Annotated in this window: 40 protein-coding genes, 1 tRNA gene and 1 pseudogene; 25 read left to right on the forward strand and 17 right to left on the reverse strand. The window is 68.0% G+C overall.

All coding sequences use genetic code 11. The features are described 5' to 3' along the window. Nucleotides 1-193 precede the first annotated feature (193 nt). Complete coding sequence (gene topA, locus SLNSH_RS21995) at nt 194-2,881, reverse strand: type I DNA topoisomerase (protein ID WP_106340025.1); 2,688 nt, start codon at nt 2,879-2,881, stop codon at nt 194-196. A gap of 405 nt (nt 2,882-3,286) precedes the next feature. Between topA and SLNSH_RS22000 the strand changes: the two genes are divergently transcribed. Together SLNSH_RS22000 and SLNSH_RS22005 are read left to right on the forward strand one after the other, a co-directional pair. Further along, the gene (locus tag SLNSH_RS22000) at nt 3,287-4,246 is read left to right on the forward strand and encodes an aspartate carbamoyltransferase catalytic subunit (RefSeq protein ID WP_106340027.1); all 960 of its coding nucleotides are present in this window, start codon (nt 3,287-3,289) and stop codon (nt 4,244-4,246) included. Nucleotides 4,247-4,257: 11 nt separating this feature from the next. Continuing rightward, the gene (locus SLNSH_RS22005) at nt 4,258-5,559 is read left to right on the forward strand and encodes a dihydroorotase (protein ID WP_106340029.1); all 1,302 of its coding nucleotides are present in this window, start codon (nt 4,258-4,260) and stop codon (nt 5,557-5,559) included. On the opposite strand, the gene SLNSH_RS22010 is transcribed toward SLNSH_RS22005, so the two are convergent. Beyond that, nucleotides 5,544-6,641, reverse strand: a complete 1,098-nt coding sequence (locus tag SLNSH_RS22010) for an acyltransferase family protein (RefSeq protein WP_106340031.1) — start codon at nt 6,639-6,641, stop codon at nt 5,544-5,546. The two genes, SLNSH_RS22005 and SLNSH_RS22010, sit on opposite strands and share 16 nt — an antisense overlap. A 185-nt stretch (nt 6,642-6,826) precedes the next feature. Here SLNSH_RS22010 and plsY point away from each other — a divergent pair, with 185 nt between their 5' ends. Both plsY and dprA read left to right on the forward strand, forming a co-directional pair. Further along, a complete protein-coding gene (gene plsY / locus SLNSH_RS22015; RefSeq protein ID WP_106340033.1) occupies nt 6,827-7,426 on the forward strand; it encodes a glycerol-3-phosphate 1-O-acyltransferase PlsY in 600 nt (199 codons plus the stop codon). Beyond that, the gene (gene dprA / locus SLNSH_RS22020; RefSeq protein ID WP_106340035.1) at nt 7,423-8,697 is read left to right on the forward strand and encodes a DNA-processing protein DprA; all 1,275 of its coding nucleotides are present in this window, start codon (nt 7,423-7,425) and stop codon (nt 8,695-8,697) included. The genes plsY and dprA overlap by 4 nt, the downstream gene beginning before the upstream one ends. 27 nt (nt 8,698-8,724) lie before the next feature. On the opposite strand, the gene SLNSH_RS22025 is transcribed toward dprA, so the two are convergent. Next, a complete protein-coding gene (locus tag SLNSH_RS22025; protein ID WP_106340037.1) occupies nt 8,725-8,976 on the reverse strand; it encodes a hypothetical protein in 252 nt (83 codons plus the stop codon). Between the two features lie 231 nt (nt 8,977-9,207). Further along, a complete protein-coding gene (locus SLNSH_RS22030) occupies nt 9,208-10,134 on the reverse strand; it encodes an AEC family transporter (RefSeq protein ID WP_106340095.1) in 927 nt (308 codons plus the stop codon). A 205-nt stretch (nt 10,135-10,339) separates the two neighbouring features. On the opposite strand from SLNSH_RS22030, the gene SLNSH_RS22035 reads away from it, so the two are divergent. Further along, nucleotides 10,340-10,858, forward strand: coding sequence for a hypothetical protein (locus SLNSH_RS22035; protein ID WP_106340039.1), 519 nt, complete (start codon nt 10,340-10,342; stop codon nt 10,856-10,858). A gap of 1 nt (nt 10,859) precedes the next feature. Here SLNSH_RS22035 and ruvX read toward each other — a convergent pair whose 3' ends face one another. Then, on the reverse strand, nt 10,860-11,363 hold the full coding sequence (gene ruvX / locus SLNSH_RS22040; protein ID WP_106340041.1) for a Holliday junction resolvase RuvX: 504 nt from the start codon (nt 11,361-11,363) through the stop codon (nt 10,860-10,862). A gap of 101 nt (nt 11,364-11,464) precedes the next feature. Here ruvX and SLNSH_RS22045 point away from each other — a divergent pair, with 101 nt between their 5' ends. From SLNSH_RS22045 to gatB, 7 genes are all read left to right on the forward strand, one after another. Beyond that, the gene (locus SLNSH_RS22045) at nt 11,465-12,163 is read left to right on the forward strand and encodes a metal-dependent hydrolase (protein WP_106340043.1); all 699 of its coding nucleotides are present in this window, start codon (nt 11,465-11,467) and stop codon (nt 12,161-12,163) included. 203 nt (nt 12,164-12,366) lie between these two features. Beyond that, nucleotides 12,367-12,654 (forward strand): Asp-tRNA(Asn)/Glu-tRNA(Gln) amidotransferase subunit GatC, encoded by a 288-nt coding sequence (gene gatC / locus SLNSH_RS22050; protein ID WP_106340045.1) that lies wholly within the window; start codon nt 12,367-12,369, stop codon nt 12,652-12,654. 69 nt (nt 12,655-12,723) lie between these two features. Continuing rightward, nucleotides 12,724-14,202 (forward strand): Asp-tRNA(Asn)/Glu-tRNA(Gln) amidotransferase subunit GatA, encoded by a 1,479-nt coding sequence (gatA, locus tag SLNSH_RS22055; protein ID WP_106340047.1) that lies wholly within the window; start codon nt 12,724-12,726, stop codon nt 14,200-14,202. Between the two features lie 3 nt (nt 14,203-14,205). Next, the gene (locus SLNSH_RS22060) at nt 14,206-14,415 is read left to right on the forward strand and encodes a hypothetical protein (protein ID WP_106340049.1); all 210 of its coding nucleotides are present in this window, start codon (nt 14,206-14,208) and stop codon (nt 14,413-14,415) included. Nucleotides 14,416-14,430: 15 nt separating this feature from the next. Continuing rightward, nucleotides 14,431-14,739 (forward strand): hypothetical protein, encoded by a 309-nt coding sequence (locus SLNSH_RS22065; RefSeq protein WP_106340051.1) that lies wholly within the window; start codon nt 14,431-14,433, stop codon nt 14,737-14,739. 237 nt (nt 14,740-14,976) lie between these two features. Next, nucleotides 14,977-15,342, forward strand: coding sequence for a hypothetical protein (locus SLNSH_RS22070; protein WP_106340053.1), 366 nt, complete (start codon nt 14,977-14,979; stop codon nt 15,340-15,342). Between the two features lie 100 nt (nt 15,343-15,442). Then, nucleotides 15,443-16,930, forward strand: a complete 1,488-nt coding sequence (gatB, locus tag SLNSH_RS22075; RefSeq protein ID WP_106340055.1) for an Asp-tRNA(Asn)/Glu-tRNA(Gln) amidotransferase subunit GatB — start codon at nt 15,443-15,445, stop codon at nt 16,928-16,930. Between the two features lie 150 nt (nt 16,931-17,080). Here gatB and SLNSH_RS22080 read toward each other — a convergent pair whose 3' ends face one another. Further along, nucleotides 17,081-17,602: a DedA family protein gene (locus SLNSH_RS22080; protein WP_106340097.1), complete on the reverse strand. Its 522-nt coding sequence runs from the start codon at nt 17,600-17,602 to the stop codon at nt 17,081-17,083. A 156-nt stretch (nt 17,603-17,758) separates the two neighbouring features. Here SLNSH_RS22080 and SLNSH_RS22085 point away from each other — a divergent pair, with 156 nt between their 5' ends. Next, nucleotides 17,759-18,397 carry a glutathione S-transferase family protein gene (locus SLNSH_RS22085; RefSeq protein WP_106340057.1) on the forward strand — a complete coding sequence of 213 codons (639 nt, stop codon included), beginning with the start codon at nt 17,759-17,761 and terminating at the stop codon, nt 18,395-18,397. After that, on the forward strand, nt 18,394-18,867 hold the full coding sequence (locus SLNSH_RS22090) for a GNAT family N-acetyltransferase (RefSeq protein WP_106340059.1): 474 nt from the start codon (nt 18,394-18,396) through the stop codon (nt 18,865-18,867). Before SLNSH_RS22085 ends, SLNSH_RS22090 begins: the two co-directional genes overlap by 4 nt. A 50-nt stretch (nt 18,868-18,917) precedes the next feature. Here the strand turns inward: SLNSH_RS22090 and SLNSH_RS25015 are convergent, their stop codons facing one another. Next, a complete protein-coding gene (locus SLNSH_RS25015) occupies nt 18,918-19,241 on the reverse strand; it encodes a hypothetical protein (RefSeq protein ID WP_158266854.1) in 324 nt (107 codons plus the stop codon). Between the two features lie 305 nt (nt 19,242-19,546). On the opposite strand from SLNSH_RS25015, the gene SLNSH_RS22100 reads away from it, so the two are divergent. The 5 genes from SLNSH_RS22100 (at nt 19,547) to SLNSH_RS22120 (ending at nt 23,352) form a co-directional block, all read left to right on the forward strand. Next, nucleotides 19,547-20,257 (forward strand): glutathione S-transferase N-terminal domain-containing protein, encoded by a 711-nt coding sequence (locus SLNSH_RS22100; RefSeq protein ID WP_106340062.1) that lies wholly within the window; start codon nt 19,547-19,549, stop codon nt 20,255-20,257. Between the two features lie 324 nt (nt 20,258-20,581). Then, complete coding sequence (locus SLNSH_RS22105) at nt 20,582-20,851, forward strand: SEL1-like repeat protein (RefSeq protein ID WP_106340064.1); 270 nt, start codon at nt 20,582-20,584, stop codon at nt 20,849-20,851. Between the two features lie 117 nt (nt 20,852-20,968). Next, nucleotides 20,969-21,062 (forward strand) — tRNA-Ser (locus SLNSH_RS22110). Nucleotides 21,063-21,278: 216 nt separating this feature from the next. Then, nucleotides 21,279-22,679, forward strand: a complete 1,401-nt coding sequence (locus SLNSH_RS22115) for a selenium-binding protein SBP56-related protein (RefSeq protein ID WP_106340066.1) — start codon at nt 21,279-21,281, stop codon at nt 22,677-22,679. 7 nt (nt 22,680-22,686) lie between these two features. Then, complete coding sequence (locus SLNSH_RS22120) at nt 22,687-23,352, forward strand: hypothetical protein (protein ID WP_106340068.1); 666 nt, start codon at nt 22,687-22,689, stop codon at nt 23,350-23,352. A 151-nt stretch (nt 23,353-23,503) separates the two neighbouring features. On the opposite strand, the gene SLNSH_RS22125 is transcribed toward SLNSH_RS22120, so the two are convergent. From SLNSH_RS22125 to SLNSH_RS22150, 6 genes are all read right to left on the reverse strand, one after another. Then, nucleotides 23,504-25,006, reverse strand: coding sequence for a carboxypeptidase M32 (locus tag SLNSH_RS22125; RefSeq protein WP_106340071.1), 1,503 nt, complete (start codon nt 25,004-25,006; stop codon nt 23,504-23,506). Nucleotides 25,007-25,019: 13 nt separating this feature from the next. Continuing rightward, nucleotides 25,020-26,015 (reverse strand): ABC transporter ATP-binding protein, encoded by a 996-nt coding sequence (locus tag SLNSH_RS22130; protein WP_210202561.1) that lies wholly within the window; start codon nt 26,013-26,015, stop codon nt 25,020-25,022. Beyond that, nucleotides 26,012-27,010: an ABC transporter ATP-binding protein gene (locus tag SLNSH_RS22135; RefSeq protein ID WP_106340073.1), complete on the reverse strand. Its 999-nt coding sequence runs from the start codon at nt 27,008-27,010 to the stop codon at nt 26,012-26,014. Before SLNSH_RS22135 ends, SLNSH_RS22130 begins: the two co-directional genes overlap by 4 nt. Then, a complete protein-coding gene (locus SLNSH_RS22140; protein WP_106340075.1) occupies nt 27,007-27,834 on the reverse strand; it encodes an ABC transporter permease in 828 nt (275 codons plus the stop codon). Before SLNSH_RS22140 ends, SLNSH_RS22135 begins: the two co-directional genes overlap by 4 nt. Next, complete coding sequence (locus tag SLNSH_RS22145) at nt 27,831-28,769, reverse strand: ABC transporter permease (protein ID WP_106340077.1); 939 nt, start codon at nt 28,767-28,769, stop codon at nt 27,831-27,833. Before SLNSH_RS22145 ends, SLNSH_RS22140 begins: the two co-directional genes overlap by 4 nt. A gap of 63 nt (nt 28,770-28,832) precedes the next feature. After that, nucleotides 28,833-30,428, reverse strand: a complete 1,596-nt coding sequence (locus SLNSH_RS22150) for an ABC transporter substrate-binding protein (RefSeq protein WP_106340079.1) — start codon at nt 30,426-30,428, stop codon at nt 28,833-28,835. A 158-nt stretch (nt 30,429-30,586) separates the two neighbouring features. On the opposite strand from SLNSH_RS22150, the gene SLNSH_RS22155 reads away from it, so the two are divergent. The 5 genes from SLNSH_RS22155 to SLNSH_RS22175 are packed head-to-tail and all read left to right on the forward strand — an operon-like array spanning nt 30,587 to nt 35,483. Beyond that, on the forward strand, nt 30,587-31,603 hold the full coding sequence (locus SLNSH_RS22155; protein ID WP_106340081.1) for a GntR family transcriptional regulator: 1,017 nt from the start codon (nt 30,587-30,589) through the stop codon (nt 31,601-31,603). Then, on the forward strand, nt 31,600-32,301 hold the full coding sequence (locus SLNSH_RS22160; protein WP_106340083.1) for a creatininase family protein: 702 nt from the start codon (nt 31,600-31,602) through the stop codon (nt 32,299-32,301). The genes SLNSH_RS22155 and SLNSH_RS22160 overlap by 4 nt, the downstream gene beginning before the upstream one ends. After that, the gene (locus SLNSH_RS22165; protein WP_106340085.1) at nt 32,298-33,332 is read left to right on the forward strand and encodes a ketopantoate reductase family protein; all 1,035 of its coding nucleotides are present in this window, start codon (nt 32,298-32,300) and stop codon (nt 33,330-33,332) included. The genes SLNSH_RS22160 and SLNSH_RS22165 overlap by 4 nt, the downstream gene beginning before the upstream one ends. A 10-nt stretch (nt 33,333-33,342) precedes the next feature. Further along, nucleotides 33,343-34,089, forward strand: coding sequence for an SDR family NAD(P)-dependent oxidoreductase (locus SLNSH_RS22170; protein WP_106340087.1), 747 nt, complete (start codon nt 33,343-33,345; stop codon nt 34,087-34,089). Then, a complete protein-coding gene (locus tag SLNSH_RS22175; RefSeq protein WP_210202562.1) occupies nt 34,086-35,483 on the forward strand; it encodes a dipeptidase in 1,398 nt (465 codons plus the stop codon). Before SLNSH_RS22170 ends, SLNSH_RS22175 begins: the two co-directional genes overlap by 4 nt. A 200-nt stretch (nt 35,484-35,683) precedes the next feature. Here SLNSH_RS22175 and SLNSH_RS22180 read toward each other — a convergent pair whose 3' ends face one another. The 3 genes from SLNSH_RS22180 to SLNSH_RS22190 form a co-directional block, all read right to left on the reverse strand. Further along, complete coding sequence (locus tag SLNSH_RS22180; RefSeq protein ID WP_106340089.1) at nt 35,684-36,520, reverse strand: hypothetical protein; 837 nt, start codon at nt 36,518-36,520, stop codon at nt 35,684-35,686. Nucleotides 36,521-36,884: 364 nt separating this feature from the next. Further along, a complete protein-coding gene (locus SLNSH_RS22185; RefSeq protein ID WP_106340091.1) occupies nt 36,885-38,192 on the reverse strand; it encodes an HlyD family type I secretion periplasmic adaptor subunit in 1,308 nt (435 codons plus the stop codon). Next, nucleotides 38,192-39,904 carry a type I secretion system permease/ATPase gene (locus SLNSH_RS22190; RefSeq protein ID WP_106340093.1) on the reverse strand — a complete coding sequence of 571 codons (1,713 nt, stop codon included), beginning with the start codon at nt 39,902-39,904 and terminating at the stop codon, nt 38,192-38,194. The genes SLNSH_RS22185 and SLNSH_RS22190 overlap by 1 nt, the downstream gene beginning before the upstream one ends. Nucleotides 39,905-40,518: 614 nt before the next feature. On the opposite strand from SLNSH_RS22190, the gene SLNSH_RS24730 reads away from it, so the two are divergent. Further along, nucleotides 40,519-40,701, forward strand: coding sequence for a hypothetical protein (locus tag SLNSH_RS24730; RefSeq protein WP_146140350.1), 183 nt, complete (start codon nt 40,519-40,521; stop codon nt 40,699-40,701). Nucleotides 40,702-40,744: 43 nt separating this feature from the next. On the opposite strand, the pseudogene SLNSH_RS22195 reads toward SLNSH_RS24730, so the two are convergent. Beyond that, a pseudogene (locus SLNSH_RS22195) lies at nt 40,745-40,944 on the reverse strand (MBL fold metallo-hydrolase); the annotation flags it as partial.

The following is a 40,944-nucleotide window of genomic DNA, read 5'->3' on the forward strand; positions in this document are numbered from 1 at the left end:
CGAAGCGCCTCCGCCGTCGTCCCCGGCGCCCCAGGCGCAGGAAGGGGATCCAGGGGGCGCGGCGGCGCGGTTTAGCCCTTTCGACCGTGGATCCCCTTCCCGGCCTGCTGCGCAGGTCGCCGGGGATGACGCGGGGAGGGGGCGCGCGCTCCCCTCCCGAAGGTGGGAGAGGGGCTCCTCTCGGAGAGGGCGATCAGCTCGCCTTGCGCTTGGCGGGGGCGGCGCCGTCGGGCTTGGCTCTCGCGGGCGCCTTCGCCTTGGCGGGGGCCTTCGGCTTGGCCGGAGCCTTGTCCTTGGTCGCCTTTTCGCCGGCCGCTTTCTTGGCGGTCGATTTCGAAGCCGCCGCCTTCTTGACGCCCTTCTTGGCCGGCGCGGAGGCGGCGCGGGCGGCGATGAGCTCCAGGGCCTGTTCGAGCGTCACGGCGTCGCCGGCCATGCCCTTCGGCAGGGTGGCGTTGACGGAGCCGTGCTTCACGTAGGGCCCATAGCGGCCGTCGTGGACGGTGACCGGGCCGCCCTCCGGGTGCTCGCCCAGCGCGCGACCCGCGGCCGCCCCGCCGCCGCGACTGAAGCGGCCGGCGCCGCTCTCCTTGGCGACAATGAGGTCGATCGCGCGGTTGCCGCCGATGGTCAGCACGTCGTCGTCCTTGCCGATGTTGGCGTAGGTCTTGCCGTGCTGGACGTAGGGGCCGAAGCGGCCGATGCCGGCCAGGATGGGCTCGCCGGTGGTCGGGTGCTTAGCCACCTCGCGCGGCAGCGACAGCAGCGACAACGCGAACTCCAGGTCCACGGCGTCGCGCGGCGTGCCCTTGGGGATGGTCTGCCTCTTGGGCTTCTCGCCCTCGCCGAGCTGGACGTAGGCGCCGAAGCGGCCGTCGCGCAGGGTGACGTCGAGCCCGGTGGCCGGGTCCTTGCCCAGGAGCCCGCCATCAATCGGAGACGCCTCGCCGTCGCCCGAACCCGCCGAGAGCTGGCGGGTGTACTTGCACTCGGGATAGTTCGAGCAGCCGATGAAGGCGCCGAACTTGCCGAGCTTCAGGGAGAGCTGGCCGCTGTGGCAGGTGGGGCAGAGCCGCGGGTCGCCGCCGTCCGCCTTGGGCGGGAAGATGTGCGGCCCCATGATCTCGTTGAGGGCGTCCAGCACCTCCGAGACGCGCAGCTCCTTCGTGCCGTCGATGGCGGCGGAGAAGTCCTTCCAGAACTGGCGCAGGACCTCCTTCCAGTCGATCTCGTGGTTGGAGATGCGGTCGAGGTCGCCCTCCAGGCTCGCCGTGAAGTCGTATTCCACGTAGCGGTCGAAGAAGCTTTCCAGGAACGCCGTCACCAGCATGCCCTTGTCTTCCGCGTGGAGGCGCTTCTTTTCGATGCGGACGTATTCGCGGTCCTTCAGCACCGCGAGCGTGGAGGCGTAGGTGGAGGGGCGGCCGATGCCGAGCTCCTCCATGCGCTTCACCAGCGACGCTTCCGAATAGCGTGGCGGCGGCTCGGTGAAGTGCTGGGTCGCGTCGATCTTCTCCTTGCGGAGGTCGTCGCCGGCCTGCATGGGCGGGAGGCGGCGGGAATCCTCGTCGTCGCCCTCGTCGTCTTTTCCTTCCTGGTAGAGCTTCAGGAAGCCGTCGAACTTCACCACCTGGCCGGTGGCGCGCAGCTCCAGGCGCTTGCCGCCCGCGGTCGCGGTGATGTCGACGGTGGTGCGCTCGAGTTCGGCGGACTCCATCTGGCTCGCCAGGGTGCGGATCCAGATCAGCTCGTAGAGGCGGGCCTGCTCGGGCTCGAGGTAGCGCGCGACGTTCTTCGGGAGCCGGCCCATGTCGGTGGGACGCACGGCCTCGTGCGCCTCCTGGGCGTTCTTCTGCTTGGTCGTGTACTTGCGCGGAACGGACGGCAGGTAGCGACCGCCATATTCCTTCTCGATGGTGCGGCGGGCGGAGGCGATCGCCTCCGGGGCCATGTCGACGCCGTCCGTACGCATGTAGGTGATGAGGCCGACCGTTTCGCCGCCGATGTCGACGCCCTCGTAGAGGCGCTGGGCCACCTGCATGGTGCGGGCGGGGGCCATGCCGAGCTTGCGGCTCGCCTCCTGCTGCAGGGTCGAGGTGGTGAAGGGCGGGTAGGGGTGGCGCTTGGCGGGCTTGGCCTCGACGCTCGCCACGGTGAAGCGGGCGGCCTCGAGGTCGCGCTTGAAGGCCTCGGCCTCCTCGCCCTTGCCGATATCAAGGCGCGTGATCTTCCTGCCGTCCGCGCCGACGAGGCGGGCCTCGAAGAGCGCGTTGGCGGGCGTCGCCAGGGTGGCGATCAGGGACCAGTACTCGCGCGCCACGAAGGTTTCGATCTCGCGCTCGCGGTCGCAGACGAGGCGCAGCGCCACCGACTGGACGCGGCCGGCCGAGCGGGCGCCCGGCAGCTTGCGCCACAGCACGGGGGAGAGGCGGAAGCCGACCAGGTAGTCCAGCGCGCGGCGGGCCAGGTAGGCGTCGACCAGGGCCTGGTCGATCTGCCGCGGGTTGGCCATCGCCTCCTTCACGGCGTCCTTGGTGATGGCGTTGAAGGTGACGCGCTCGATGGGCGTGTCCTTCAGGACGCGACGGGCCTTCAGCGCCTCCAGGATGTGCCAGGAGATGGCCTCGCCCTCGCGATCCGGGTCGGTGGCGAGGATCAGGCGCTCGGAGCCCTTCACGGCCGAGGCGATCTCGGAGACGCGCTTGGACGCCTTGCTCTCGATCTCCCAGAGCATGGCGAAATCCTGCTCGGGATCGACCGAGCCGTCCTTGGGCGGCAGGTCACGAATGTGCCCGAATGAGGCGATCACCTCATAGCCGGGGCCGAGATATTTGTTGATCGTCTTGGCCTTGGCCGGCGACTCGACGACGACGACTTTCATTGCAAACGCCTTTCACGACGGCCGCGCCTTCTGCGCGCCGCCCAGCCCCCCGCATGTGTCAGGCAAGCTCAAACTCTTCGCGCGGAAAGTGGGTCATGCCGCACGGCTGTGTCAAATGAGACGGGGCCGGGCTCCGTTCAAGATGGGGCGAGCGCGGCGGCGGCGCCACAGTGGGGTCACCGTCCTTGCGAGGAGCCCCGCAGGGCGACGAAGCAATCCAGGAGGGTTGGGCGCCAAGCCGCTACGCCCCGGATGGGCAGGTGCGCGCATGGCTCCTGGATTGCTTCGTCGCTGCGCTCCTCGCAAAGACGATGGAGAGAATTGCGGCCCCTTGTTGAAACCGCCTCCATCGTCCACGCCTGCGCTTGCCGCACCGGCGCAATGCTCCTATAGCCGTGGCTTCAAATGACATCTTCTGCGCCCCGGCCCCGCTTCCCTCACCGGCACCTGCTCGGCATCGAGGGACTGTCCCCGCACGACATCACCGCGCTGCTCGACCTGGCCGACGAGGCCGTGGACGTGTCGCGGCAGGTGGAGAAGAAGAAGGCGGTCCTGCGGGGGCGCACGCAGATCAACCTGTTCTTCGAGGCGTCCACGCGGACGCAGTCGTCGTTCGAGCTCGCCGGCAAGCGGCTGGGCGCGGACGTCATGAACATGTCGGTGGCCTCGTCCTCCATCAAGAAGGGCGAGACGCTGATCGACACGGCCATGACGCTGAACGCCATGCGGCCGGACCTGATCGTGGTGCGCCACCACGCGGCCGGCGCGGTGCAGCTGCTGGCCCGCAAGGTGGACTGCTCCGTCATCAACGCCGGCGACGGGGCGCACGAGCACCCGACGCAGGCGCTGCTCGACGCCCTCACGATCCGGCGCAACAAGGGCCGGATCCGCGGCCTCACGGTGGCGATCTGCGGCGACATCCTCCATTCGCGGGTGGCGCGCTCCAACCTGATCCTGCTGAACGCCATGGGGGCGGACGTGCGGGTGATCGGGCCGTCGACGCTGCTGCCTCCGGGCATCGAGCGCATGGGCGCGAAGGTGTTCACCGACATGCGCAAGGGCCTCGCCGGGGCCGACATCGTGATGATGCTGCGGCTCCAGCGCGAGCGCATGAACGGCTCCTTCGTGCCGAGCGTGAAAGAGTACTTCCGCTACTACGGCCTGGACGCCGAGAAGCTGAGCTGCGCCAAGCCGGACGCGCTGGTCATGCACCCGGGGCCGATGAACCGGGGCGTCGAGATCGCCTCCGACATCGCCGACGGCGCCCAGTCGCTGATCCGCGAGCAGGTCGAAATGGGCGTCGCCGTCCGCATGGCCGTGCTCGAGGCGCTCGCCGGCCACCTGCCCAACCAGCCGAACCCGTGAGGCCGGAGCCCATGTCCGTATCCGCGCTCCAGCCGCTCGTGCTCGCCAACGGCGTGTTCCTCGACCCTGTCACCGGTCGGGAAGAGGGAGGCGACCTCGTCGCCGAGGCCGGCGTCATCCGCGACTTCGGCCACGCGGTGCGCGGCTCGCGACCGGACGGCGCGACCGTGGTGGACTGCCGCGGCATGGTGGTCGCGCCCGGCCTCATCGACATGCGCGCCTTCGTGGGCGAACCCGGCGCCGAGCACCGCGAGACCCTGGCCTCGGCCAGCCGGGCCGCGGCGGCGGGCGGCGTCACTACCGTGGTGTGCATGCCGGACACCAACCCGCCGGTGGACGACCCGGCGGTGGTCGACTTCCTGATCCGCCGCGCCCGCGACACGGCGGTCGTGCGCATGCTGCCGGCGGCGGCCCTCACCAAAGGCCTGCATGGGACCGAGATGGCGGAGATCCGCCTGCTGACGGAGGCGGGCGCGGTGTTCCTCACCGACGGCGCGCGGTCGGTCACCAACGCGCAGGTGATGCGCCGGGCGCTCACGTACGCGCGCGACTTCGGCGGCCTCATCGTGCACCACTGCGAGGACCCGTACCTCGTGGGTGACGGCGTCATGAACGAGGGCGAGCTCGCCAGCCGCCTCGGCCTGCATGGCGCGCCGCGCGAGGCCGAAACGATCATGCTCGAGCGTGACCTGCGCCTCGTGCGGCTGACCGGCGGGCGCTACCACGCGGCCATGATCAGTTGCGCCGACTCGCTTGCAATCATCGAGCGGGCCCGCTCGGAAGGCTTGGACGTCACTTGCGGAGTTTCGATCAACTCCCTGACGTTGAACGAGAATGACATCGGGCCGTACCGCACCTTCCTCAAGCTCTCGCCGCCGCTGCGGCACGAGGATGACCGGCTGGCCATGGTCGAGGCGCTCGCGGACGGGCTCGTGGACGTGATCGTCTCCGACCACAATCCGCAGGACGTGGAAACCAAGCGCGTGCCGTTCGCGGAATGCGCCGATGGCGCCATCGGGCTCGAGACCATGCTGGCGGCCGGGCTGCGGCTGGTGCATGCGGGCGAGCTGGAGTTGGCTACCCTGCTCAGGGCCATGTCGACGCGCCCGGCCGAGATCCTGGGCCTGCCGCAGGGGCGGCTCAGGAAGGGAGCCCCGGCCGACCTGATCGTGTTCGACGCGGAGGAGCCCTTCGTGCTCGACCCGGCGACGCTCCACTCAAAATCGAAGAACACGCCCTTCGACGGCGCCCGGCTGCAGGGCGTGGTCCACCACACGATCGTGGATGGCGCGGTGGTTCACTCCGCCGGCTGAAGCGCCAGCGCACGCGCCTCACGGCGGCGCTCCCAGTTCTTGAGGTGGCGGTTCAGGACGGCCGTCAGGGGCTTCTCGAAAAGGAGGAAGCAGGCGAGCCCACCGCCCAGCGCCAGGGCGGCGGCGAGGCCGACGAAGGCCCAGAGCGGCGCGCCGGCGCCGACCAGCGCCACCCAGGCCACGGCGGCCGGGCGCAGGATGAAGGGCTGCAGCAGGTAGGTGCTGTAGCAGGCGTCGCCCAGCAGGACGCCGAAGCGCGGCAGCCGCGAGACTGTCGCCACCTGCGGGGCGAGCACGCCGGCTGCGACCAGCGCGCCGGCCGGGAGCGAGATCGTCACGAACCAGTCGAAGGCGCCCGGCTCCGTGCTGGCGCTGATCGCGATGTCCGCCACGGCGAGGGCGCACATGGTCCAGGCGGCGCCAGCCGAGATCCGGATTCCGGCCTGATAGGCGAGCGCGATGGCGAAGCCCAGGACGAAATCCAGGGTCATGAACGAGCCCCAGAAGCTGATCGCCATCCCAGGGGCGGGCATCAGTTGCGCCAGCGCGACCACGCCGACCAGGGCCCCGGTGGCGGCCGCAACGCCCCAGCGTCGGGGCAGGGCGAGGCAGACGGCGAGCACCCCGTAGAAGAAGAATTCGAGATTCATAGTCCAGCCGAGGGCCAAAACGGGGCGGATCTCGCCGTTCTCCCGCGGGGAGGGCCAGAACAGGTAGGACGACACCACGTGGCCTAGATCGGTAATCGGCACGTTGAGCAGGGTCGGGGCTAGAAGGCCGCCGACGAGCACCAGCGTGGTCAGGAGCCAGTAGAGCGGGATGGCGCGCACGAGCCGGCGGGTGAAGAACTTCACGGTGGCTTCGTGAGCAGCGAAGCTGTTGTAGCTGGTCGAGAGCAGGATGAAGCCGCTCATGACGAAGAAGACGTCGACGGCGGCCGTCCAGCGCGTGCTCTGATGGAAGATCGGATCCACCCCGATCCGCTGCGCCATCCCAAAGGTTTCATGCGCGGCGTGGGACAGGACGACGAAGATCGCCGCCAGGGCTCGCAGCAACTGAACATTGGTCAGACGACCGTGCATGATCGGGGTCTCATTTCGGGACGGCGGCCTTGCCTTTTGGCCCTGACCTGCATCAGCCGCGCCAATGTAACCTATGGCAGGGAATCCCTTGGTTTCTCGTTAAGGTGGAATGTGCGCGGGCGAAGATTGACGAACGCAGCGGGCGAGGCGACTGTCTGCCGCAACGCCTCTCAACAGTCCGCCTCATGCTCTCCTTCCTGGCTTTTCTCGCCCTCGGCTACCTGCTCGGATCCATCCCGTTCGGCGTCATCCTGACGCGGATCGCCGGGACGGAGGACATCCGCTCCATCGGGTCGGGGAATATTGGGGCCACCAACGTCCTGCGCACGGGACGAAAGGGGCTCGCGGCCGCGACCCTGCTCGGCGACGCCCTGAAAGGCACGCTGGCGGTGGCGATCGGCGCCCGCTGGGGTCTCGACCCTGCCCTGGCCGCCGCCGCAGGGGCGTTCGTGGGCCACATCGCCCCGGTATGGCTGGGCTTCAAGGGCGGCAAGGGCGTGGCCACGTTCATCGGCGGACTCATCGGTCTCGCCTTCACTGCGGTGGGCTGGATTCCGGCGCTCGCCTTCGCGGCGTTGTGGCTGGGCTGCGCCTTCGCGACCAAGTATTCCTCCGCGTCCGCGTTGCTCGCCAGCGCCGCCACGCCGCTCGTGATGCTGGCGCTCGGCCATCGGACGGCGGCGCTCGTGTACGTGGCGCTCGCAGGCATTCTCTGGTGGAAGCACAGCGCCAACATTCAGCGTCTCATGGCCGGTACGGAAGGGCGGATCGGGAGCAAGGGATGAGCCTCGACGCCGGCCGGCCTGTCCCCGGATTGACCGACGCGCAGCGGTTCGATTGGCTGCGCCTGATCCGATCCGAGAACATCGGCCCGCGCACATTCCGGGCGCTCATCAACCATTTCGGCGGGGCCGGCGCGGCCCTGGAAGGCCTGCCCGACTACATCCGCAGCCGCGGCGGGAAGCCCATTCGGATCTGCCCGGTGGCGGATGCGGAGCGGGAGTGGGAGGCGGCGCGCCGCATGGGCGTGCGCTTCATCGCCTCTGGCGAGGTCGACTACCCGGCCGCATTGCGCGCCATCGATTCCGCGCCTCCGCTCATCGCCGTTCGCGGGCAGTTCCCGGCCCTGCACAGACCCTGTGTGGCCGTGGTGGGATCCCGGAACGCCTCGGCCAACGGCCAGCAGATCGCCATTAAAATGTCGCGAGAGCTTGCGGCGGCCGGCTTCACGGTGGTGTCAGGTCTTGCGCGTGGCATCGACGCCCGGGCCCACGAGGTGACCATGGACAGCGGCACCGCTGCGGTGCTGGCGGGCGGCCATGACCGGCTCTACCCCGCCGAGCACGCTCCGTTGCTGGAGCGCATCCTCGAGCGTGGCGCGGTGGTGTCCGAGATGCCCATGGGCTGGGAGCCGCGGGGGCGGGACTTCCCGCGTCGCAACCGGATCGTTTCCGGCCTCTCGCTCGGCGTGCTCGTGGTGGAGGCGGCCCGCAAGTCGGGCTCCCTGATCACCGCGCGGTTCGCGCTCGAGCAGGGGCGGGAGGTGTTCGCGGTCCCCGGCTCGCCGCTGGATCCACGGGCGGCAGGCACGAACGACCTGCTGCGTCAGGGCGCCACCTTCACGACCTCCGCGGAGGACGTGATCGCGGCGCTCCAGCCGCTCATCGAGCAAGGACCCGGCGCGGGCGCCATCCGGGACACGGGCCAGGACGGCGCCGCGCAGGAGCCGCTCTGGGACGAACTGGACCTGTTCGGAGACGTCCCGCCGCCACCCACCGTCGCCGTCGAAGGCTATGCGTTCGAGGAGGCGGCGGCCTCGGTGGATGCGGCCCATCCAGGCTCCGATGACCGCGACGCAACGATCGTGGTCGGTAACCTGCTCGGACCCGCGCCGATCGGCCTCGACGACCTGGTTCGATCGTCGGGCCTGACGGTCGGCGCGGTCCGGTCGGCGCTGATCGACCTTGAAGTGGCCGGGCGGATCGAGCGCCATGGGGCGGGGCTGGTTTCCTTGCGGCCCGGCCCAGCCGAGCGCGGGAGCGAGCGCCCGGCCTGAGGTTCCTGCCCCACCGCTCTTCAGAGCCTACGCCGGGGTGGCGCGGCGAGCGGTGACGTTGGCTTCGATCTTCGCCATTTCCAGGAAATAGGCCAGCAGGTCGAGGTTAGCCGAGCGCGCCAGGGCGGCCATCTCGGTGGTCATCTGGGCGATGTAGCGGGCGATGTCCTCCGTGGCCGCGGGCTCCTGCGGGGCGGGCGTGAAGCCGCGCGCGCGGCCGTTCGCCGGGATGGCCGGAGGTGCAGCATAGGTTGTGGTCTGGGTCTTCAGAGCGGGCATGGGATTCTCCCGGGCATTGGTGCTCGAAAGGCCGATTCGGCCGGCGTTCCTGCGAACGAGAGGAATCTGCCTGAACAAATATCAAATGTATAGAGGCAAATGGTATCTTGCAGGTTGTAAAACGCGTTTGCAGGTTGGCTCTTTGCGTCCTTGCAACCAATCTGCCCCGTGGGATTGCAAATCGTAAAGGTTGTGTTGTGCCGCGGTAAGAGCTCGCGTTTAGCGGGCGCCCTAGGTCAGCAGGGCGAGCGCGACGGGAAGCGTCAGCAGCGCCAGAAGCGTCTGCACAGTCAGGATCTCGGCCATGAGGGACGCGTCCCCACCCATCTGACGGGCCAGGATGTAGGACCCGCTCGCCGTCGGCACGGCCGAGCAGATGACCGTGACGGCCAGCCCGGCCCCGCTCACGCCCAACGCCTTCGCGATCGTGCTGGCGACCAGCGGGAGAAGGGCGAGCTTCAGGGTCGTGGAGAGCGCCAGGGCGAGGCTCGGGCGGCGAAGACGGGACAGATCGAGGCCGGCGCCGACCACCAGGAGGCCGGCGGCCAGGGACGCGCGGCCGAGAATCTCCGTGTAGCTCATCAAGGCGGCTGGAATCGGCGGCCGGAGAATGTTCAGGACCAGGCCGACGGCGCAGGACCAGATGAACGGGTTCTTCGCGAGCGCACCGACCAGGTCGCGCCACGCGAGCCGCCGGGGAGAGGCGTAGCGGGCCAGGACCAGCACGGCGATCACGTTCAACAGCGGGATCATGCTGGCGATGGCTATGGCGCCCAGCGACGTCCCTTGCTGCCCGTAGAGGTTGGCGGCGATGGCGAGGGCCACGAAGGTGTTCCAGCGGGTGGCGCCCTGCAGCACGGAGGTGAAGGCTGGGCCATCGAGGCCCCAGAGCGCCTTCAGGGGGCGGCGGAGCGCCAGCAGAAGACCCGTCACGAGCAGGATACCCGCCACCAGCGATCCGCCAATCGGCGCCAGCGGCGCCGAGCGCAGGTCGGTGCGGGCGAGCGTCTCGATCACGAGCGCGGGAAACAGGATGAAGTAGGTCACCCGCTCGAACCCGGCCCACTGGGCCTCGTCGACCACGCGGGTCACGCGCGTGGCCCAGCCTGTGACGAGCAGCAGGAAGACAGGGATGAGGCTGGCCGCGACGGCGGGCATGAAAAACACTCCGGCTCCGGCCCTGCCGTTAAAGCATTACAAGGCGAGGCGAAACCGGCCTGGAGCACAAGCCGGTGCATTGCGGGCCAGCCGCTCCACTAAGCTTGGGCGGCGCCGTTCCGCCGCAATGCATTCAGGGCGCATTCATTTGAAAAATGTCATTTTCTCAATGTTGCGGGCTGATTGAGCCCCGCGGGGGACTACCATGTTTCTCACATTCCAGCGCTCTCGCGCGTTTCGCGCCACGGTGGGGGCTGTCGCAGTCGTTTCCATGCTGGCGGGCCTGGCGTCGACCGCAGAGGCCAGGCCGCGCCGCCCCGGCTACGCCTATGGCGGACGCCCCATCGCGCCGCCCCGCCGTCACCACGGGGGCGGGAACGCCGCCGCGTTCGCAGCCATCGCTGGCATCGCGGCGCTTGGCATAGGGGCGGCCATCGCGTCGTCGCAGAGCCGCAGGACCTATCAGACCTACGAGGATCCTTACGGGCCGGACTACGCCTACGAGCCTGCGCCGGAGGAGCCCGTCACTCTCTACGAGGAGCCCGGCTACGCGCCGCCCGTCCGCCGTCCCCCTCCACCGCCGCCGATGTACTCCCAGCCCATGCCGCGGGGCTGGGGCCATCACGCGCCGCAATGGCGCGAGCCCCACCATCCTGGAGGTCCCCACATCTCGCGCGCGGACTGGCATCGGCTGCGCATCCAGCAGGAGCGGGAGCGCCGCTGACCTATTCGAGGCGGTCCTCGTCGGCCTCCTCCTGCCGCTGCAAGGCAGCGAGGCGGTCGAGCAGCCCCTGCAGGATGTAGGCTGCGGCCATCTTGTCCACGAGTTCGTCGCGGCGGGCGCGGGAGGCGTCCGCCGCGAGCAGCGTGCGGGTGACCGCAGCAGTGGAGAGGCGCTCGTCCCAGTAGACGATGGGCAGCGGCGTGAGCTGGGCGAGGTTGCGGGCGAAGGCGCGGGTGCTCTGGACCCGCGGGCCCTCGCTGCCGTCCATGTTCAGCGGCATGCCGAGCACCAGCCCGGCGACGGCGTGCTTCGTCGCGTGCGCGAGCAGGGCGGCGGCGTCCTCGCGGAACTTGGTCCTGCGGATCGTCTCCAGGGGCGTGGCGATGCGGCGCTCGACGTCCGACAGGGCGAGCCCGATGGTCTTGGTCCCCAGGTCGAGCCCCATGAGGCGCGCGTAGCGGGGCAGGGCGAGGATGGGCGCGAGGTCGGTGCCGGGCTGGGTCATGCGCCTTCTTGAAGGCTCGCCCTCCGCGGAGCAAGCGCCGATTGCCAGCGGACGCGCCGCCGCTACATTCTCGCCCACCGTCCGAAGGCGAGGAGAGTTCCATGAAGATCACCTGGTTCGGCCATGCCGCGTTCCGGCTCGATTTCGGCGGCAAGGCCGTGCTCATCGACCCGTTCTTCACCGGCAACCCGGCCTTCACGTCGGACCGCGCGGCGGCCGTGAATGGGGCGACGCACATTCTGATCACGCACGGGCATGGCGACCACATCGGCGACACGGTGGCCATCGCCAAGGAGACCGGCGCCAAGGTCGTCACCAATTACGACCTGTGCATGTATCTGGCTTCCCAGGGCGTGCAGAACTTCGACCCGATGAACACCGGCGGCACGATCGACGCCGGCGGCTTCCAGGTGTCGCTGGTGCGGGCCGACCACTCGGCCGGCCTCGTGGAGGCGGGCGTCGGCTTCCCCCTGGGCTTCCCCAACGGGATCATCGTGAGGGCGGAGGGCGAGCCCACCGTCTACCACATGGGCGACACGGACATCTTCGGCGACATGGCGCTGATCAACGAGATCTACGCTCCCAAGATCGGGCTCGTGCCCATCGGCGACCGCTTCACCATGGGGGCGGCCTCCGCGGCGCTGGCCTGCAAGCGCTTCTTCCAGTTCCAGACCGTGATCCCGTGCCACTACGGCTCGTTCGGGATCGTCGACCCGACAGCGGACAAATTCGTGGCCGCCATGCAGGGAAGCGCGACCAAGGTGCTCGTGCCCGAGAAGGGCGTCGCCATGGAGGTGTGAGGCGTCTGTCCGACTTCAGCCGTCCTGGCCGGGCTTGTCCCGGCCATCCACGCCCTCCAAACGCGTGGAGAGCCCGGAGAAATGAACGGGAGAGGGCGGTCGCCTTGCGTCACTCTTGGCGCCTGTTGCGGCTGCGAAGGGGGCGGTGCTATAGCCCGCAGCGGCCGGGCGCGGGTTCGGCCGCCGTTTCCGAAGAGGTCCGAATGTCCGTCGACCAGGCGACCGTCCGGCGCATCGCGCATCTTGCGCGCATCGCCGTCACCGAGGAGGAGGTGCCGCACCTCCAGGGCGAGCTGAACGCCATCCTGGACTTCGTGGAGCAACTCAACGAGGTCGACGTCTCCGGCGTAGAGCCGATGACATCGGTCACCCCCATGGTGATGAAGAAGCGCCAGGACGAGGTGACGGACGGCGGCATCGCCGACGTCATCGTCGGCAACGCGCCCATGACCGAGGACCACTACTTCATGGTCCCCAAGGTGGTCGAGTAACCGCCGCCACCCTTTCCGCCGATTGCGGCGACCTCCGGGCCAGGCCCGGCAGGAGACAGAGTTGATCCCATGACCGACCTGACCGACCTCACCCTCGCCGAGGCCCGTGACGCGCTGAAGGCCAAGAAGGCCTCCTCGGCGGAGATCACCGGCGCGTTCCTGCAGGCCATGGAGGCTGCGCGGGGCCTCAACGCCTATGTGCTGGAGACGCCCGAGCAGGCTCTCGCCATGGCCAAGGCGTCGGACGAGCGCCTCGCCAAAGGGCAGGGCGGCCCGCTGGAAGGCCTGCCGCTCGGCATCAAGGACCTCTACGCCACCAAGGGCGTGCGCACGACGGCGTGCTCCAACATCCTGGGCAACTTCGTTCCGGGCTACGAGTCCACGGTCACGTCGCAGCTGTGGCGCGACGGGGCGGTGATGCTCGGCAAGCTCAACAACGACGAGTTCGCCATGGGCTCCTCCAACGAGACCTCGGCCTTCGGGCCGGTCAAGTCGCCCTGGCGGCGCGAGGGCTCCAACGCCGCGCTGGTGCCGGGCGGGTCCTCGGGCGGGTCCTCGGCGGCGGTCGCGGCCCGGTTGTGCCTGGGCGCGACGGCGACCGACACGGGCGGCTCCATCCGCCAACCGGCGGCCTTCACCGGCACGGTCGGCATCAAGCCGACCTATGGGCGCTGCTCGCGCTGGGGCATCGTGGCCTTCGCCTCGTCGCTGGACCAGGCCGGGCCGATCGCCCGCACGGTGCGCGACAACGCCATCCTGCTGCGCTCGATGGCCGGACATGACCCGAAGGACACGACCTCGGTAGACATGCCGGTGCCGGACTACGAGGCGGCGGTGGGCCGGTCGATCAAGGGCATGAAGATCGGCATTCCGAAGGAATACCGCGTCGACGGGATGCCGGCGGAGATCGAGGCGCTCTGGCACAAGGGCGCCGAATGGCTGCGCGCGGCCGGCGCGGAGATCGTCGAGGTGTCGCTGCCGCACACCAAGTACGCGCTGCCGGCCTACTACATCGTGGCGCCTGCGGAAGCGTCCTCCAACCTCGCCCGCTATGACGGCGTTCGCTATGGCGTTCGCGTGCCGGGCAAGGACATCGTCGAGATGTACGAGAAGACCCGCGCAGCGGGCTTCGGCAAGGAGGTTCGCCGGCGCGTCATGATCGGCACCTATGTGCTGTCGGCCGGCTACTACGACGCCTATTACGTGAAGGCCCAGAAGATCCGCACGCTGATCAAGCGCGACTTCGAGCAGGTCTACGCCCAGGGCGTGCACGCCATCCTGACGCCTGCCACGCCGTCGGCCGCCTTCGGCGTCGGCGAAAAGGGTGGGGCGGATCCGGTTGAGATGTATCTCAACGACGTGTTCACCGTGACGGTGAACATGGCCGGCCTGCCGGGCATAGCCGTGCCGGCCGGGATGTCCTCCGATGGCCTGCCGCTCGGGCTGCAGCTGATCGGCCGGCCGTTCGACGAGGAAACTCTGTTCTCCGCCGGGGAGGTGATCGAGCAGGCGGCCGGCCGCACCAAGCTTCCCGATCCCTGGTGGTGAGTCGTGATCAGCGCGGTCGTCGCCTCCGTGTGCCTGACCGCGCTGCAGTGGATGCTTTGGGCGACGGCCGGTCTGCTTGGCGTGCTCGTCGTCGTGCAACTGGCGCGCGGCGAACCTGAGGCGCAGCCGTTCATGACAATCGCCGCCGCCCTCGCCATGGCCGCCCTGGGCTGGGCTTGCGGCGCGATCGGTCGGCGGCTCGCGCCGCGCTGAAACTCGGAAACCTCCATGCCTCCGCATTTCTGGCAGGACCTTGAGCCTTACCGCTGGGTCATCCTGCTCGCCTTCGTCGATCCGGTTGTGGTCGCCATCGGCCTATGGATGGGCTGGCACGCCGACCAGGCGGCCAAGCTTTTCCTGGCCGGGCTCGCGGCGACCATCGCCGCCGTGGCGGTGAGCTTCCTGCTGCGCTTCGTCGGGATCAGCTGGTTCGAGGGCGGCTACTATTTCGGGGGCGCGCACGCGCTCGTCCGCTTCTTCGCCGGCGTGCTGTGGGCCGCCATAGGGTATGGGGCGAGGCGGGCGAGGGGCGTTTAGAGGCTTCTCCCGTCATGCGAGCGCAGCAATGCAATCCAGTGGACGCCCGGCCTCTGGGTTGCTTCGTCGCTGCGCTCCTCGCAATGACGGAGAGGGGTTTTAGCCCTCGATGAACGAGACGCCAGAGCGCCTTGTCCATGAGCGGCGCGGTGGGCGGGCGCTCGCCCTCCTTTGCACGCGTTGGTTCTGCGGCTTTTCCGGCTTAGCATCAGGCGTCCGCCACCCGGGTGCAGGCCCATGAACGACTCCGCCAAGCCCGAGGTCGCCCTCGCCGAGGAGCGGATCGACTCCACCTTCCGCAACGGCTCCCTGACCGCCATCGGCGTCGTGGTGGGCTTCTCGCTCAGCTTCCTGAGCCGCTGGGCGGGGTTGCCAGGCGAGTGGACCCGCGTGGACCTGGTCGCGGTGGCGGTGATCCTGCTCGGCATCGCGCTGCAGATCATGTCGCTGTCGGTGATGCTGGGCATCCGCTCCCTGCTGGTCCGGCGTTACAAGCTCGCCGTGCGCCTGTTCCTGACGGGGCTGTCGGCCGTTTGCCTGGGCGTGCTCTTGGCGGTGTTCGCCTCGGTGGTGGGGCTTGGCCCCGGCGTGCTGGGAGGTTGAGCCGGTTCGTCGGCCGCCAGCCCCTTGACCCCGCGCCCCCGAGAACCCAAAAGCGGGGCGCGAGGCTTCGCGCCCTCATCGACACGAGAGACCAGACCCGATGAACGCCATCGTCGACAGCCGCACCATGGACCCCAAGAAGCTCATCAAGGGCGCCACGGGGGATTGGGAGGTGATCATCGGCATGGAGATCCATGCCCAGGTGACGTCGAAGTCGAAGCTGTTCTCGGGCGCCTCCACGGAATTCGGCGGCGAGCCGAACGACCACGTGTCGCTCGTGGACGCCGCGATGCCGGGCATGCTGCCGGTGATCAACGAGGAGTGCGTGCGCCAGGCCATCCGCACCGGCCTCGGCCTCAAGGCGCAGGTCAACCTGCGCTCCACCTTCGACCGCAAGAACTACTTCTACCCGGACCTGCCGCAGGGTTACCAGATCAGCCAGTACAAGAGCCCCATCGTGGGCGAGGGCGAGGTGGTCGTGGACCTGCCGGAGAGCGGCGGGCAGATCACAGTGGGTATCGAGCGCCTGCATCTCGAGCAGGACGCGGGCAAGTCGCTGCACGACCAGCATCCCACCATGAGCTTCGTGGACCTCAACAGGTCCGGCGTGGCGCTGATGGAGATCGTGTCCAAGCCCGACATGCGTTCCTCGGAGGAGGCGCGCGCCTACGTGACGAAGCTGCGGACCATCCTTCGCTATCTCGGCACCTGCGACGGCGACATGGAGAAGGGCAACCTGCGCGCCGACGTGAACGTCTCCGTGCGTCGCCCGGGCGAGCCCTTCGGCACGCGCTGCGAGATCAAGAACGTGAACTCGATCCGCTTCATCGGCCAGGCCATCGAGGTCGAGGCGCGGCGGCAGATCGGGATCCTGGAGGACGGGGGCGTGATCGACCAGGAGACGCGCCTCTTCGACCCCGGCCGCGGAGAGACGCGCTCCATGCGCTCCAAGGAAGAGGCGCACGATTACCGCTACTTCCCGGATCCGGACCTGCTGCCGCTCGAATTCGACCAGGGCTATGTGGACGATCTCGCCCAGCATCTGCCCGAGCTGCCCGACGCCAAGAAGGCGCGCTTCATCGCCGACTACGGCCTGACTCCCTATGACGCCGGCGTGCTGGTGGCCGAGCAGGACCAGGCCGCCTATTACGAGGCGGTGGCCAAGGGCCGCGACGGCAAGGCCGCGGCGAACTGGGTGATCAACGAGCTGTTCGGCCGCCTGAACAAGGAGGGCAAGGACGTCACCACCTCGCCCGTGTCGCCGGAGCAGCTGGGCGCCATCGTCGACCTGATCGGCGAAAACGTGATCTCCGGCAAGATCGCCAAGGACCTGTTCGAGATCGTCTGGACCGAGGGCGGCGACCCGCGCCAGATCGTCGAGAGCCGCGGCATGAAGCAGGTCACGGACACCGGCGCCATCGAGGCCGCCGTGGACGCGGTGATCGCCGCCAACCCGGACAAGGTCGAGCAGGCCAAGGCCAAGCCGACCATGATCGGCTGGTTCGTCGGGCAGGTGATGAAGCAGTCGGGCGGCAAGGCCAACCCGCAGGCTGTGAACGAGATCCTGAAGGCGAAGCTGGGGATCTGAGACTGCACCTTCTCCGTCATTGCGAGGAGCGCAGCGACGAAGCAACCCAGGGACCGGGGCGGGCAAATGAGGTTTGCGCCCTGTCCCCCTGGATTGCTTCGCTGCGCTCGCAATGACGGTGAGCGAGGGTCCTCGCGCCGCTCAAGGACTTCAAATCCAGCCCTTCAGCGCCTCCACGCCGAAGGCGCCGGCGCCGAGCGTCCAGGTCGCCCAGGCGAAGGCCGAGAGCCAGTTCGCCAGCTGGAAAGACCACTGCGGCATCTGGCAGGCGCCCGCCACCAGCGGGACGGCCGCGCGCAGAGGGCCGAGGAACCTGCCGAAGAACACGCCTGCCCAGCCCCACTTCTCGAAAGCGGCGTGGCCGCGCGGCAGCAGGTCAGGGTGCTTGTTCAGCGGCCACATGCGGGCGATCGGCTCGTGGTAGTGGTAGCCGAGCCAGTAGGAGAGCCAGTCGCCCAACGCGGCGCCGAGGGCGGCGGCGAGCCAGAGCGGCACGAAGGCCATGCCGCTGGCGCCGATCATAAGGCCCACGCCCCAGAGGATGACGGTGGCGGGCAGGAGCAGGGACACGAAGGCCAGGGATTCGCCAAAGGCCAGGAGGAACACGATCGGGATCGCCCATCCCTCGTGCTCACGGAGGAAAGCGAGCACGGGCTCGGCGAAATCTGGCATGTTCAAGCAGTCGTCTCCTGGCTCCCGCAGAGGTGGGAACGGCCGCGCATAAATCAACCGAGTGCGCGCCTTTCATTGCCGCGCTCGCGCCGGCTTGCAGGCCCACGGCGGCGCGCTACTGTCGCGCCGGACACCCCCGCGAGCACGAGGTTGATCATGAGCGCGCGCTATACCCTCCACGGCATCTTCCTGTCTGGCCCGAGCTACACGGTGGCGCTGGCCCTGTCGCTCGCCGGCGAGCCCTTCGACTATGTCCACGTGAACCTACGCGCGGGCGAGCAGAAGTCGCCCGAGTTCCTGGCCAAGAACCGGTTCGGGCAGGTGCCCTGCCTCACCGACAAAGCCAATGGCCGCAACCTGTGCCAGTCGGCCGCCATCCTGGAATACATCGCCGACAAGACCGGCAAGCTTGGCGGCGCCACCTTGGAGGAGCGGATCGCCGCGCGCGAATGGATGTTCTGGTGCTGGGACAAGCTGGTCGCGCCGATCTACCGGTCGCGCATGGCCAAGCTTGGCCTGCGCCCTCTCGATGAGGCGACGCTCGCCATGTACGCGGCCGACGGCGCGGCGGCGCTGGGCTTCCTGGACAAGTCGCTCGCCGGGCGCGACTGGCTGGTCGGGGAGGGCGCGACGATCGCCGACATCGACCTCTATGGCGTCGTCCACTACGCCGGGGAGGCCGGCTTCGACCTCTCGCCCTACGGCAACATCAACGCCTGGGTGGCGCGGGTCCGCAGCCTGCCGGGCTTCGGCGAGCCGGCGCAGCTGCTTCCGGCGGAGAGCCGCGCCGCGTGAGCGCGGACGGGCAGGAGCTCGTGATTCGGGAGGCTCGCTCCGGCGACCTCCCGGCCATCGTGCGCCTGCACGAGGCCGACGCCGCGATCGGCCAGGGCGACGTCTGGTCGGACCAGAGCCGACCGGCCTACGAGCAGGCCTTCGCCGAGATCGACCGGCATCCGGACCACGTGCTCTATGTGGCCGAGCAAGGCGGCGAGGTGGTGGGAACGCTGCTGCTCAGCTTCATGCCCGGACTCACCGGGCGCGGCGCCCGCCATGCGGTGCTGCGGGCCGTTCAGGTCAGCGCAGACCGCCGTTCGGGTGGCATCGGGGCGCAGATGGTGGCCGTGGCCGAGGCGGAAGCCGCCCGGCGCGGCGCGTCTTTGTGCGAGCTGATGTCCAACATGCGCCGGGTGGACGCTCACCGCTTCTACGAGCGGCTCGGCTACGCGCGCAGCCACTACGGATTCAAGAAGCGGCTACGATAGAAAAGCCCCCGGTCGCGGCCGGGGGCTTCGGGATCACCGAGTTTGCCAGCTCACTTCTTCTTCAGGCACTCGCTGGAGAACTGGCGCCAGGTCTTGCCCTCGGTCTTGCCGGCCTTCTTGGCGGCCTGCCACTCGGCGCCGCATTCCTTCATGCGGTTGCGGGCGGCCATTTGGGCTTCCGAAGGCGCCTTCTTCTCAGCCGCCGGGGCGGCGGCCGAGGGCGCAGCCGGCGCCGTCGGGGCAGTGGCCGGCGCGGCGGGAGCCGCCGTGGTCGCGGGCTTCTTCAGGGGATTGGTGGTCGCGGCCGTCTGGGCCAGGGAGGGGGCGGTGGCCGCCAGCATGATGGCGAGGGCGGCGAAAAGGCTGGTCTTCATGGAAAAGAACTCCCCATGCCTCGGGGCCACAAGCCCACGGCGGGAACCCGCCGCCGTTGCAGACTTTCCGCGAACGCGAAGCAACGTAGCATCCTTGATGCAAGAACGCCGGGCAAGGGGGCGAAGCTCATCCTTGCGCACTATCAATCTCCGGCCGGGCGCCGTCAGCGGCTCATCCGGGCGGCGAAGCCGGTCGTTGCGGCGCGAGCCCGCTTGAACGCGGGACGGCTTTGCGCGCGTTCGGCTTCCCGCGGAGGAGGGCGCGTCCTACCTTCCGGGCTCCAGCACCGCCGAGGAGCCCGAACATGGCCGCAGCACCCGGAAAGCCCATCGAACTGTATTACTGGCCCACGCCCAACGGCTGGAAGATCAGCATCATGCTGGAGGAAACAGGGCTGCCCTACACGGTGCTCCCCGTGAACATCGGCAAGGGCGACCAGTTCAAGCCGGAATTCCTCGCCATCTCCCCCAACAACCGCATGCCGGCCATCGTCGACCCGGACGGTCCCGGAGGCCAGACCATCTCGGTGTTCGAGTCCGGCGCCATCCTGCAGTACCTCGGTCGCAAGACGGGGCAGTTCTATCCCGCCGACGAGCGTCAGCGCGTGGCGGTCGAGGAATGGCTGTTCTGGCAGATCGGCGGCCTGGGGCCCATGGCCGGGCAGGCCCACCATTTCCGAATCTATGCGCCCGAGAAGGTGCCTTATGGCATCGCCCGCTACACCAACGAGGTGAACCGGCTCTACGGCGTGATGAACAAGCGCCTCGCCGACCATGAGTACCTGGCCGGGGCCTATTCGATCGCTGACATGGCCTGCGTGGGCTGGGTGAAGGGCTGGGAGCGCCAGGGCCAGAACCTGGACGACTTCCCGCACCTGAAGCGCTGGTTCGAGACCGTGATGGCGCGCCCGGCGGTCGTGCGCGGAATGGCGGTGCTCGCGGAGGAGCGCAACAAGGTGGATCTCTCGAAGGACAAGGAGGCGCAGGCCGTTCTGTTCGGGCAAAAGGCGCGCTGAAGGATGTGCGGCGGCCCCAGTGGTCGCCGCCCCGCCGCGGCCGGCGCAGCCGTCGCCAGAGTCAACGAAAAATGAAGCGCCGGGCGGCCACGTCGGCCCGATTGCCTTGAAAGTTCGACGTTTTCCGGAGTTCTGCGGTGAATCGGAAGTAAAGTTCACCCTTCATTTTCGATTCGATTACCGCTTGTTTAGCGTCCTGATTCACGAGCCTTTGAAACAATTGCCGTTCAATAGCCCCATGACGGCGAGGTGAAAGCAACGTGATCGCTTCGCCAAAGATCTTCGATAATCTCCGCGAAGCGGAGTTCATTGGGAAACAGGATCATGGCGCGTTTTGAAATGAACACGGCCGAAATGGCCTGCATCGCTTCCGCCGAAATGGACGGATTGGCTTTCCTGGAACTGGGCATGATGTACGCCGCCGGGCGTTCGGCGCCGGTGGATCGGGTCGAAGCCCACAAGTGGCTGAACATCGCCGCCATGCGGGGCTGCCGCGAGGCCATCGGGCTGCGCGCGGAACTCGCCTCCGAGATGAGCCGCGAGGAGATCGCCGAGGCCCAGCGCGCCGCGCGCCTGTGGCTCACGGTCCACTGATCGGGGTGACCCGCCGCGGCTCGCCTGGGGCCGCCCACGACCCGGGCGCAGCGACCGCGGAGAGAGCAATCAGGGCCGTTGACCCGTAGCCCCTGATCGCCTAGACCTTGCCCCGCCGGAGACGTGGCCGAGTGGCTGAAGGCGGCGGTTTGCTAAACCGTTATAGGGTTGTAAAGCCCTATCGAGGGTTCGAATCCCTCCGTCTCCGCCAGCGCCTTGTCCTGGCTACCTGGGCCGGATCGGCCGTTTGCCGGCGGCCTCATTGAGAGCCGGTATCTTCAGACCGAGCCCGCCATTACCGGTTAGGGCGGTGTAAAACGGCACAGACCGGTCGCAAGGCATTATTCGACAATAGGTTGGTCCCCGCTTCGCTCAGGCGAAAGCGCCCTCGCACTCGGACATCAACTCCGAAGGAAGGGAACAGACCATGACCATGCGGCCTGACCCCACATTTTACGCGACACCGCGGCTCGCGATGGAGGCTCCGCCCGAGAAGCACGCCTATGCGCTCATGCTGAGCGGCGATTTCTCCCAGCCCGACGGACTGGCCGTCATTGATGTCGACCCCGCTTCGAAGACCTGCGGCTCCATCGTCTACACGGTGATGATGCCCAACAGGGGCGACGAGTTTCACCATTTTGGCTGGAATGCGTGCTCATCGGCGCTGTCGCCCCTGACCGGGCACGCTTTCCTCGAGCGGCGCTACCTGATCATCCCCGGGATGCGCTCGTCCCGCATCTATGTGATCGATACGAGGCCGGACCCGACCCAGGCATCGATCCACAAGATCATCGAGCCGGAGGAGATCTTCCGGAAAACCGGCTACTCCCGTCCGCACACGATCCACTGCGGGCCGGAAGGCATCTACGTCTCGACTCTTGGGGGCGGCGGAGCCGACGGCACGCAAGGCCCGCCCGGCATCTTCATCCTGGACTGCCAGACCTTCGAAGTGCTGGGCCGCTGGGAGATCGATCGCGGCCCGCAGGACAAGCACTATGATTTCTGGTGGAACCTGCCTCGCGACTACATGGTCTCGAGCGAATGGGCGCTGCCGCCGCAATTCGAGAACGGCATCGTTCCCGAGGATCTCCTGTCCAACAAATACGGCCACCGGCTGCATTTCTGGGACCTGAGGGCTCGCCGGAACGTGCAGACGATCGACCTCGGCGCCAACCACCAGATGGCGCTCGAAGTCCGTCCGGCCCACGATCCCGTCAAGGAATATGGCTTCGTCGGCGTCGTGGTGGACACGACGAACCTCGAGGGGTCGATCTGGACCTGGTGGCGGCAGGGCGGCTCCTTCCATTGCCGCAAGACGGCGACGATCCCGCCCGAGCCGGCCTCCAAGGATATTCTTCCACCCCTGCTGCAGGGTTTCGAGGCCGTGCCGCCTCTGGTCACGGACATCGATCTCTCGCTCGACGACCGGTTCCTCTACGTCTCCTGCTGGGGCACAGGCGAGATGCGCCAATACGACGTTTCTGATCCCATGGCGCCGAGACTGGCGGGTTCGGTGCACATCGGCGGCATCGCGCGCCGGACGAAGCACCCGGGCGGCGTCGACTTCCAAGGCGGCCCGCAGATGGTCGAGATCAGCCGCGACGGCAGGCGCGTCTACTGGACCAACTCACTGTACTCGACCTGGGATGACCAGTTCTATCCGCGCGGGATCCCTGGAGCGATGGTGAAGGCCAATGCCGGAGCGAACGGCGGCCTGGAACTCGACCCGAACTTCTTTGTCGAGTTCCCGAAGGGCTATCGCTCCCACCAGATCCGCCTCGAGGGCGGCGACTGTTCCACGGACTCGTTCTGCTACCCCTCGGTGTGATCGCGAGATGAATGGCTGGACCACGGCCAGCCTCTGGCTGGCCGTCCTTTCTAGCGGCTTGTACCACGGGGTGAACCCCGGGATGGGCTGGCCGCTGGCCGTGTCGGCTGCGTGGATGGGGGAGGGAAGGCGCGAACTCCTGCCCGCGCTCGCCGCGTTGGCGGCGGGGCATTTCCTCGCCATGGCGGTCATCCTGCTGCCCTTCGCCGCCATGGCGGCCCTCGTGACTTGGGAGCGCGAAATCAGGGGCGGGGCGGGCCTGGCCGTTCTCGGGGTCGGAATCTTGCTGCTGGCCAACAGGCGGCATCCGCGCTTCCTGGCCCGGATCGAGCCGACGCGGCTCGCATTCTGGTCCTTCGCGGCCGCGACCGCCCACGGAGCCGGGCTGATGCTCGTGCCGATCTATCTCGGGCTTTGCCGGCCGGAACGGCTCGATGACGGCCATCGCGCGGCTGGCGCCCTCATGGCGGGCAACGCTGCGGTGGCGGTGCAGGTCGCGGCGGCGCATGCCGTCGTCATGATCGTCTCCGGCGGCGTCCTTGCGCTGGCCGTGCATGCGTGGCTTGGACCGCAATACATCAGGCGAGCCTGGTTCAACCTAGACGTCGCTTGGCCGCTCAGCCTTGTTCTCGTCGGCGGGATCGGCTTGGCTGCCTCGGTGTCCGGGACCTAGCCGCTGATCCGCCATGTTTGGCGAGCAGCAGCCGTTGCGCAGTAACGAGCACGTGCTGCCCGTCGCCAGTCAGTTGCTCAGCCGAGCGGTTGCCCTCGCGCTGCACAGATCCGAATGGCGGCAAGCCACAACATGGGCCGGACCTTGACCATCAGGCGCCGTAGCGTTCGGCGAGACGCCTGATGTAGGCGTCGGGCGCAAGCGGACTGCCGGTGGCGTGCTGCAGGATCTCCGTGCGGCTGCGGCGGCGGCCGTGGCGCCAGACGCGGTCGCGAAGCCAAGCGCCGAGGGGGGCGTAGTCGCCCCGGTCCAGTCCGTCCGAGACCCCGTCCACGCGCATGGCGGCCTCGAACAGCTGGGCCGCCATGACGTTGCCGATGGTGTAGGTGCAGAAAGAGCCGATCATCCCTGACGACCAGTGGATGTCCTGCAGCACGCCACGGCGGTCGTCGGGCGGCGTCAGGCCCAGATGGCGGCGCATGGCGTCGTTCCAGGCGGCCGGAAGATCGCCGACGGAGAGTCCGCCGTCCATCAAGGCGGCCTCCAGTTCGACCCGCACCATGATGTGGAGATCGTAGGTCAGTTCGTCCGCCTCCACGCGGATGAGGCTCGGACGGACCACCGTCACTGCGGCGTAGAACTGGTCCGGGGTGAGGCTGGCCAGCGCGTCCGGGAACGCCGCCTGCAGATCGGCGAAGTGCAGACGCCAGAAACGCAGGCTGCGGCCCACATGGTTCTCCCAGAGCCGGGACTGCGACTCGTGGGCGCCGAAGCTCGTCCCGCCGACCGCGTAGAGGCCGACGAGGTCGGTCGCGAAGGCGCTGCGCGTGTAGCCGGGGTCGACGTTCTGCTCGTAAAGGCCATGCCCGGTTTCGTGGAAGGCGCCGAACAGGGCCGGGCGCAGATCCTGGACGTTGAACCGCGTCGTGATCCGGACGTCGCTGCGCGTGAACGAGATTTCGAACGGGTGAACCGTCGCGTCGAGGCGGCCGCGGCCGAAGTCGTAGCCGAACAGCGCGGCGAAGCGCTTGGCCGTCTCGGCCTGGATGGATGGGGGGAAGGGGCCGCCGGAGAGCTCGGCCGGCGGCCGCTCGCGCGCCTTCTCGAGCAACGGCGCAATTCCGAGACGAAGGTCCGAGAACAGCGGCTGAAGAGTTGCGACAGTCTCGCCGGGCTCGTAGAGCCCAATCATGGCGTCGTAGCGGTGCTCCGACCAGCCGATGGCGTCCGCGTAGTCGCGCGTGCTGGCGACCGTCTCTTCCAGCCAGGGCGCGAACGCGGCGAAGTCATTGGCGTCGCGCGCCGCCGCCCAGGCCGCGTTGGCCTTGGCGCGGATCGCCGCCCGTCGCTCCACGAGCTCGGCTGGCACGCGCCGGTGCAAGCTCACGGCCTGGCGGATCTGACGAAGCTCCTCGTGCGCGTCGTCGTCAGGCGGCAGGCCGGCGACTTCCTGCTCGGCTTGGTCCAGCAACTCGAGCGTCTGGTCGGCCGCGATCATGTCGCGCGCCAGCCGGGTCGCGGTCGCGATCTGATGGCCTCGCGACTCCGTGCCTCCGGCCGGCATCATCGTGCGGCTGTCCCAGACAAGCAGGTTGAGCGTGCACAGCAGGTCGGAAACGGTCGCGATGCGCTGACGCAAAGCTGTCAGGCTCATGGGGAGGATCCTCTCAGGTCGAGGGCGCGCCCGCGAGATGGCACGCCACGGGCCAGCCGCCATGGCGTCGGTCCAGGGCTGGGACCTCCGTCCTGCAGCGCGGCTCCGCGATGGGGCAGCGGGGATGGAAGGGGCATCCAGGCGGCGGGGCGATGGGGCTCGGCAGTTCCCCGCGCACGGCTTCCCGGGTCGAGCGCTGGTGGGGGTCGACCTGCGGCACGGCCGCGATCAGGGCGCGCGTGTAGGGATGCCGCGGCGCCGTGAACACGGCCTCCGTGTCGCCGGTCTCGACCACCTTGCCGAGATACATCACGGCCAGCCGGTGCGATACGTGCCGGACGAGCCGCAAATCGTGGGTGATGAACACAAGGGAGAGGCCGAGCCGGTCCTGCAACTCCAAAAACAGGTTCACCACCTGGGCCTGCACCGACACATCGAGCGCCGAGACAGGCTCGTCGGCGATGATGACGGATGGCTCCACCGCGAGAGCTCGGGCGATGCCGACGCGCTGCCGCTGGCCGCCGGAGAACTCGTGGGGATAGCGGTCCGCGGCGTCGCGCGGCAGGTGGACCAGGTCGAGCAATGCGCCGACCCGATCGCGCGTCGCCGAGGGCTCCACGATCCGGTGGACGGTCAGCGCCTCAGCCAGGGCGTCGCCGACCGACAGGCGCGGGTTGAGCGAGGCGTAGGGGTCCTGGAACACCATCTGGACCCGGCGATGATAGGAGCGGCGGGCCTCGCCCGTGAGACCCAGCACGTCCTTGCCTTCGAACCGGACGGCGCCGCAATCCGGTTCGTAGAGGCGCACCAGGCACCGCGCCAGGGTGGACTTGCCGCAGCCCGACTCGCCGACGACGCCAAGGGTTTCCCCCCGATTGACGGAGAGAGACACCCCGCCCAGGGCCTGAAGCGCCCGCTGAGGCCGGCCACGGAGCGCGTCGGCCAGGCTGCGGCCGAGCGGAAAGGCCTTGGTCAGGTTTTCAACCTGCAGGAGGGCGCCGTCCTTCACGCCGGGACCTCCCGCCTGGCGAGCCGGTCACTGGCCCAGCAGGCCGCCTCCTGTCCGGGAGCCACCGGCGCGAAGGGCGGCGCCTCAGCGCCGCAGCGCCCCTCGGCATAGGCGCATCGAGGCGTGAAGGGGCAGCCCTGGAGGGGCCTGTCGAGGCGCGGGGGCAGGCCGGGGATTGGCCGCAGCGGCGCCCTCGCGACGCCGCCGTGCGGCATGCTGCGCAGAAGCGCGTCCGTGTAGGCGTGCCCGGGGGCGGTGAAAACGCGGTCCACCGGGCCGGTCTCGACGACACGGCCGGCGTACATCACGCTGACCCGCTCGCAGGTCTCCGCCACGACGCCGAGATCGTGGGTGACCAGGACCATGGCCATGCCGAGCTCTCGGCTGAGGCGCAGCAAGAGCTTGAGGATCTGGTCCTGGATGGTAACGTCCAGCGCGGTGGTCGGCTCGTCGGCCAACAGCAGCTTCGGCTCGGCCGCCAGGGCGATTGCAATCATGGCGCGTTGGCGCATGCCGCCCGAGAACTCGTGCGGATAGCCGGCCAGCCGCTGCGCCGCCGAAGGGATGCCGACGAGATCGAGCAACTCGATGGCTCGGCGTCGACGACCCGCCGCGTCCAGAGCCGTGTGAGCCTGAAGGCTCTCCGCGATCTGAACCCCGATCGGAATCACCGGGTTGAGGGCCGACATCGGCTCCTGGAAGATCATTGCGATCTCCCGCCCGCGCAGAGCGCGCAGGCGTTTCTCGGGCATGGCGAGCAGATCTTGCCCGCGCCACCGAGCCTCGCCGGTCGTGGTCGCGTTGCTGCGCAGCAGGCGCAGGATCGCCCTCAGGGTGACGCTCTTGCCTGAGCCGGATTCTCCGACGAGACCCAGCGTGTCGCCCGGCGCGAGGGCGAGATTCACGCCGTCGACGGCCCGCACCTCACCGCGGCTGGTGGCGAAGCGGACGCGCAGGTCGCGGACCTCGAGTATGGGCTGTGGACGCTCCGTCATCGCCGCACGTCCATGAGGTCTGCGAGGCCGTCGCCGAAGAGGCTGAAGCCCATCCCGCACAGCACGATGGCGGCGCCGGGAAAGACCGTGATCCACCACGCCTGCGAGAAGAAGTTCTTGCCGTCGGCGATCAGCACGCCCCATTCCGCGGTGGGCGGCTGGGCCCCGAGCCCGAGATAGCCCAGGCTCGAGCCGAGCAGGATGGCGAGGGCCATGTCGGTCATCCAGTAGACCAGGATCGGACGGGCCGCGTTCGGCAAGATATGGCGCAGCAGGATGCGCCGCTCGGGGTAGCCGAGCACCTTGGCGGCAGAGACGTAATCCTGCCCGCGCAGGACCATCACCTCCGCCCGCATGAGCCGGGCGTAGAAGACCCAGCCGACCACCCCGATGGCGATGTACATGTTGGACAGCCCCGGGCCGAGCACCGCCACGATGGCGATGACCAGCACCAGGAACGGGAAGGTCACGACGAGGTCGACCAGGCGCCCGAACACGGCGTCGGCCAGCCCGCCGTAATAGCCGACGAGAAGCCCGACGATCGCACCGATCACCAGGGGGCCGAGCGTGGCGAAGATCGCGATCTGCAGGTCGACCGTCGCCGCCGCGATGGTGCGGGACAGAATGTCCCGGCCGAACTGGTCGGTGCCGAAAGGGTGCGGCGCCGAGGGCGGCTGCAACAGGGCCCCGTAGTCGAAGGCCAGCGGGTCGTAAGGAGCGATGAGGCCAGGCGCCAGGGCGCAGACCGCCAGGGCCGCCAGAATGACGACGCCGGCGACCAGCGAGACCGGCGCGCGGCGCCAGGCGAGCGCAACGGCGGTCATCGGGCCACGCGGGGATCAAGGGCCATCTGGACGAGGTCGGTGACCAGGAAGGCGAGTGACACGACCACGGCGAGGATCAGGGTCAGGGCCTGGATCATCGGGTAGTCGCGGGCGAAGATGCTGTCGACCATGAGGCGGCCCATCCCTGGAACGGCGAACACGCTCTCGGTGATCACCGCTCCGCCCAACAGGGAGCCGGCGTGCAGGCCCACCAGCGTCACCGTCGAGATGAGCGCATTGCGCAGCACGTGGCGCGTCAGGATCACGCGGCGGGACAGGCCCTTGGCGCGGGCGAAATCGACGAATTCCGCGTTCAGCACCTCCAGCACCGAGGCGCGCAGGTTGCGCATGATGACGGCGGCGAAGCTCAGGGCCAGCGTCACGGCAGGCAGCAGGAGGTGCCACAGGATGTCGGCGACGCCTTCGCCATAGCCTCCCACCGGGAACCACCGGAACCAGGCGGCGAAGACAGTCAGCAGGATGAGGCCGACATAGAACACCGGCGACGACAGACCCACCTGAAAGACGCTGCGGATCAGGAAGTCGGGCCAGCGGTTGGCGTTCAGGCCTGCCACGAAGGCGAGCGGAACGGCGAGTCCTAGCGCGATCAGGGTAGCGAGCCCCGTGAGAGCAAGCGTGACGGGCAGGCGCTCGGCGATCACGGAGGTGACGGGCACGCGGAAGGCGATCGACGTGCCGAAATCCCCCCTGACGGCGTTTTCGAGGAAGATGGCGAACTGCTCGAAAATCGTGCGGTCGAGGCCCATCTGCTGGCGCAGGCGGTTCACGGCCTCGTCCGACGCCCGATCGCCCAGCATGGCGCTGACGGGGTCTCCCGGCAGCAGGCGCGCCAGCACGAAGACGACGACGCCGATGAGCAGGAAGGTGGGCACGATCTGCAGGAGGCGCGCGGCGATCAGTCCGGCCTTGCTCATCCTCGGTCCTGGTTCATGGCGGCGGAGGGGCTCGCCGCAGCATGCGCCGCGGCGAGCGTGACGTCACTTCTCGATGTAGGCCGCCTCGAACAGGTTGTTGCCCAGCGGGATCTGCACGAATCCCTTGGCGTTCTTGCGGAACGCAACCGGGTAGGGCGTCTCATAGAGGTACAGGATGGGCGCGGACTCGTTGTAGCGCTGCTGGATCTCGCGGTATTGCTCGGCCCGGGCCTTGGGGTCGATCTCCTGCTGGCTCTTCTCGAACAGTTCATCCACGCGCTTGTCCTGCCAATTCGAGTGCAGCGAGTGGATGTTCGGCCAGTACGCGAAGTAGGACGTGATCTGGCTCGGGTCGGAGATGTCGTTCGTCCACGCGGAGGTGCGCATGCCGAAGTTCTCCTCGCGGTAGCGAGCCGTCCGCGTGGCGTTGTCGACCTGGTCGATGCGCAGCTTCACCCCGACCTGGGCCCACATCTGTTGAACGGCCGCGAGGTCATTGGCGTCGTCGCCGTTGCCGGAGAGCGAGTAGATCTGCAGGTCGAAGCCGTTGGCCATTCCCGCCTCGGCCAGGAGCGCCTTGGCCTTGGCGAGATCATACTTGTAGAGGTTGTCCTGGCCCACGAAGAGGGGGGTCGTCGCCGACATGAATGACCGCATCGGCTTGCCGAGGCCGAGCGTGGTGATTTGGATGATGGCGTCCTTATTGACGGCGTAGTTCAGCGCCTGGCGCACCTTGGGATTTGCCACCGGGTTCGGCTTTCCGTCCTTGTAGGTGGGGCCGCAATAGAAGGTCAGGTAGCGAACGCGGGTCGAAGGCCAGAGCTCCATCCGGAGGTTGGGATCGGCCTGCAACTCTTTCACCCGCGCGTAGGGGATGAACTCCGTGCCATCGATCTCGCCGGCCTTCAGCTTGAGAAGGCGGGTGGCGTCGTCGGGGATGATCTGAAACTCGAGCTCGTCGAGATAGGGCAGGGGTTTCCCATCTTCGCCCTGCTTCCAGTAGTAGGGGTTGCGCTTCAGCGTCATGGAGACGCCGCGCTTCCATGCCGTCATCACGAACGGACCCGTGCCGATCGGCTTTTCGGCGAAGGACTTGGCCTTCTCCTCCGGGGTTGCGCCAGGGGAGGCTTCGAACGCTTTCTGCGGCAGGATCGCGCTGTTGAAGGTGGCGAGCGCCGGGAGGATGGTCGGGTCCGGGTGCTTGAGCGCCAGGGTCACCGTTTCCGGGCCGGAGACCGAGACCGACTCGATGGACGCGAGGGATGAATTCCAGGCCCCGGCCTTCGGGTCGCGGGCCCGGTCCAGCGACCACTTGACGTCGTCGGCGGTCAGCGCCGAGCCATCCGCAAATTTGACGCCGGGCCGCAGCGCCAAGGTGACGGTCTTGCCGTCGCCCGAGACGTCCCACTTGGTCGCCAAGCCGGGCTGCACGCCGAGGCCGTCGGCCGTCGGCTGCAGCAGCGTGTCGTAGAGGTTGGTCAGCACCCAGATGTCGACGTTCGCGTCGTTGAGAACCGGGTCGAGGAACAGGCTGTCGGCGTAGCGCGCGTACACCATCTTGCCGCCGCGTGTCGCCGCGTCGGCGATCGAGGGCAGCTGGACCAGGCCTGTCGCGACAGCGAGCGCGACGAGACTCGCCTTCAGGAATGTCCGTCTCATCAAATTTCTCCCCTCTGCGGCTTCACGCCGTCCTGTGTTCTGTCCTAGGATGCTAGAAGGGTGGACGTGAGAACGTCAACAGGCGCAACTTGCGATCCAGCCGTTCCGCTCGGATTTTGAGCGCATCGCCAAAACATTGTGCTAACCGTCTAGAACACATGCCCGGCGCCGCCCTCCTCAGCAACATCGCCTCGGCGCTCGACAGGAGCCTGCCGGTGCCGCTGAGCGTGCAGCTGAAGGGGCTCATCGAATACGGCATCGCCTGCGGCGAGCTGCCCCCTGGCGTGCGGCTGCCCTCTGTACGGGAATTGGCGGAAGCGAGCGGAATAGCGCCGATGACGGCCGTCGCGGTCTACCGTGAGCTGCAGCGAAGCGGGCTCATCACAAGCCGTCCCGGCGCTGGAACCTATGTGGCGGAAGGACCCCGCCGGGACGGCTCGGAGGCGCTTGCGCGTGTCCAGGCCCACCTCGAGGCGGCATTGGCGGAAGCGGAGGCGGGCGCGATTCCGCTCGCGCAGGTGGCCTCGCTGCTGAACGCCGCCATCAGCCGAGGGCGCGTCCGCGAGGGCCGGCCGATGCGCCTGCTCATGCTGGGGGTGTTCCGCGACGCGACGCGAGCCTACGCCCAGGAGATCGCGCGGCAGTTGAAGCCGGGCGACGTGATCGAGCCCTGCACCTTCGACGAGATGCGGGCAGGCCTCCGGGCCGGGCCGGCGCCGGATCTCGTGGTCACCCTGGCCAACCGCAAGGCCGAGGCCGAGGCGGCCATGGGCGGGCGGGCTCCCGTGACGGCGGTGAGCTTCCTGCCCTCGGAACAGACCCGCGCCCTGCTGGCCGCCATCGATCCGCTGGCGCGGGTGGGCCTCGTTTCCGTCTTCCCGGAATTTCTGGCGCTGATGAAACCCGGCGTGCGTCGGTTCGCACCCCACGTGCGCGAGATCGAAGCCATCGTGGCGGACGACCCGAAGCTGCCTGCCTTTCTGGGGCGGCTGGACGTGGTGGTCTACGCCACGGGGGCCGAGGGCGCTCTTGCGGCGGCGGGAGCCCCCGCGGGCGCCATCGAATACCGCCACGTCCCCGATCCCCATGCGGTGCAGGAGAGCCTGCTGCCGCTCGTCGAAGCGATCAGGAGCGGCGCCGTTGGGCGTCAGCCAGCCAAGGAGGCGATCCGATGAGGATCAGCGACATGAACTGGATGCAGGTGGAGGACTACCTCAAGCGCGATGACCGCGCGGTGGTCCCGCTCGGTTCAACGGAGCAGCACGCCTACCTGAGCCTGTCGGTCGACTCCATTCTCTCCGAGCGGGTGGCCCTGGAGGCGGCCGAGCCGCTCGGCGTGGCCGTATTTCCGGTCCTCGCCTACGGCATCACTCCCTACTTCATGGCTTATCCGGGCACCGTGTCGCTGAAGATGTCGACCTATGCGGCCGTGGTGTCCGACGTGCTCGACTCGCTCCGAAAGGCGGGCTTCCGGCGCATCCTGCTGTGCAACGGCCATGGGGGCAACTCACCCGCCCAGACGGTCGGGGTGGAGTGGATGGGCGCCAATCCGGGCGTCGTCGTGCGCTTCCACAACTGGTGGAACGCGCCCAAGACCTTCGCCAAGGTCCAGGAGATCGACAAGGTCGCCTCGCATGCGTCCTGGATGGAGAACTTCCCATGGACGCGGCTGCCGAACATCCGCGGGCCCGAGATCCAGAAGCCGATGGCCGACCTCGACATGATGCGCACCAAGGATCCGGCCGGCGTCCGCGGCGTCCTGGGCGACGGTAATTTCGGGGGCCTGTACCAGCGGAGCGACGAGGACATGCAGGCCATCTGGGACGTCGCAGTGGCGGAGACGCGCGCCCTCATCGAAGGGCCCTGGTCATGAGCGGCGTCGAGGGTCCGATCCTGGTCTGGGGGGCGGGCGCCATCGGGGGCACGGTCGGGGCCTACCTGACGCGCGCCGGGTTGCCGGTCACCTTCGTGGACATCGACAGCGATCATGTCGACGCCATCAACGCGGGAGGCCTCGCCATCGAGGGGCCCATCGAGCAATTCTCCGTCAAGGCCCCGGCCTTCACGCCGGACATGGTGGAGGGCCGTTTCGGCTGCATTCTCCTGTGCGTGAAGGCGCACCACACCCGTGGGGCTGCCGAGCAGCTTAGGCCGCATCTGGCGCCCGGCGGCTACGTCGCCTCGTTCCAGAACGGGCTCAACGAGCTGGAGATCGCGGAGGTCGTCGGCCGCGAGAACACGGTCGGGGCCTTCGTGAACTTCGGGGCCGACTACATGAGCCCCGGCGTGGTCCAGTACAGCGGGCGCGGCGCGGTGGTGATCGGCGAGATCGACGGGGCGGTCACGCCGCGGGTGCGGGCGCTGCACGAGACCATGCGGCTGTTCGAGCCCAACGCCGTGCTGACCGACAACGTCATGGGCTACCTCTGGGGCAAGCTCGGATACGGCGCCCTTCTGTTCGCCACGGCGCTCACTAACGCGTCGATCTGCGAGGCGCTGGACGCGCGCGAGCCCCGGGCCCTGTTCCGACGTGTCGCCGGCGAAGCGACGGCCGTCGCCGGCAAGCTCGGGATCCAACCTCTGGGCTTCAATGGCTACGACCCGGCCGCCTTCGCGCCCGGCGCATCGGACGCGGCGGCCGACGCGTCCTTCGACGCCATGGTCGCCCACAACGCCAAGTCGGCGAAGACGCACTCCGGCATCTGGCGCGACCTGGCCGTGCGCAAGCGCAAGACCGAGGCGGACGCGCAGCTCGGGCCAATCGTCACCTTCGGGCGGCAGGTTGGCGTGGCGGCGCCGGCCACCGCGGGGGTGATCGCCATGATTCACGAAATCGAGGATGGCCGGCGGCCGCTCGCCTGGGACAACCTGGCGGAACTCGCGACTTCGCTGCCACCCGCCTGAGGAACACACCATGCAAATCTCATTCGAGGGGCGGAGGGCGCTGGTCACCGGGGCCGCCAACGGCATTGGGCGCGCCATCGCGCATGAGCTCGCCCAATCAGGCGCTCAGGTGGTGGCGGTCGACATTCTGGCGCGAGAGCTCGAGGGGGCTGGCGCTCATCCGTCCGGCCGAATCTCGACCGCCGCGTGCGACTTGACGCGCAGGGCTGACACGCAGGCTCTCGCCCGGGACTACGGGCCGTTCGACATCTTCGTGCATAGCGCAGGCGGCGTATGCGGTCAGGTTGGACGGCCCCTGGAGGAGGTGCCGGAGGAGGACTGGGACGCCATCGTGGCCATCAACCAGAAGGCTCCGTTTTTGCTGGCGCAGGCGCTTGCGCCGTCGATGAAGGAGAGGCGCTACGGCCGCATGGTGTTCATCTCCTCCGGGGCGGGGCTTGGAGTCAGCCTGACCGGCATCCAGGCCTACGCGTCGGCCAAAGCCGGCGAGATCGGGCTCACCCGGCAATTGGCGCATGAACTGGGGCCGTTCGGGATCACGGTCAACAGCGTGGCCCCGGGTTTCGTGCGCTCGAACCCGACGACCGAACGGCAGTGGGCGAGCTATGGCGCGGAGGGCCAGAAGGCGCTGCTCAACCGGATCGCCACGCGGCGGCTGGGCACGGCCGAGGACATCGCCAACGCCGTCGCGTTCCTGGCCAGTGAGCAGGCCGGCTGGATCACCGGCCAGACCCTCTCGGTGGACGGCGGCAAATGATGGAGACGAGCGCCGTCGAGTCGCTGCTGGAGTCCGAAAGGCCGCGGCACCTGGAGATCCTGGAGCGTTTCGTCGCCATCCCAAGCGTGTCCACCGACCCCGCCTACAAGCCTCACATGGCGGAGGCGGCCGCGTTCGTCGCCGAGCGCCTCCGGCAGGCGGGCATGGAAGCCGTGGAGATTCACCCCACGGAGGGGCACCCCGTGGTGACCGCCTCCTGGCGGAGGGCTCCCGGGGCGCCCACTGTCCTGGTCTATGGCCATTACGACGTGCAGCCGCCCGAGCCGATGGACGCCTGGACCTCTCCGCCGTTCCGGGCCGAAGTGCGGGAAGGGCGCCTCTACGCCCGTGGGGCGTCCGACGACAAGGGACCCATGCTGATCCCGATCGCGGTGGCGGAGGCCTTCATGCGGGTCGACGGCCGGCTGCCAGTGAACCTCGTGTTCCTGTTCGAGGGGGAGGAGGAGGTCTCGAGCGCGCACCTGGAGGCCTTCGTGGCCGCTCATCGGGATCTGCTCGCCGCAGACTTCACGCTTTCGGCCGACGGCGCGCAATGGCGTGCGGACCTCCCGAGCGTCACGGTGGCCAGCCGCGGCATCTGCGCCCTGGAGGTGGTCGTGCGCGGTCCCGGCAAGGACCTGCACTCCGGCCGGCACGGCGGCGCAGTGGTCAACCCCATCCAGGCGCTTGTCCGGCTCTTGGCTAGGTTGCACGACGACCGGGGAGCCGTGGCCGTTCCCGGGTTCTATGACGGCGTCGAGCCAGTAAGCGAGGACGAACTCGCCGCCATCGCTTCAATCCAGTTCGACGAGGCGGCCTATCTGGCCGAAGTGGGCGCCCCGGCCCCCGGCGGCGAGCAGGGGTACACGCTGCTGCAGCGCAACTGGTTGCGTCCCACCCTCGAGTTCAACGGGGTGGTCGGGGGCTATACGGGCGCGGGGAAGAAGACCGTCATCCCGCATCAGGCCTCGGCCAAGATCACCTGCCGCCTCGTGCCGGGCCAGGATCCACAACGGGTCGTCTCGCTCATCGCCCGCCATCTCGCGGCTGCTGCGCCTGCCGGGGTGCGGGTCGAGGTGCGCCGCGAACCCGGCGGGGCGCCGGCCTACGCCATCCCGGCCGAACACCCCGGCCTGGCGTTGTCCGAAGACATCCTGGAGGAAATTCTCGGACGCCGGCCTGTCCGGGTCAGGATGGGCGCCACGATTCCCATCGGCGAGATCTTCCGCCGCGTGCTCGGCATCCATACGGTGTTCTTCTCGTTCTCGACCGTGGACGAGGACTACCATGCCCCCAACGAGTTCTTCCGCCTGTCCAGCTACGCGGCCGGGATGGTCGCCTGGGCCCGCTACCTGCAGCGTCTGGGAAGCGCCTCGTCCCCTCCGGCCTTCTGACCTGAAGCGTGCGGGACAAATTCTGTATGGACGACAGGGCGATCGCTTCGCTGACGGCCATAGCCCAAGACCGCCCTAGAACCAGCGTGCGCAGCCTCGACGTTACGGTCCTTGGCTTGTCCCGGACGCGCGGCTCCAGTCTCCCCAAGAAAAGCAGGCGCGCCGCCGTTAACACGGCGGCGCGCCTATTCGCCTCGCACTTAGGCGAGCAGCATGTCGTGGTTAGGAGCAGCCGCCGCCGCGAGCAGCGCGTCCTGGCTGGGGGCGCCCGCTGCCGCGAGCAGCGCGTCCTGGTTAGGCGTCGCCGCAGCTGCGAGCAGCGTGTCCTGGTTAGGCGTAGCGGCCGCGGCTGCGGCAGCGCCGGTGTTGCTCGCAGGGGTGACGTCCAGGCTCCAATGATAGACCAGGTCGAAAGACCCGTCCGAATTGCGGGCCGTGGTCGTGAAGTCGTGGTCTCTGAGGTCTTCCTTCGTCAGGACAGTGGTCACCTTCGGCAGGGGATCGTCCGCTTGGATGCCGGGATCGACTTCTTTCCCTGACGTGGTTATCAAGAGGTTGACGTTGGGATCCCAGTTGTAAAGATTGAAAACGTGGTCCATTGGCACCACGTCGCCACGTTCATTGATGCTTTCCTTGTAGTAGCTCCAGGTCTGGCCTCCCGCATTGAAGTTGAAGTCGATTTCGGCGTGGTCGCCATTACCGTCCAGAGCTTGATTGACCTGGACGTAGTCGAGCGTCAGCCGCAAATTTTCCAGACCGCCGCCGGCTGCGTCACCCGCACCCGCGTTGGGGGTGCTGTGGGGATCCTGAAGTCCGAGCCGCTCCAGGATCGCGTCATGGATGTCGTTCCGCAGCCCGTTGAAGAGCCGTTCCTGGATGTCGCCAAAGTCGCTTTGGAACAGGCGAGCGAGCGGCGTCGACGGGGCACCGAGGAAGCCGCCCAGGAAGGACGAGAAGTCCCCAAAGAGCGACGGTTCTTCGGGCCCTGCCGGTTCGTCAAAAGTGGATTGGGTCAGTCCGGAGATTGTCTCAGACATGATAAGTCCTCCTATCCGAGCTCCGATCGGAGTTCGCCCAGGGCCCCCGCTCGCAGCGCATCGCCGCGCTGCACCTGCGTGCGGCTTCCCAGCGCCTTTCCGGGATCTCGTCCCAAAAGCTGAGATAGAATACCGCCGCTCGGTCTGCAGAATTGTTGCTCAGTTGTCTTGAAAGGACGTTCAGATCAATCGATGGTATTGGCAATGAAGCATACATCCGTGCTGATAGATCGGAATCAATTTTCACACTACACCTGTATATTCAGATTATGCAAGGCAGCGATTGGTGTAATACTAATAATCTGATTGTTTGTCTGCGAAGGTTCTAGCCCCTTCTATGGCGTATCTGCGCAGGTGTGCTTCATTATTTCTCACGCCACGCCTTCAGGATCTGGTCCTGCAAAGGCTTTGTGAGATAGGAGATGACGGTGCGTTCGCCGGTCTGGATGAAGCTCTCCACCGGCATGCCCGGGACGAGCTTGAGACCCTTCAGACGCGCCAGCTCCTGCGCCGGCGGCGTAATGCGCACCGTGTAGAAGCTCGCCCCCGTCTTCGCGTCCTCCGTGATGTCCGCCGAAACCATGGTGACCTCGCCTTTGAGCTCCGGCGTGGTGCGCAGGTTGAAGGCCGAAAAGCGCAGAATGGCCCTGTGCCCGATCCGGACCTGGTCGATGTCATGCGGCGCGATCCGCGCCTCGACGGTCAGGGTGTCCGCCTTCGGCACCACGAGCATGAGCTGCTCCCCGGCGTTGATCACCCCGCCGACCGTGTGCACGGCCAGCTGATGCACCACCCCGTCCTGGGGCGCGCGGATGTCCACGCGCCTGAGCTGGTCCTCGGCCGCCACGCGCTTTTCGGCCAGTTCGGCGAGCTTGCCCCGGATTTCCGCAAGCTCCTTGCCGACTTCGGTTCGCAGGTCCTGCTCGATCTGCAGGATCTGCAGCTCGGTCTCGGTCACCTTGCCCTTGGCCTGCGCCATCGCGGATACGAGGGAGCCGCGCTCTCCCTCCAGCCGCGCGGTATCACGCTCCAGCGCCGTCACGCGTGCGATCTGAACGAGGTGCTGGCGCCACAACTCGCGCACGCCCTTGAGCTCCTCGGCGATAAGCGCCAATTCGCGCTGCTTGGCGCTGACCTGGTCGGCCATGCCTTGGATCTGCTCGCGCAGCTGAGCGATCCGCTCCCGTAGCTGGTCCTTCTGGCCCTGCCGGGCGGTGCGCCGCAGCTCGAACAGGCGCGTCTCTTCACTGACCAGGTCCGCGATCGTCTCCTCGCCCATGCGCCCCGTGAGGTCTGCGGGAAAACTCACGCTCTCGCGACCGTCCTGCTCCGCCTTCAGCCGCGCTTGCCGGGCCGTCAACTCGTCCATGCTCTTGGTGATCACGGCCAGGTTGGCTCGCGTGACGGTCTCGTCCAATCGCACCAGAATGTCGCCGGCCCGGACCTCGCTGCCCTCCCGCACACGGAGGTCGCCCACCACCCCGCCGCTCGGGTGCTGGATTTTCTTGACGCTGCTGTCCACCACCAGCATGCCCGGCGCGATCACGGCGCCGGAGAGCTCCGTGGTGGCCGCCCAGCCCCCGATGCCGAAGGCGAGGAGGCTGGCCACGGTGGCGCCCCCAAGCAGGGCTTTGCGCAGCGCGCGTTCTGTTTTGGGATGAGGCCCGGTCATTACGCCGCCTCCGTGGACTGCTCCATCGGGCGCGCCAGCGGGCGCAGGATCTGGTCCTTGGGCCCAAGCACCTTTGGCTCGCCGTTCATGAGGCCGAGGATCTGGTCGATCGCGGCGAGCGCGCTCGGCCGATGCGCCACGAGGACCACCACGCCGCCGCGGCTGCGCACAGCCGACAGGGCCTGGGTCAGCGCCTGCTCACCCTCGGCGTCGAGGTTGGAATTGGGCTCGTCGAGCACGATCAGGAAGGGATCGCCATAGAGAGCGCGGGCGAGAGCAATGCGTTGGCGCTGCCCGCCCGAGAGCGCCATCCCGCCATCCCCGATGCGGGTCTGGTAGCCTTCCGGCAGATGGAGAATGAGATCGTGGACCCCCGCGGCCTGGGCGGCGCGGATCACGGCGTCGCGGTCGAAGTCCGGCTCGTAGCGCGCAATGTTCTCCGCGATCGTGCCGTCGAACAGCGCGACGTCCTGCGGGAGGTAGCCGATGTAGCGCCCGAGAGCATCGGGGGCCCATTGGTCGTAGGTGGCGCCGTCGAGCCGTACGCTGCCCTGCGCCGGTCGCCAGACCCCCGCAAGGGCGCGGGCGAGCGACGACTTGCCGGACCCGCTCGGGCCGATAACGCCCAGTCCGCTCCCGCTTTTGAGCGTGAAGGACACGTTCCGGACCACGAGCCGCTGCTCGCCCGGGGGCGCCACGCTCACGCCCTGCACCACGAGCTGCGCGTCGGGCTTTTGGACAAGCAGTCCGGCGGCAGGGTCGGTTACGTGAGCCAAGAGGACGCGCAGCCTCGCCCAGCTCTGGCGGGCGTTCACGAAACCCTTCCAGTGGGCGAGGGCCTGATCGACGGGAGCCAGGGCGCGCGCGGAGAGGATCGAACCCGCGATGATGACTCCGGCGGTGGCCTCGCCGTGGATGACGAGATAGGCGCCCGCGCCAAGAACGGCCGACTGCAGCGCAAGCCGCGAAGCCCTGGAAACCCCGCCGATCGCCCCGGCGACGTCGCTGGCCCGCTCGTGAGCGTCGAGGCCACGCTCGTTGATCTCCCCCCAGAGCCGGCTCAAGCGGTTGGCCATGCCCATGGCCGCGACCACCTCGGCGTTTCGGCGGCTGGCTTCGGCGAAGCTCATGCGGGCGGCGCCGTGCTGAGTGGCGGCTCGCAGGGGCTTGCGCGTGAGCAACTCGGCGCCGATCGTGAGCAGCACGAGCAGGATGGCGCCGCATAGAGCGGTGAAACCGATGAGCGGGTGAAAGAGGAAGCAGATCGCCAGATAGAACGGCATCCAGGGCAAGTCGAAGAGAGCCAGCGGCCCTGCTCCAGAGAGAAAATGCCTGACCTGGTCCAGATCGCGCAGGGGCTGCAAGCCCACCGCGGCGTGACCCGAGAGCGGCAGGCGGGTGACCGTCCCAAACACGCGCGGGCTCAGGCTTTCGTCGAGCGCGCGACCGATGCGAGCCAGGATGCGGCTGCGGAAGACGTCCAGGGCCGCCTGACCCGCATACAAGGTGGCGGCCAGGACAGAGAGCGCCACCAGCGTCGGCACGCTCCGGCTGGGGATCACCCGGTCGTAGACCTGGAGCATGTAGAAGGAGCCGGCGAGATACAGCACATTGTTCAGCGCGCTGAACAGTCCGACGCCGAGCAGCGGGGCCTTGCATGGCGCAAACACGGCGCTGAGCGGAAATGGCCCGTTCTGAGAGGCTGGTTGCATGCGCGCTCCCCCGAGGCACAGCCCTACCAGTTGGGTGGAGGCGACGCGCTCCACCCGTGATGACTATTGTCCTAGGAAGTCGAGGTCCTCATCATCGTCCGCAGCACGGCCCGCGTCAATGCCGGTAATAGCTCTTGTCTAGTCCGGTCTACACCACCAGGGATGATGCGACCTTCCTATTGCTGATGTAGCATCCCTTCATTACTCGCCAGATTTTGTCACAAAGAAACACAAATACTAACTCACCAACAGCAACTCTTACGACCGGCCAAACCGGGCTAGAGCCGCCATGTGGCCGGCGTCTGTACTGTCGGTGTGCATCACCCCGACAGTTCTGGATGGAGGACTGCATGAAGCAAGCGACGCCTCAAGCAGGGCTTGCCGACGAGCGCACAGAGGCGGTTTGGTCGCTTGGCTGCAGCGGGGCGGACAGCGCAGAACGGTCCTTATCCGGTAAGGAGTGGAAATTCGCTAGAGATGTGAGGTGAAACACATCCCTAGGCGGCCTTTCAGCACTACGTTTCAACTAAGTTCACCCAGAAGGGTTGAGCACTTCAAACAAGAAAACGCCAACCGTCGTGCAAGCAGTTCCACCAATAAGGTAGGAGCGTGCAATGGCTCGTTTCGATTTCGGCGCTCGCCAAAACATCTTCTTCGAGCGCGACCTCAGGCGAATGCGGTTTACGATCCTGCTTCATCGCCTAGGAGCCTTGGCCGGGCGCGCCACACGCCTGGTCAACATTTCGCAGCGCCCGGGTCAGGTTCGCTCCACCAAATGGTTCGCCTGGACAAGATGACGTTCCCTCGATTCAGCGGAGCGGTCCCGCGTATGGAAGCTCGCTAGTCGTCCCAGGCGTCGCAACTCAGGGCGTTCAGCGGGATCTTGAGAAAGGACTTCCCGTTGCTCTCGGGCTCCGGAAGTCGCCCCCCGCGCATGTTCACCTGCAGGGCCGGCAGGATCAGCTTGGGCATCGGCAAGCTTCGGTCTCGCTCCTGCCTTAGCGCAACGAACTCGGCCTCCGTCTTCGCCTTGGTCAGGT

Origin of the sequence: Alsobacter soli (genome assembly GCF_003004785.1) — a bacterium.
Taxonomy (GTDB): domain Bacteria; phylum Pseudomonadota; class Alphaproteobacteria; order Rhizobiales; family Beijerinckiaceae; genus Alsobacter; species Alsobacter soli.

Coding starts and splice junctions, on each gene's coding strand:
- plsY (WP_106340033.1), top strand. CDS start 6,827: ATGCTCTCCTTCCTGGCTTTTCTCGCCCTCGGCTACCTGCTCGGATCC.
- SLNSH_RS22005 (WP_106340029.1), top strand. CDS start 4,258: ATGTCCGTATCCGCGCTCCAGCCGCTCGTGCTCGCCAACGGCGTGTTC.
- gatA (WP_106340047.1), top strand. CDS start 12,724: ATGACCGACCTGACCGACCTCACCCTCGCCGAGGCCCGTGACGCGCTG.
- SLNSH_RS22145 (WP_106340077.1), bottom strand. CDS start 28,769: ATGAGCAAGGCCGGACTGATCGCCGCGCGCCTCCTGCAGATCGTGCCC.
- SLNSH_RS22080 (WP_106340097.1), bottom strand. CDS start 17,602: ATGCCAGATTTCGCCGAGCCCGTGCTCGCTTTCCTCCGTGAGCACGAG.
- ruvX (WP_106340041.1), bottom strand. CDS start 11,363: ATGACCCAGCCCGGCACCGACCTCGCGCCCATCCTCGCCCTGCCCCGC.
- SLNSH_RS22190 (WP_106340093.1), bottom strand. CDS start 39,904: ATGCAACCAGCCTCTCAGAACGGGCCATTTCCGCTCAGCGCCGTGTTT.
- SLNSH_RS25015 (WP_158266854.1), bottom strand. CDS start 19,241: ATGAAGACCAGCCTTTTCGCCGCCCTCGCCATCATGCTGGCGGCCACC.
- SLNSH_RS22160 (WP_106340083.1), top strand. CDS start 31,600: ATGAGGATCAGCGACATGAACTGGATGCAGGTGGAGGACTACCTCAAG.
- topA (WP_106340025.1), bottom strand. CDS start 2,881: ATGAAAGTCGTCGTCGTCGAGTCGCCGGCCAAGGCCAAGACGATCAAC.
- SLNSH_RS22010 (WP_106340031.1), bottom strand. CDS start 6,641: ATGCACGGTCGTCTGACCAATGTTCAGTTGCTGCGAGCCCTGGCGGCG.
- SLNSH_RS22185 (WP_106340091.1), bottom strand. CDS start 38,192: ATGACCGGGCCTCATCCCAAAACAGAACGCGCGCTGCGCAAAGCCCTG.
- SLNSH_RS22150 (WP_106340079.1), bottom strand. CDS start 30,428: ATGAGACGGACATTCCTGAAGGCGAGTCTCGTCGCGCTCGCTGTCGCG.
- SLNSH_RS22125 (WP_106340071.1), bottom strand. CDS start 25,006: ATGAGCCTGACAGCTTTGCGTCAGCGCATCGCGACCGTTTCCGACCTG.
- SLNSH_RS22065 (WP_106340051.1), top strand. CDS start 14,431: ATGCCTCCGCATTTCTGGCAGGACCTTGAGCCTTACCGCTGGGTCATC.
- SLNSH_RS22045 (WP_106340043.1), top strand. CDS start 11,465: ATGAAGATCACCTGGTTCGGCCATGCCGCGTTCCGGCTCGATTTCGGC.
- SLNSH_RS22025 (WP_106340037.1), bottom strand. CDS start 8,976: ATGCCCGCTCTGAAGACCCAGACCACAACCTATGCTGCACCTCCGGCC.
- SLNSH_RS22165 (WP_106340085.1), top strand. CDS start 32,298: ATGAGCGGCGTCGAGGGTCCGATCCTGGTCTGGGGGGCGGGCGCCATC.
- SLNSH_RS22035 (WP_106340039.1), top strand. CDS start 10,340: ATGTTTCTCACATTCCAGCGCTCTCGCGCGTTTCGCGCCACGGTGGGG.
- SLNSH_RS22100 (WP_106340062.1), top strand. CDS start 19,547: ATGGCCGCAGCACCCGGAAAGCCCATCGAACTGTATTACTGGCCCACG.
- gatC (WP_106340045.1), top strand. CDS start 12,367: ATGTCCGTCGACCAGGCGACCGTCCGGCGCATCGCGCATCTTGCGCGC.
- dprA (WP_106340035.1), top strand. CDS start 7,423: ATGAGCCTCGACGCCGGCCGGCCTGTCCCCGGATTGACCGACGCGCAG.
- SLNSH_RS22170 (WP_106340087.1), top strand. CDS start 33,343: ATGCAAATCTCATTCGAGGGGCGGAGGGCGCTGGTCACCGGGGCCGCC.
- SLNSH_RS22070 (WP_106340053.1), top strand. CDS start 14,977: ATGAACGACTCCGCCAAGCCCGAGGTCGCCCTCGCCGAGGAGCGGATC.
- SLNSH_RS24730 (WP_146140350.1), top strand. CDS start 40,519: ATGGCTCGTTTCGATTTCGGCGCTCGCCAAAACATCTTCTTCGAGCGC.
- SLNSH_RS22085 (WP_106340057.1), top strand. CDS start 17,759: ATGAGCGCGCGCTATACCCTCCACGGCATCTTCCTGTCTGGCCCGAGC.
- SLNSH_RS22155 (WP_106340081.1), top strand. CDS start 30,587: ATGCCCGGCGCCGCCCTCCTCAGCAACATCGCCTCGGCGCTCGACAGG.
- SLNSH_RS22135 (WP_106340073.1), bottom strand. CDS start 27,010: ATGACGGAGCGTCCACAGCCCATACTCGAGGTCCGCGACCTGCGCGTC.
- SLNSH_RS22120 (WP_106340068.1), top strand. CDS start 22,687: ATGAATGGCTGGACCACGGCCAGCCTCTGGCTGGCCGTCCTTTCTAGC.
- SLNSH_RS22180 (WP_106340089.1), bottom strand. CDS start 36,520: ATGTCTGAGACAATCTCCGGACTGACCCAATCCACTTTTGACGAACCG.
- SLNSH_RS22115 (WP_106340066.1), top strand. CDS start 21,279: ATGACCATGCGGCCTGACCCCACATTTTACGCGACACCGCGGCTCGCG.
- SLNSH_RS22140 (WP_106340075.1), bottom strand. CDS start 27,834: ATGACCGCCGTTGCGCTCGCCTGGCGCCGCGCGCCGGTCTCGCTGGTC.
- SLNSH_RS22000 (WP_106340027.1), top strand. CDS start 3,287: ATGACATCTTCTGCGCCCCGGCCCCGCTTCCCTCACCGGCACCTGCTC.
- SLNSH_RS22105 (WP_106340064.1), top strand. CDS start 20,582: ATGGCGCGTTTTGAAATGAACACGGCCGAAATGGCCTGCATCGCTTCC.
- SLNSH_RS22030 (WP_106340095.1), bottom strand. CDS start 10,134: ATGCCCGCCGTCGCGGCCAGCCTCATCCCTGTCTTCCTGCTGCTCGTC.
- gatB (WP_106340055.1), top strand. CDS start 15,443: ATGAACGCCATCGTCGACAGCCGCACCATGGACCCCAAGAAGCTCATC.
- SLNSH_RS22175 (WP_210202562.1), top strand. CDS start 34,086: ATGATGGAGACGAGCGCCGTCGAGTCGCTGCTGGAGTCCGAAAGGCCG.